The sequence below is a fragment of the Aliiroseovarius subalbicans genome (assembly GCF_022678625.1).
GTDB classification, from domain to species: Bacteria; Pseudomonadota; Alphaproteobacteria; order Rhodobacterales; family Rhodobacteraceae; genus Aliiroseovarius_A; species Aliiroseovarius_A subalbicans.
Window position 1 is genome coordinate 1 of sequence record NZ_JALBYQ010000006.1, and the last position, 57334, is coordinate 57334.

The following is a 57334-nucleotide window of genomic DNA, read 5'->3' on the forward strand; positions in this document are numbered from 1 at the left end:
CTACGGTGTGTTCAAGAAAACCGACGAGGAAATCGCCCGCATCTACTGGCAGGATCACCAGACACCCAGCCTCGGGCTTCGCCCCTATATCGTCTATGGCGTAGGTCGTGACGACGGCGAAACCTCGGCCATCACCCGCGCTATTCGGGCGGCCGCATTGGGCCGGGTATACGAAATCCCTTTCGCCACCCGCAGTTGCTTCCAATACGCGGGCGACATAGCCGAGGTCTTCGTGCGCGCAGTGCAATCTGACTGGGATGGTGCGCTTTTATCCGACATCACCGAACGGGTGGATTCGATTGATGATGTTCTGACAGCGATCCGGGCAGTTGTGCCGAATGCGCAGGTGTCGGGGGCGGCGGACACGCGCGTTTCGCCATCATCAGGGTTCGACACCGGGCCGCTTGGCCAAGTCATTGGTGCATGGGAAGAGACCCCGTTGGAGGAAGGGGTGCGCAGAACTGTCGACCTGTACCGCGCCATTGCGGCACGGCAGAGCGAAACCCAGCTGACCTGACGTTGCTGCGAATGGGTTTACAGCATCCCGCGTGCAATATGTTCGATCTGACGGGCGACCCCCAGCACCCGCGGGCCAAGATCGGATTCAAGCCGTTCGCTGGTGATGATCGACCGCAGACCACCAACATTGAGCGCATAGACAGGCACGCCATCCGCGCGGCGAATGACAGCCCCGGCAGAATTTGCCTCTGACACCCAGTCGCCGTGGCTCATCGCGAAACCCTGTTTGCGTGCCCGCGTGATTTCGGCCTGCATTCTGGCCTCTACCTCCGGCCAGGCATCGCCATAACCCGGTGCGATCCTGGCAATCAGCGCCGCGAGCTCGGGGTCAGGAAGCGCCGCGAGATAAGCTCGCCCCATCCCCGTGCTGGCCATCGGAATGCGTGAACCGACGCCTAGGCGGATCGCCATGGAGGCAGGCGTTCGGCACGCTTCGATATAAATGAATTCGGTTCCGTTCGGCACACCCAGATAGATTGACGCATCGGCATAGTCCGCCAATTCCTGCATGTAAGGACGCGCGATATCTCGGATCTCCATCTGCGCCATGACGTCATAACCTAACGTCAGAACCGCTGGACCAAGCGAATAGCGGCCGATGTCGTCGTCGTATTTCAGATATCCCAACTGGGTCAGTGTGAACGTCAGACGCGAAACCGTCGCCTTGGGCAGTTCGACTCTACGGGCGATTTCCGCGTTGCCAATGGAGCGGTTATCAGGCCCGAACGCCTTCAGGATCGACAATCCTCGTGCTAACGAAGTGTTGATCCGGTAATCCTTTTCGCTGCTGCTTTCCGGAAGTGAGTCTTTTCTGCGTGCCAAGGTCGATGTTCGCCGTTGCTGCCGAGTTCATTACTCCAACTATAATGCATTTCTTCGCCAAGGTAACACCTGAAAGCTATCGTCTGCACAGTGCTAGGCAAAAGTAGACGACCCACCGCCAACAGTATTTTCTACTATCACTAAACGGCGAGATCGGACTTTGGCGTAGGAAGAGGAGAAATGGCGCTTTGTCCGCATCTTGCCAGTTCGGTTCGGGCGCAGAGAAGGTCCGTTTTTGAAACCTTCTGCTCAGCCCCATAGTCCAGAACCTATTCTGAGAATTTATGCCGAGTTGACGCTAATCTCATCCAATCTCGACCGCCAAAGGCGACAAGCGCGAGGTAAATCTGCCCGGCGTCGATATCCGGCTTGAAGACGATAGTCAGGCGATGCCCGGCCCCTCCGTGGCGCACGAGCCAACCGTCAAGTTTGCCGCTGAGCCGAACGCCCGAAGTTGGGTTGGAAAAAATTTCCTGAAGAAGCGCATCAACCTGATCTAATCGTCGACCCGCTGCTGCAATGTCACCGTTAGTGACCTCGACAATGTGGTTGACGATACCGATGAGATCCCGCTCGAAAAACGGATGCCTGATAAAGCGCATCAGGTCTTTTGGGCCATTTCAGCAAGATGTGCTCGTGCGCCCTTCGTCACTTCTGTAACGTCTCCAATTGGGTCCCACTGATCCAATGGTAGGGACAAGCGGCGCTCCAGCTCAGCCTCAAGAACGGCACGTTCGCGTTCACGTTCTGCCTTGGCTTTGGCCAATTCACCCGAGACTGCCGCGCTCATATTGGGATACTCTCCCGCTTCGACCAGTTCCTTTGCAAAGGCGTAGGCCGTATCGGTGAAACTGACAGATTGCTTCTGGACGCTCATGTTTTCTCCACTGGTGCTCCAATGGAGTACCATCGGGAGCGTTACTTCGCAATGGCTGGTTGGTGACTGCACGGACTGTAACCTCAGCCTTGCGGCCTCCCCTGCTCGGCAGCCAAGTCGCAGGCGAGTATCGGCCAAAGGCCGATCGCGCATTCGGCCATGCGGCCTCACCGCGGCGCAGCGCCCGGCATCCCGGTTTGCCCGTCTCGCGAGCACGTCGCTCCCCGGCCGCTTCGCCGGATTGCGCACCGGTCTGTTTTGCAGGGCAAAACGATCCCGTCCCTTCATCCGTCTTCCGCGTCCGGTCGCGCCGTTTGCCTGCTCGCGTCGGGCAAACCTACCGTCAAAACACACACACATGAGCGCGGAAGCATATCCTCCGGATGGCCCCCAAATCAGCCCGCCTCAAGGATCGCAAAACTTTTCGGCGAGGTTGGCGCGAGTGGAGAGTGTGGTCCAGTGATTGACGGCGTGCGTGTTGTTAGAGTCGTGCCCGGAAAACTTTTGCGCCCGGCAAGCCGGCGGCTGCGCCGTCCCTGACCCGGGCAGATTCGGAAACCAGGCATTCGGCCATGCCACCACACTCCCGTGGTACGTAAAACAATCGAACATCTGGAGATACGACATGGCTTACGATCAAGCGAACACCTACGAGACCATCGAGCTTTTCGGGCTGACCGAGAAGGACGCCCATCTGCCGATCCCGGAAGATCACATCCTGAAGGACAGCATCATCCGCGAAACCTTCGAAATCCTGCTAGGACAGTTGCGCGGGACCGGTCTCGAGGCAGAAATCGAACCACTGGCCCATGGGTTCGCGACGATCCTGCAGCGCCGCAAGGTGGCGCTCGGCAAGGAGGTCGACCGCACCGCCGACAAGATCGGCGCCCTGGCAAAATGCCATGACGGATCGGAGATCGCCGAGACCGCCCTGGAAGAGGCGCAGGCGCGCTTCCTGCATCTGCGCGAGATCGTCGGCGCCATCGAGGTGATGAGCGAGGCGGCGGCGGAATGCTACGAGATCGAGACCGGCCATGCCTTCATCCCAGCCGCCGGGTCTCGCGCAAGTGTCCGTGCCAAGGAGACGGGGGCCGTTTTTGAAGCTCGGCAGCTGCTGGAGCAGCATGATCGCGAGACGGCTGCGAAGTCGAAGGTCGAGGGGGTGCCGCTGATCGTCTCAGGGGCCACCAACTGGGCCGATATCGATGTCATCTTCAACACGCTCGACAAGGTTCGCGAACGGATCAAACAGAACCGCAACCAGGAAATCTTCCTCTGCCACAAGGGCGGCAAGCACGGCGCCGAGATGATTGCGGCCCGGTGGGCGCGGGCGCGTGGCGTCGCGCAGGCGCGGTTCGATCCGCGCTGGTCCGCACATGGGCGGGCGGCGCCGTTCAAGTGCAACGACGAGATGCTGGACGACAAGTTCGCCGCAACAGGAGTCGTACTCTTCGGTGGTAACGGGGTTGCGCTGAACCTCGGGCAGAAGGCGGAAGCGAAAGGTCTGACGGTCATGCGGGTCGATGATCCGGCGAAGAAGACCGCGGAGATGTAATTGAAAGGGTCGCCTTTGGGCGGCCCTTTTTCGTTTCTCAGATGTGCGCGAACGTCAGGGGTGTCGCAGTGAACTCCAGCAATGGGTATCGAAAGTCTTGATGATTGCAATCCGGCCTATCTGGTTTCAGGAATGGCTGGATGGTATCTCTATGCAATCACAGCTTAATGTGGCCGTGCGGCAGAAGACATCTGTTGCGCAGCTCAATACCCGCCCAGGTTTTTCCTCAATGCCTTTTTCTCCCGAACGCACCAAAGAAATCCAATCGCGCATTGATGCGCGTTTGCGGTCCGGGCAGGCGAACGATTGGGAAATGTCTTTTCTCACAAACATGGCTGAACGGTTTCAGCGGTATGGGACGGAGACGCGCCTGAGCAAAGCGCAGTATGCGAGCTTGCACAAAGTCCTGAAACTGGAACGGGAGAAACCAGCCCAGACAAGGCCAGCTGCCGACGACGGCACTTCTGAACCAGCACCAAAGCGCAGCTCCAGATCCGTTAGGGCGAGACCCCGTCCGATCTCCGTGGCCCGCGCGATCACCGCACCTCAGCGTGCCGCGCGCAAGGCTCAACGCCAAATCATGGTGCCGTTGGTTATCGCTGTCGCGTTCTTCGCGTTGGTTGGATCATTGTTCGAGTCATCAAATTCACGATCCACACCCTACAGTCCTTCAGCGATTCCCGCATCGCAATCGACAAACACCACTTATGTCTATGTGACCGGGACACGTGTCAATCAACGTGCTGGGCCGTCTACCTCGAACGCTGTGATGGGCGTCTTGAGCGAAGGGACTCGCGTCGAAAAGCTTCGCGATGAGGGGCAGTGGACCCAAATTCGGTCTAACTTGGGAACGGGCTGGATGTCTTCCAGTTTCCTGTCGCTGGTAGCGCCACCTGCAGAGCGACCCGCCTCGCAGGACCGGTCGCTTCGAGCCAGCGATGTACGGATCATTGATGGTGATACGATTGATATTCGAGGCATGACAGCGAACGTGCGTCTCGTCGGGTTTAACGCGCCTGAGACATGGAGACCGTCCTGCACTGCGGAGCGCCAGGTCGGGGAACGCGCAACAGCGCGTCTTGGTCAATTGGTGCGCGGAGCGGCGTCAATTGAGTTTGAGCGGGTGGCCTGTTCCTGTCGGCCCGGGACAGAGGGCACGGATCAGTGCAACTTCGGGCGGTTCTGCGGCTCGTTGTTCGTTGACGGTCGGGACGTGGGCAGTACGCTCATCGCTGAAGGTTTGGCCGAGCCATACCGATGTGGCCGCACCAGCTGTCCCCCACGCCCTCAACCCTGGTGCCGATAGCAGGGGCGCTCACCCGACACAGACGACGGATCTTCGTTCGCGGCTGAACGCTGACCTGCCATGTGTTGAGCGTGACGGATCATGATCCAGATGCGTTGGATCAGAACGAACGAAGCCACCTCAGATCGGGATCGACGGGTTCGATCGCGACTTCAAAGTGGCGGCACAAATTTGGGTTTCTCCTTTTTGCTCATTGATGCGGATCGCACGGGGTCGGCCCAGCCGTGCCCTCCGCTTCGCTCCGGCAAGCACAAATACGGTTTCCACGCCTTTGGCGCGGACCCTCCGTATTTGCGCTTGCGACCGGACCGCTTGCCCCCGTGCTGTGAGATCCCCATCGCAAAAAGGAGTAACCCAAATGACCAACCACTACGTCGCCACCGTCCCCGTCAAGTTCACCGACAATGACGGCCAGGAACGCACCCGCTTCCAACGCGTGGGCGCCATGTTCCGCAACACCCGCAACGGGGATGGCTCGGAATTCTTCAGCCTCAAGCTCGACTTCCCGGTCGCGGTCTCGGAACTGGTGATGTTTCCGCCGAGCTCGAGGGAAACCCAGGACTAAACCCTCTGATGAGGATGGGCCGCCATCAGGCGGCCCTTTCCCTGTTCCAGGGACGCCGTCACCGGCAGGGGTGATCGCCAACAGCGACCACCCCGGGTGCCGGTCGTTGCGCGTCCATGGGATGAACACTGCTGGGTCCGAAGGGACCGCGACAGAACGGCCATCCAGCCTCAAGGGGGCCATCCCCAAAAACCTATCGGCCAAGGCCTGCCGGTTTTTGGGGCAGAGATTTGGCGGCCCAAATCTGGCCCTCCTTGACCCTGCCTGTCCGCCCTGTCGGTAAGGGTTGCGCCCACCCGCAGTTCCGTCCGAACACTGTGTGTTCGGCCAAACCCCTGGGGCGGGGCCGGGGAAGAGATGCCCTGAAAGTCGGATGGTGTGCTGGTGGTGAGGGAGGAAAGGCCGCGCCCCTTCGGGCCACGGCGTGAAGCGGAATACAAGGCCGCTGAAACTCTAAGCACCATAAGTATATTATTGACAAGTAGATATAGTATTGTATTTTAGAGCAGCCTTGTATGAAGGTGGCAGGAAATAGGGGGTCTTTCTTCGCATGTCTCGCTCAAAACGTCTCACCGATGCGGAACGCATGAAGATCGTTCGCGAGGCTGCAGAAGGCGTGTCCACTTCGGCGCTGGCGGAGCGGTTTGGCGTGTCGCCTCGGGCCATCCAGTACACCCTCAAGGCCGATGCCGAACGCCAAAAAGATGCGGCCATTCCGGTGGCGGCCGTCAGCGTGAAGGTGACGGCCGAGGAGCTCGCGGCCCTCGATGAGGTGTTGGCTGTGGCCGGGATCGAGAGCCGAGCCGAGGGGCTGCGGCGGCTCATCCAGGCGGCGGGCGGGGTGTTTGTTCCGGACGCGCAGATGGCGGCCGAGATGGCGCGCTACAGGGCCTCCCTCCATGAGGTCGGCAACGGTATCGCGCAGATCGCCAAGCAGATGACAAAGGCCAACCGGATAGGGCAGGGGGCCGGCCCGGAGTTCACCGAATTGCGCCTTTCGCAGATGCGCGGGTTGGCACGGTTCATCCTGGATTCCGCCGACGAAATTGACCTGCTGCTGCGCCGCCGTCGTGATGCCATGAAACTCGAGGCTACGGCCGTATTGAGGGAGTTCGCCCATGCGGCTGAATGATGCCGTTGACGCCGTCACCGGGGAGGTCTTCCGGGATGGGTGGAGCCGCATTCGAGGCTCGATGCAGGGACTGCATGTGGCCAAGCAAAAGCAGCTTGTTCGTGCTGCGGCGGGGCACCGGCCAGCGGTCTTCAAGGCGATCCGGGGCGGGGGCACCCATACGAAATCGCAGCTGATGAACCAGCTCGACTACCTTACCACCAAGTCGACCCATATCGTCGACTCGAGCGGGTTTCTCGATGGCAAGGCGAAGCTGGAGACGCGGGAGATCAAGGACCTCACCGAGCGCTTCGCCAAGCGCTGGAGTGCCGGTTTCAAACCCAAGCTTGGCCAGACCACCCATATGCTCATGTCCTTCCCCATCGGCACGCGCGGCGAGGATGTGCGCGACATCGCGACAGACGTCGCCGAGCGGTTCTTCCAAACCGACGAGGGACATTTTGATTACATCATCGCGGTGCATGAGGACCGCGATCACCCGCATGCGCATCTGGTGTTGAACCGCCGATCGCAAGAGGGGGAGTTCTTCTTTCTCGGTCGGGATCACCGGTTCAACTATGACGACTTTCGTCTTGCCATGGTCGAGGAGGCGGAGAAGTTCGGGGTGCGTCTCGAGGCAACCCGGCGGCTCGATCGGGGGGTCGTACATTACCCGCCGCGGATCCGAGAGGTCTACGCCGCGAAGGAAGAGGGCCGCGTGGCAGAGCCGCGTCCGCGTGTTGGGGCTGATCTGGATCGTGCCCTCGAAGAGATCGCCAACACACGGATCATCTATCACTCGGTTGCAGCCGAGGCGTCCAGCGACAATCGCGAGGATATTGCCGACGCTCTGTTCCGGGCCGGAAAGATCCTGGCGCAGGGCGGCAAGCTCGTCTCAGAAGGAGGGGTCTATATGGCCGAGGAACAGTCGTTCGACGATCTGAGAACCCGCTACGCCGACCAGGTCGAGCGCATCCAGGGCATGATCGCAGAGAAGCCGGAGGTGGAACGCCCGCGCCTTGAACGTAGCCTCAATGAAATCCAGTCGCGCCTGGCCCGCATGCAACCCTTGGGGCTTCGGTCCGTGACCCTCACCGAAAAACCCTCCGAGGGCGGGGTCTATTCCGAGGTTAATATCGACCGCGAGCAGATGGATCGCCTGCGCGAGCCGGATGTCCGGGCGCAGGTGGATACGGCCCTTCGCGGCACCGGGATCAGTTCGTCCGTCGTCGTCGCACGAATGGAGACCGGAGCGCAGAACGCGGCACTCGAACGGCAGTGGATTGCCGACGATCTGGCGCGGGTGGCCGAGAAGGACGGGCTCAATCTCGAGCGGCGTGCCGATCTGGAGACCGCACGCGAGACCCTCAACCGGGTCCATGTTCAGCTTGGCATCACGCTCGAGCGCCATCAGGTCCTGCGTCAGGACGGGGTGATCGACGAGGCGCGCGAGGCCCGACTGAACCAGAGTGAGGAGCGGATGGTTGAAGAGAAAGAAGCGGAGGCAGTTAAGGTCGGGCCAAACGCAGATGCCGATATCCGACGGGTCATCGATCATGAACGCGGCGGTAATCTGCATTCACCGTTTCAGGATGAGGGTGAGCGGCAGAGCTATCGCGATGCGGTTGAGCGGGGGCTTGACGAAAGTCAGGTCGTCCGGCTTCGGGACGGCGATGCCGACGCGCTGAAATCCCAGATCGAGGATCGGCTCGACCGGCTCTACGCGGCTAAAGTCTATCTGCAATCGGATGCCGCAACCACCAACAGTGAGGCGACCCGGGCGGTGGTCGAGGAAATCGCTGAGCGCGAATATCAGCTGCACCGTGCCGATCTGGTAGACGGTGAGTCCGAGCGCGGGGAGACCCACTGATGGGACCCATGGGGAGAGGCCGTCTTGCCATCGGTGTCGCGCTGGTCACGCTTGTGGCCATCGCGATCGGCTATGTGATCGCATCCACGGTTCTGACCTTCAAAGACCTCGGGTTCCAGGCGGAGATCGATTTCTTCTACATTATGAGTAACTACCGGGCCATCAGCGTGGTTCGACCCGACGACTTCAAGCTGATCAACCTGATCATGGGCGGGGCAGGGGTCGCGGGCCTCATGATGAGCCTGGCGATGTCCGGATCCGCGCTTACGCGCTTCGGCTATACCCATTGGCAAACCCGTAGAGAGATGAAGCGCAACGGGTTCTTCGGCAAACCCGGCACTGGGTTCGTGATCGGCAAACTTGGAAAACCGACATCCCGCGCGCCGTTCCTTTGTTCTAAAGCATTCCCACACGCGTTGATCGTGGCTCCTACCGGGCGCGGCAAGACCACAGGCTTCGTCATTCCGAACCTCCTGACCTGGCAGGGATCGGCCGTGGTGCTCGATGTGAAGGGTGAGTGTTTCGAAGCCACCGCCCGCCATCGCGCCGCGCAGGGGGACGAGGTCTATCGCTTCGCACCAACGGATTGGGAAGACAAACGGACCCATAGGTACAATCCGCTTCTCAGGATCTATGAGCTTGAAGACCCGGCGCGCCAACAGATGGAGTTGCAGCTTCTCGCTACACTTTTCCTGCAGAACGATAATGACCGTGTGCAGGGGCTCTTGAAAGGAGGGATTGATCTCTTCGTTGCCGCCGGCCTCCTGGCTTTCCAACGCAAACGCCCGACCCTGGGCGAAATCTACCGCATTGCCGCATCCGGTGGGAACAAGCAGACGGAATACCTCGCCCGCTCGCATGAGGTTCAGAACGCGGCGGCGAGGCTGATATTCACGCGACTGGCTTCCACAAACAACGACACGCTGACCTCCTATGTCTCACTTCTGATGACCTCCGGCTTGGATCAATGGCAGAACCCGGCGATTGATGATGCGACGGCAGTTTCAGATTTTGATTTCCGCACCATCCGCAAGAAACCGTTCAGCGTTTACCTGGTCGTTCAGCCGCTCATGGTAAAGCCCTTGGCGCCGCTCATTCGGTTGTTCTTTTCCGATCTTCTGTCGGCGCTACAAGACAAGGAACCCGGTCCGGATGAACCCTGGCCGGTCATGGTCATGCTCGATGAGTTCAATCGCCTGGGCAAAATGCCCATCGTTGCCGAAAGCATCGAAGTGCTGCGCGCCTATCGCGGACACCTGGCCGTCGTCACCCAGACCATCCCCGCCATCGATGAGATTTATGGCGAGAACACGCGGCGCGCGTTACAGGGGAACGCCGGTATCAAGCTCTACTTGACCCCCTCGGATGAAAAGACCGTCGAGGAGTTGAGCAAGGCGGTCGGGAAGACCACGAAAACTGTTGTCACGCGGTCTCGCGCGGTCGGGAAAAATCCCTTCGAGGGTCGGAGCCAGTCCGAGCGGACCGAAGAGGTCTCGCTTCTGCCGGAGGACGAAGCACGACGATTGCCCCTCGATGAGGTTATTGTTGTGGTCGATGCACAAATGCCGGTCCGGGCTAAGCGCGTTGTTTACTACGAAGACCCGTTCTTCAAGGGCATCCACGCGGCGCAGGAGGGGGAGTTGCCGTTTCCGGAAGGGCCGGTCGGGCCGATGGGTGAATTGCCGTTGAGTGTGAGAGCCATGCCGACGGCGCCGCGGGGGTCAGGTTTGTCGGAACGCGATTTTGAGGCCAGGATGGGACTCACGGAACCTAGCGGAAACGCTCCTATCGACCCAAGTCCGGCCACAGTGGCCCGGCACAGCCGTGCCGCTATCATCGCAGAGGATCAGCACCAGTTCGAGATGGATTTTGGGGGTCAGGAGGCGCTTCGGGTCGATGAACCGACCGAGACGGATGTTGCGCAAGTGGAAGGCGCTTTGGGCGCTTTGGATCGGCTGGAAGGGGAGATTGTAGGTGTTTCAGGATCGAGCGAGAAACGAATCGAAAGGCTGGTCTCGGGCTAAGCGGTTGTTGAGGCAAAGCGCAGAGAAAGGCCGGTGAGAGCCCGTTGCAGCCTTGGGCGCGAGGCGAAGCATTTCGCACGAAGGGCGGCATCCAGACATTCGCTGCGAGAGCGAATTCCAGATAACCTCATCGCCGAAGCGGTCATTCAGGGGCAAATACTCCAGTTGATTGAAGCTAGAGTTCGATTATGACATGAGTTGCGGCATCGCCTTACGACGTGTGCGTGTGGTGTTCGCATATTGTGAGGTGAATCATTCATGAAAATCCAAAGTGTTGAAGTCTATAATTTCCGAAAACTTCATAAAGCCAAACTTGATCTTTCTAGCAGCCAAACACTGCTCGTTGGGGCAAACAACAGCGGTAAAACCTCCGCTATGGTCGCATTGCGGTGCTTTCTCAAAGACCGGGGTGGGATAACTGCCAAAGATGTTACGGCATCCAACTGGAAACGGTTGGAAGCTATTGCCAACAGCTGGTTGGAGGAAGATGCCGAACCACAGCTTCTCCCTCTAATCGCTGAGCTACCCTACATGGACGTGTGGTTGCATGTCTCCGACAACGAGCTCCACCACGTTGCCCATCTCATCCCAAGTCTCGAGTGGAAGGCGGGCCTTCTGGGTGTTCGTATCCGACTTGAACCGAAGACCCTTGCCGATGTGTTCAATGAGTATCGGGACGTTCGAAAAAAGTCCGTGGATCGACTGGCAGAATACGCGAAGACACACGCCGGCAGGGTGGATGATTTTTCTCTTTGGCCAAAGTCGTTCCAAGATTTCCTTGATCGGCGGATGTCGAGCCAGTTCACACTCAATGCCTATTTGCTCGACCCAAACAAACCGGCCATTGTGCAGGACGACGACGCCATAATGCTACAGCCTCAAGTACTATCGGTGACGGCGCAAGGGTTAGGGCCCAATCCATTTTCTGGTCTATTGCAGATCAGAGAAATCAAAGCACAGCGTGGCTTTGCAGATGCTTCAGATACCAAGCCGTCGAGTGATGACGACACTGAGGATAGGTCCCCTACATCTAAGCGAAAGCTGTCTGACCAACTGCAAGCCTATTATCGCCAGCACCTGGATCCTGACAAAGACCCTACGCAGGAGGACGTTTCCGCGCTTGGTGCCTTCCATACAGCTCAAAAAACCTTCGACGAGCGTCTCCTGCAAGGGTTTTCCGCTGCGATCGGCGAGCTTGAAATGCTTGGTTATCCAGGCATCGCCAATCCAAAAATGTCGATCACGACACGCATCAAACCGACAGATGGTCTCAATCATCCGTCCGCAGTTCAGTACGACATTTCCGGTGGCTCTACCCCTTTACGCCTTCCTGAGGACTACAACGGGTTGGGATTTCAAAACCTCATCTCCATGGTATTCCTTCTCATGCGGTTCAGAGATGACTGGATGCTCGTTGGTAAACATGCTGGGTCCGGCACGAGTCCGGAACAAGATCTGATTGCTCCGCTCCAGTTGGTTTTGATTGAAGAGCCTGAAGCCCATCTCCATGCACAAGTCCAGCAAGTCTTTATGCGACGGGCAATGAGTGTGCTGCGTAACCATCGACTGTTGAAAGATGATGCCTCACCATTTTCAACGCAGCTCGTGGTGAGCACCCACTCCAGTCATATCGCGCATGAGGTCGAGTTCGCAGACTTACGATATTTCAAACGAAAACCCGCTAACTCCGACTGCGTCGCCACATCGGACGTCGCCAATTTGTCCGGCCTGTTTGGTACCGACGACGAAACAACGAGATTTGCGAAACGGTATCTTCGCACAACCCACTGTGATCTGTTCTTTGCGGATGGGGCAATCATGATCGAGGGGGCTGCTGAACGTATCTTGCTGCCCCACTTCATCTCAAACTCCCATAAGGGGTTGGCTGAAAGATACATCTCCTTGCTGGAAATAGGTGGAAGCCATGCGCATCGGTTGAAACCGTTGGTCGAGCTCCTCGACATTCCTACGTTGATCATTTCCGACCTCGATGCAATCGACCCCAAAAACAACCGCAAAAGTGTCCTTCCTGCCTTCGGCGCAGCGTATGAGACGGCCAACAGCGTGCTGAAGAGTTGGTTGCCTAAACTGACCCTCGTTGACGATCTGTTGGCAGAAGATGATGTTCCCGAATTGGCCGTCGGTGGTTTCGGACACATCGGAGTTGTTTATCAACGCAGCCAGACCGTGCAATGCGAGGGAGACGCCAAACCTGTACATCTCGTTCCAAGCACATTTGAAGATGCACTTGTTCTGGCGAACTTAGACATCGTTAGAGGGATGTCCGGCGTCAGCATGAGCAATGCCTTTGCTGAGATCACCAATTCGTCCAAGACAGCTGAAGGGTTGGTTTCAGACCTCTACCAAAGACTATCGCAATCCCCTCAAAAAGCCGCGTTTGCACTTGATCTCCTGAGCATCGAAAAGATCGAAGACCTCACCGCACCCCCTTACATTGCGAAGGGTTTGAACTGGCTCGAGAAGCGTCTCACCGCTGGTGACACAACATGAGCGAGGAACACATCGAGATCGCACATGACAATGATCGCGACAATCCTGCCGATGATGCCATCAGGGCCGCTCTGTCTCTCGTTAAACCCCGGAGTTTCTTCCTATTCGCGGGAGCAGGTTCAGGCAAAACGCGATCACTGAAAACCGTCTTGGAAAGTCTGGCCAATGACATCGGCGATGATTTACGCCGCGCAGGGCGCAAGATCGCGGTTATCACCTACACGAATGTCGCGTGCGACGAAATTCTGAGGCGCGTCAACAGTGACCCCATCTTCGATGTGAAGACTATCCACAGCTTTGCATGGTCCCTCATTGAGGGCCGAAATCATGACATTCGCAAATGGCTACTTGAGGTAAAACTACCCGCTGATCTCGCTAAACTCGAAGACGAGTTTGCACGCGGGAAGGCTGGCACAAAAATTCAAGACAAACGTGAAAAGCAGATCGCTTCAAAAAAGAAGCGCGTCGAAGAACTGCCCAATATTCATCACTTCACCTACAATCCTAATGGGGACAATGTTGGCCGTGACTCCCTCAGCCATGATGAAGTGATTGCCATGACGTCCAACTTCCTGACGTCAAAAGAGACCCTTCAAAAAATTGTCCTTAGCAAGTATCCGTTTATCCTAATCGATGAGAGTCAAGATACACTGAAGCCATTCATGTTGGCACTGCTAGAGTTTGAGAATGCTCATCAAGGCAAGTTGGCACTAGGGCTCTTTGGCGACACCATGCAACGTATCTATGGTCATGGTCTGGCTGATCTCGTTGATCGCATCCCAGAGCGTTGGGATAAACCAGCAAAGGTGATGAACCATCGAAGTCGAGCCCGAATTATTGACTTGGCAAACAGTATTCGAGCAGATGCAGATAAGCGCAGACAGCAATCACGAACAGACCGTGCTGGAGGATTTGTTCACGTTTTCCTTGCCCCCAATGAAGGCACAGACCGTACGCAGTTTGAGGCCAATGCCCGTTTAGCAATGGCGGAAATTACGTCTGATGAGCAATGGCGTGCGCCCACCGCAGTCAAGACGTTGACAATTGAACGACACATGGCTGCTGCAAGATTGGGATTCTCAGGCCTCTTCGAGCCCCTTGATAAAGTCGACCGTTTTCAAACAAGTTTCAGAGATGGAACACTGGCGTCCATGAGGTTGTTCTCAGAACGCGTTCTGCCAGTGATCGACCATCATAACTCGGGGGACGCCTTTGGCTTGATGGCAATCCTGCGAAAGCACTCTCCGTTGCTCTCGAAGTCAACGCTTTCGACAACACAGAAGGACCAATCGTCTGGGTTGGCAAAAGCCAGATCTGCCGTGGAAGATCTAACCGCACTCTTCGCTGAAGACGCAGACCCAAGCTGCAGCGATGTCCTCAAGTCCGTGGCAGCCTCAGGACTGTTTGAAATACCCGAGGTCCTCAAATTTCTGAGCAGCGTTGATTTTGACTCCCATGCGGAGTTCGAGCCGACTGGCGACGACCGTATCGATGCCTGGGCGCTCGCGCTTGCAACACGTTTCTCAGAAGTTTCTAAGTATCGTGACTATGTACTCGATCTTAGTCCTTACGGAACGCATCAAGGCGTTAAGGGACTGGAGTTTCCGCGTGTGATGGTGATTGCAGATGATGGCTCGACGCGCTTCAAAGGCTTGGCATCCTACGAAAAGCTATTGGGAGCCAAGGCCAAGTCCGATCGAGATCTGAAAAACGAGCGTGAAGGCAAAGAGACAACCTTCGATCGCACACGCCGCCTCCTATATGTGACCTGTACAAGGGCTGAAGAAAGTTTGGCAATTGTCGTTTACAGTGACAATCCAAGATCCGTTGCCGATACAATGGTCTCAAAAGGGTGGGTAACATCCGATGAAATCGGTCTTCGAGACCTAGTCGTGTAGTTTTTTTGGGGCAATTTCTCGAAAGCCAACCCATCATAGATTTCTAAATGCGGCAGCTAAAACAATGATCAGTTTGCGACACTTAATCTTGAAAGGCGACGAGTTTGGAGATCAAACACGAACTTACTAAGCGGCACTTCGAAGCTCTCAACAAGCTGAGCGAAGAATGCGATTACGAGGATTCTCGCAGCGATGGGGAGTTGATTTTTGTCCTGCGTAACAAGCTGTCTCCCGGTATCGGCGATAAGACTCTTTCGGATCTTGAGAATTGGACGATGATTGACGCTGGTATTAACAAATGGTTTGGAACCCTTGGCTATCGTATCACCGACCTCGGCAGACAAGAGATTGACGCCTTCCCACGGAAGGTGTCCAAACCAAAGGCCAAGCACAAGCTGCGAACCTTGCCTTCTCGCCTAGGAAAACCAAAGGGGCGGCTTGATCGATAGTTGACAGAGGCGCATTAGACTCGCTGTCTCGCTAAAGATGAACGGCAGGTTTGGAGACGCCGCGTTGCAGCGACTGACTGCGCACTGTAGGTCTGCAGTGGGCCGCAGGCGCCAACTCGTCCGATCACTGGGCGGATGCATGCGGCACTATCTTCAAAGGTAGCTTCGGGCACCTTAGGACATCTACTAAGTTTACAGCGTGAAATAAGCGTAGGTTGGAGGCGAATGATGGCGAAAGATCAGTATTCTAGCTTCAAAGAGCTATATCGTGCCGAAAAAGATGGGACCGACTACCAGAAGCAAGTCGTGAAGAGAACTTCGAACTATTTGATTATGGCCCCTCATGGAGGCAGAATCGAACCTGGGACGTCTGAGTTGGCCAAAGCCGTGGCGAGCGGAGAACATTCGCTCTACCTATTTGAGGGTATTCGCAAAAGACCTCACAGTGATTTGCATGTTACATCCCATAGGTACGACGACGAGGATGCAATCGAGATTGCCAGCGAGCACGCAGTTGTAGTCGCTTTCCATGGTCGCAGAGACCGCGATGATCCTGTGACTGTTCACGTTGGAGGGCTGGATGCAGCGATCAGAGACACTATAGTCAATGAACTTGAGCTTGAGGGTTTCGATGCCGCTGTTGGAAGCGGTGAGCTTGCTGGAGAGCACACGAACAACATCTGCAATCGAGGCAGCCGATCAATGGGTGTGCAACTTGAAATTCCGAAGTCGCTCCGGAACGACCTGCTTTTGAAACCTGACCTTCTCGAAAACTTCTCACGCGCTGTACGGAAAGCTATAACCTTGCGCTGAGTAGTGACCGCATCGCTCAGAGTGCGGGTCTTCCGCGATCTGTTTCGCATTCGCAGCGAAAGTCCGAAATTGCGGGCCGCACTGCACCGAGAGTGACCAGCGTTCAAGGTCCGGATTGGGCCGCCCAATGCCGCCGTTTGTGAACTTGCCGCGAATAGTCACTAGTGCCGCTTCTTCCCAATTGGAGAGCGGTGCCGCGAATGCCGGTTCACCGACTGAACCCAAACATTGATTACCGCCGCCCCAATCGCCCAAGCCTTGCCAACTGCGCTAGCATTTGAGACCCCGTGCCAGGCGAGCTTGATCCGGGGTTTGCCGGAGCGGTCTGACTGAGACCAGGCCTTTGCGGCATCTGCTGTACTCCGAACAATTGCCGCGCCCGAAGAGCGGCATATTCCGCGCCGCTCGCCCCGCCGACCAGGTAGCGATTGTAGGCCTGTTGGTTCCCGCCAAGCGCTCGACCGAAACCATAGGCGCCGCCAAGACCCGCCGATAGCGCAGGCATCATGATATTCCCCGAGACTGCCCGAACTATGAACGGCGTGGCAATAATGAAGCCTTTCGCCATGAGCACCATCATGAAGAATGGGATCAGGGCTCCGATGTTCGATGCCCCCTCCGGGTCGCCAAGCTCGCCGATGAGTGCGGAGCTGACCCCGGTGATCGTCGCGAAGACGCCGGCGACAACAATCGGATACAACGCGAATGAAACCAATGCCGAAAGCCAACGCGCAAAATAGTCTTTTGTGACTTCGAAGAGAGTGAGGAAGATCATGATTGGCGCGATGCCGATCAGAAGCGCAATCATGAGCCGGGACGCCACCAGAATGAACGCTGCGAGCCCACCCAGGATCGAAAGCAACAACACACCCAAAACGTCGAGAAGTGCGCCTGCCATCCAGTTCAGTTCCGACCCGGCCGCATTGAGATACTCCCCCAGCTCAGCAATGAGCCGGTCAAATTCTTCGGCGAAAGTGCCGGATGGGCCTGGGGTTCCACCGCCGACGGAGGCCACCAGTGAGCCGGCGATGCTGTCGATGCCGCTCAGGATTGCGGAGGAGAACGCGTTGAACTGCACCCAATTGGTCGCAAAGATGCCTATGAGCCCGATTTTCACGGCGAGCCAAAAGGCCGTTCGCCCGTCCATCGCGCGATACTGGTAAATCATGTTGATGAAGACGAATGCGACCACGAGCGTTGTCCCAAGCACCAGGATCGTGCCGACTGTCGCGGCCACCGCTCCGAACTGCGTCTCGGCCGCGGTGTCGAGATAGCCTTGGGAGGTTTCAACGAAGTAGGTGACCACGCTCATGATTTGTCACGCCTACCAGTTCCCGGCCGCCTGGCAGATTGCCATCGCCTCGGGTCTCAGCATATTGGCTCGGCTGTTGTAGCCATCGGAGGCTTCCAACATTTCCCAGCGTTCGACAGAGGCAAATCTCTTGCGGAATTCGGCTTCCGCAGCATCCCATGGTGGAAACCGCACGTCACAGGCACAGGAGTTGGCCGCTACAATCCGCTTCATGCTTTGCGCACGGTAAATGTCCTGAACCAACACACGTTTGTAGGCTTCTCGAATGCTGATGTTCTGCATCCAATCCGGTTCTGTCGGGCGGTCGACGCAAACGTCTGGTTCACTGCCAAGTGACGGAACCAGGTTGCGCTCCGCCGCAGCCGGAGACGCCGTCGCGGCCAGAGCAGCGATAAGAATGGTCGACCTCATGTGCCATCCTCTTGGGCGCCGGATATCTCGCGCTTGAGAAACGCCGTGTGGCCGATATGCGCAAACTCGGAAGTGCTGACCGAGACGACTTCCCAGCCATCTTGGCCTCGGGCGTTCAGATCGTCCTGCATGGTGATGAGGCTGGTTTTCTTGTCCATTGGATAGGAGATGATTTGGTATTCAAACTTCTTCATTGTGAGTGCCTCCACTTGTGTCGGTTCCGGGGAGATAGAATTCGGTGATGCCGCGCGCGCCGTCTTCGCGGCCCGCCTGGATGATCACGTCGATCGAGCTTTCGATGTATTGGACCATGTCCTGGTAGGTCATGGGGATTTCGGTCTTGAGCGCGGCGATGGCGAGTCGCTGCACTGCAAGCTGAGGTGTTTCGGCATGCAATGTCGTCATCGAGCCGCCATGGCCGGTGTTTATGGCTTCAAGGAATGTCATGGCCTCCTTGCCGCGCACCTCGCCGAGGATGATCCGGTCGGGCCGCATGCGCAGCGTGGCCGTCAGCAGCACGTCGGCAGTCTGGAACTCCGCGTCGCGGTTGGCGATCAGGGTGACGGCGTTCGGCTGAGCGGGGAGCAATTCCGCTGCTTCTTCAATTGTAACGATCCGCTCCTCGTCTCCGACATGGGACAGAATTTTCCGAGCGGCGACGGTCTTGCCGGTCGAGGTGCCACCGGAGACAATCATGTTGAGCTTGTTCTCGACGCAGAATTTCAGGGCATCGCTGATGTCACCTGCGGCCACAACATCACGCAGCGCACGGTTTTTCTCTTGGCGCAATTCCTCAAGTTTACGTTCTTCGCCGTAGAGGAACTTCAGTTCAATCCGGTCCAGCGGCAGGCTCGAGAAGAACCTGAGCGAGATCGACATGCCTGAAAGCACGGCGGGCGGGGTGACGACCTGGGCACGGATCGGTCGGTCGCGATAGGTGATCGAGACAGAGACGATCGGCTTGTCCTTGCTCATGGTAGTGCTGGCAGAGGACGCGATCTGGTTGCCGAGGTCGCGCACTTCGGTGACGCTCAGCCGCTGGTCCAAGGCCCGCATGAAATGATCGCCCTGGAATTCTCCCCAGCAGGCGCCGTCCGGATTGATGCAGATCTCGATCACGTCATCGCGGGCGGCATCCTTCAGCTTGTCGAGCGAGGCCTGGAGGTAGGAGAGTGTCATGGCTCAGAATATCTCCAGATCGCGATCCACCATTACGGTGACACGCGCGCCCTGGTCGACATGGATGACCGGGCCGATGGAAAGGTATTCGCCGATCACGCTGTCTGTGGCATCCGCCAGATCATCGCCCACGTCTTCGAGAACTTCGGCCGTGGTTTCATTGTCAACCTGGGCGGCGGCAGCGCTAGGAGCTGCCGAGATGATCGAGATGAGCGCGGCGGAACCGAAGCGTTGGGCAAAGCGCGTATCGACGAATCCCGTCACCCCTGAGCGGCCAAGTTCGTCGCCGCCGAATGCACTGATCTGAATCGATTGATTATCTGGCAGGATGATCCGATCCCAGGCGATGGTGACACGGCGCTGCGAAATTTCGATGCCTGAGCGATACCGTCCGATCAGACGCGAACCGTGCGGGATCAGGAGCCGCGTTCCGTCATAGCTGAAGACATCCTCGGAGATGATAGCGCGGGTCTGGCCGGGCAGGGAGCTGTCGAGCGCGGTTTCCATAACGGCTTGGATCATCGTCCCCTGAATGACGGTGTTTGAGGGGTTGGCGATCACCTCGGCTTGGGTCACGGTGCTGGGCAACGCGCCGTTCAGTACGAAATCAGTCACTTCGCCAAAACTGCGCTCGGAAAGTGCTGTCTCGCCGGTATTCGCCCCGGCAGTTCCCCCGAACGCAATGACAGGGGAGGCAATCCGGCGTTCCTGGAAGGCGCGTTCTTCGTCCGCCCGGCGCTGGAGCTCGGCCATGCGCCGGGCCTCTTCCTCTCGTCGCAGCCGTTCTTCTTCCCGGGCGCGAAGCTCATCCTCGGTTGGTCCGAGCGGCGCAGGGGTTGGTTTGCTGGCTTCGAGCCGGGCCAGCTCGAGGTCCGTTCGCAGCTGCTGCATTGCACGGTCTCGGGCGGCAAGCTCCTCTCGGAATTGTTCCTGTGCTCCCTCTGACGCCGCCTGCAATGCCGCGATCTGCGCGGTCAGCGCGTCGATGGCCTCAGCCGCAGCCGTGTCTTCTTCGACCACGGGTTCCGGCGCATTCTTTAGCTCCTCGATCTGGGCCTGCAGGGCGGTGATCTGTGCCAGCAGTTCGGCATTGGGTTCGACCGGACCGGGGGTGACTACGACGATTTCCGGCTCCGGGGCGGGGGGTGGCACAAAGGGTTCAATCTCACCGAACCCGTCGCCTTCGGCCTGGAACTCGTCCGGCGTCGCCGTTGGCAGGGCGATCTCTTCCTCGGGCTTTGACATGAGGTATAGCAGCGCACCACCAACGAGGATCAATCCGACGATGAGGAGTGCCAGCAATGGGGATCGCCGCTTCGGTGCGGGCCCGTGTCGCGGGTTGCCCTGTTCGAGGGCGGCGAGGCGCTGTTCGAGATCGGCGTTGTTGTCGCTCATGAGCCCGCTCCCGAGGGCGTCGTCGCTTCGATGCAGACGACCTCTTCGCCGAGCCGCAACACCCATTGGCGGCTCACCCCGGAGACACGGATGGCGCCATCTTCGATGGCCCCGGTATTCACCGTGCGCTCACGGCCGTTTGCATAACGGAAGATGGCCGGGACCGGTGCGTTTCGTGGGAAGGCGAAATAAGTAAAAGTCCCGTCATCCCAGATGCGCGTCGGGGTGAATTCGGTCCGCGCACTGGCGCCGTAGTTATAGTTTGGCGCTGCACGCGCGATCGCATTTGCCGGGCGGCGGTTGTCCTGAGGGTAGCGGAACTGGACCACGTAAAAGGTAGGGCTCGAGGCCTCGTTGAGGTTGAAATAATAGCTCCGGCGATTGGTATAGACCGTGACGTTGGTATGAACGCCGCGCGCCAGCGGTTTGATGGCGAAGGCGCGCCCGCCGGGTACGCCATCGATCTCGAAGCCTTCGGTATCGCCGGCGATGATGGAACGGATGCTTTCACCCTCACCGAATTCGATGGTTGTCACATGGGTGAGCGAAACACTGAGCCGATAGACCTGGCCGTCCTGGTAGGTGGCGATCCGCACGCGCCGATCCTTTGCTCCACCACGGGGGATTGCTTCGGCGATAGCGAACTCGGCTGAGAGCAAGAAACACAGGAATGTAACAAAAAACGCATGTGCGTTTCCGGATCGAGTTGCGTTGCCAATACCCTGCCGCGCTTCGCGCTCTCGGGACATTGGCAACAGGATCTTGGATTTTGTATTCCAGAAACGCACTTACTAGTTCTCCAATCTGTCCGAACGGATCGAGTATTCAACGACGGTAAAGCCAAAGGGGTTGGTCCAGACCTCATCGATGGTGCGGCGGGTCTCGGGGCGGAATTCGAAAAGCATCGTCGCCGTGAACAGCCCCGCCTGAACCCCGTTGATGGAAGTCAGGCGTTTGCGCAGCCGAACGGTTGCCCGGTTGTTGCCGATCCGGTTGATGCTGAGGATCTCGACATCAAGCCGGGCGTTTGGCCCGTAAACGGTCGGCGGGTATTGCGCGTTCGCCGAATTCCAGATTTGGCGCAATGAGGCCTGCGCGGCCCCGTCCGAGCGGCGCAGCACGCTGCGAATGCGGACATCATTGTCGAGCTGGTTATAGACCTCTCGATCGGTCACGTAGCGGAAGACTTCGGCTTCGATGATGGCCTGGTTTTCGGTGACGGTGGTGGCGCCGACCGAGGCCTCCGGCAGGGCAAAGCCGGTGGCGGGATCGTAAGGCACGACAACGGGTGGTGGATCCACATCTAGGATCGCAACAGCGGCAGCACTCAGGCATCCGAGAATGCCAAAGATCAGCCCCAGAAGCCCCAGGCGTTGCCAGAGCCGTTCCCGGCGCAGGGCGCCGTAGACCAGTTCTTCTTCGATGATTGCCGTTTCTTCGTCCAAAGCTTTTTCCCTTAATCCGCTCGAAGAGTGGGGAGGGTGAATTCCATGAAGCGCTGCTCCTCGGCGATGGTGGCGGCATCGATGACACCACCGGTACCGTCACCCACGGTCTGCACCGCTTCGAGCTGCCACATAGCCACGAGCGCGATGGCGAGTTCTGCGGTCACGCGGGTGTTGAGATCGACGCTTTCCTTGAGCTCATCCATGTCATCGATGAGACCGACGAGCCGATCAACGCGCTCGAGCGATTGCCCGGCATCGTCATAGCTGTTCTGGGCCGCGGCCGAGACCAGGGCGCCGGTGGTGGCTTGCGTTGCGATACGGTTGGCGCTCGCGTTGCCGCTGGTGGCCATCTCCCGGAGCGTATCATCGTCAAAGCCGAGATCGGCCAGCACCCGGTCCATCTGGGTTTCGATCTCGCCGGCCCCGGAGCCTGTGAGCCTGGAGAAATCCCCGGTCTTGATCGCCTCGATCGTGGCGATGATGTCACCGAACTCCCGATCAAGGAGACCGTTCAACTCCTCTTCCATCTGCGTCCGGATGATCTCGGGCAGTTCGGCCAGGCGCGTCAGCGCCTCATAGGTTTTCTGTAGCTCCGCGAGTTGATCCCTGAGTGTGGCAAGCTGTTCGCGAAGTTGCGCCAGCTGCTCGTTTTGCAGGATTTCATCTTCGATCATCTGCCGGAGCTGCTGGATGTTTTGCGCGATGTTTTGGGTATCGACGACCGGCACGCCCTGGGCCTGGGCCGGAGTGCTGGCGAAAATGCAGCTTCCAATCGCGATGGCGCTGACAAGCGTGGTACTGCGCAGCAAGTGCGGGAAACGACGTTGCTGGAACATCAATCCAAAACCTCCAATGTGAATTCCATGAAATTGCCCTCAGCCATGCGGGCGGCGGCCTGGGCGAGTTGGGCCGCGGTAAGGGGTTGTGTGCGTGCCGCCTTCAGGCGAATGCGCGCGGCCATGAGGCGGACGAGTTCGGCTCGGGCATAGGTGTTGAGCGCCATGCTCTCTTGAACATCCGACGTGCTGCCGATCCGCGTGACGATGTCCTGGATACGCAAGGCGGCCTGCTGGATCGCGGCAGTCGCACCGTTGCCGTAAAAGGCGGCACCATGGCCGGTGAGCGAGAGATTGGCATTGGCGAGAAGCGCGGGATCGATTGTGCCGAGCGCTTCGATGCCGCCTATCCGCGCGAGGTAGAGATTGTAGCGCTCCGGGATGACCGTGACGTAGTGCCGGGTTTCCTTGAAGGGCGGCACCCCACCATATTCGATGACGCGGCCCGGGCCGGCGTTATAGGCGGCAAGCGCGTTGATGATGTTGCCATCGAACGTGTTGAGCTGAGCTGCGAGATACCGCGCGCCGCCTTCGACCTGGAGATAGGGGCTGTTGTAGTAAGCCGGATTGATGCCGAGATCGCTGGCCGTGCCGGGCATGATCTGGGTAAGACCGTAGGCGCCGACATGCGATCGGGCGCCGATAGAGAAGCGGCTCTCCTGCCAGATGAGTGCCTGCAACAGGGCGCGCCATTGCACCACGGAAAGACCTGCGAGCCCGACCCCGGGCCGTCCATGGGTTTCCTGCGCGACCCGAATGATCAGCTGCTCGATGTTTGCCGCCGCATCCCCGAACATCTGTGCACCGCCGGGGTTGGGATCGACATCACCCGAGCCATAGACGGCGAGGGCAGAGCGGGCCGCATCCCCGCTGCCCCCCTCCAGGTTTGAGACCATGCCGGTCACGCCTATACCACCGAAACTCGTCTGGGCTTCAAGGATGCGTCGCAGGACGGCGAGTTGCTCCTGCTCGATCTCGGTCAGCTGTTCTTCCACCGTCAACTTCTGGCGCTGGACCGCAAGATCGGCCTCACGATCACCGGTTTCGACGATGTCACGCGCGGTCAATCCGGCATCGTTGACAGGCACGCCTTGTGCGGCGACGGATACCGCCCACAACACAAGTGAAGCCGAGAAGGCACCGGCCCTAATCATTCGCCTCGTCCGGAACATCAGGGCCGCCAAGCGGTTTGAAATCACAATCGTAAGGTGCTGGGCCTCGGGAGACGACGTCGAAGCAATTCGCCTGGGGCTCGCGGTATTGCTCACAAGCGGCCAAGGACCCGATGACAAGGAACAGAACAAATAAACGGATCATGAAAACCTCCAGAATTCAGGCCGGTCGCGATAGTCAGTACCGACCAGTGCCTCGCCCTTTTCCATGCCGCCAAGGATGGTGAGGTAGGAACCAAGGGCCGAGAGATCGGCGTCAACGACCACGGAGCCGCTATCGTCGCGAATAAGCGCCAGGCGGCTGGCGCTGCCGGTATTGAGCAAGACGTCGAGCTCCTTCTCGAAGAGGTTCAGCATCGCGTAGTCGGAGGCATGGGCCCGGATGTTCGGGAGCAGGATCTGGGTTGGGACAGCCTCGATGATGGTTTTGCCGGTGCGCGTGCGCTCGAGCTGACTGGCATATTGCGTCATCATCACCGCGACGGTGTTTTGCTTCCGGGCCGTTACCAGCCAGTTCGAGAGCCGCTCGGCGAAGTATGCGTTGTCGAGCGCCTTCCAGGCCTCGTCGATTACGATGATCGTGGGCCGGCGGTCTTCGATCTCCCGCTCGATGCGGCGGAAGAGATAGGAGAGCACGGCCATGCGTTCCTTCTCGCTTTCGCTGTCGAGAATGCCGGTGAGATCGAAGCCGACCACATCGCCTTCAAGCGAGAAGGTGTCCTCAAGGCTTTGGCCGAAGATCCAGCCGTAGCGGCCATCCTCGGTCCACTCGAGCAATCGCTGGTGCAGATCGCCATTGTCATCGGTCGAGACGAAGAGCGACGCAAAGTCCTTCCAGTTCCGCAGGGCGGGGTTAGTAGCGGTGGCGTTCTGGCGAACGACCTCCTGGACGCGGTTGGTCTGGGCCGGCGTCAGCGGTTTGTCCGAACGGTAGAGCAGCGAGGCCAGCCAATCGGATAGCCAGGCGGCACCCCGGTCATCAATCTCGGTCCAGAGGGGGTTGAGGCCTGTCGCCTGTCCGGCCTTGATCGAGGCGTAGCGACCGCCATTGGCGCGGACCGCCATTTCCATGCCGAGCCGGTAGTCGAAGACGAAGATGCGCGCACCGACGCGGCGGGCCTGGGTCATCAGAAAGGCCGACAGGACGGATTTGCCGGAACCAGGTCGGCCCAGGATCAGGGTATGTCCACCGGTGGGCTCTTTGTCGGGTGATCCCTGCTCGTGATAGGAGAAGCGATAGGCGCTCTGTTCCGGCGTCGGAAAGAGCGTGATCTCCTGTCCCCAAGGCAGCTGGTGTTTTTCCTTGCCAAGCTGGGTTCGATGCAGCGCCGCGAAATCCGCGAAGTTGCGGTTCGTGACAGCACTGGCGCGAACCCGCTTCGGCTGGTTGCCCGGATGCTGGCTGAAATAATGAGACTTGGCCGCCATCCGCTCACCGATCATTTTCACGCCCTCGGCGGCTGCGGCGTTGACGATCTCGGCGCCGAGGGTTTGCAATTCCTCAAGACTGTCGCTGAAGACGGTGACGACCATGTGGTGCTCGCCAAAACTCTGGCGCTTGGCTTCGAGATCATCGTGCGCAATGTCGAGTGCTTCCAGGAGCGACAGTGCCGCATCCTGGGAGGCCTGCATCTGGCGTTTCTGGCGCTTGATCCGGCCTGCCATCAGGTTCGAATTGATCGGCGTGAAGGAGTGCGTGACGATCAAATCGACCGGCAGGTTCAGCATGTCGAACATGGTGCAGGTCGTGGCCTCGGCGTATTCGCCGATGGTGAAGCTCTTGCCGAAGCGGTGGCCAACGACGCCGTCAGAGAGCTCGAAATGATCCTCGAGGAAAGTCACGCGGGTGTTGGCGACGTTGTAGGCGAGGAAGCCAAACCGGTTGGCCGGATAGAGTGGCAGCTCGCGGCCGGTATTGAGCGCGCCCAGAAAACCAACCAACTCGCCGGAGGCCGCAGAAAGGATGCGGGGTTTGAGCTCTGCCAGACCCGATGTGAAAACGCCGACCGCCTCTTTCAAGCGCCTGACCCGCTTCGCAGTCTCTTCCTTGAACCGATCCGGCGCAGAACGGTTCACGAACCCGAGAAAACTCCTGGGTGGCGGGCGGTGGATGACGGTCAGCGTCAGGGTCTTGTCCCGGAGGCCCGCATTTCCCAGTTTTGCCCGCCAGGCCTCATCCACCGCCGCCGCGAAGCCATCACCTTTGACCGGGAGCAAATCCGGAGTGATCGACTTCGAGACCTTGTGCACATAATAGCTGAACTCGGGCCCGAGCTGCGCGATGATCCGGGCAAAGAGCGCGGTCACCTTGTCGAGATAGGCGTCATCACTGGTATAGCTGTTCACGCCGCCGAGCCGGATACACTGGAAGAGTTCGTTGACCCGAGTCCGCACCGTGTTGTCATCGACGAGACTGACGTAAGGCAGCATATGCGCGAGGTGTTTTTCGCGCGCGTACCACTCCGGCATCAGGGTGCGCTCATCCATGGTCTCGTCCAGGACTTCATTATGGCGCATAGCTGTCGCCCCCGTGGATCGCCCGGTTCCGGGTCGGCGGGGTTTCCTGCAAGGCCGTCAGCATCACGTCGATGAAGCGCGGGTCCCAATCCGCGGCCTTCCACAGGATCGGATAAAGGATGGCAGCGATCCCGAGCACCACGATGTGCTGCGTCCAGACAAAGAGGAGCACCGTGCCGAAGAGCCAGACCATGGCATACATGATCGGCAGGCCGAGAAGCTTCGGCGGGCGCACAAGGCCCAGGAAGAGGGGAGATCGCTCGGCCATCAATCCAAACCTTCAGGAACCGCCCCAAACGGCAGCAACGATGGTCGGTGCGGCCGCAACACCTGCGATGCCGACCAGAACCCAGAGCGCCTGGCGCAGATCGATGATGTTGAAGAACCAACTGAGGAAGACACCGATCACCGCAAGGGTGGCGATGACGATCCCGAGCGGGCCGGTGAGCGCATCGACGATCCCCTGCAGCAGGCTTTGGATCGGGGAAAGATCGATGCTTTGTGCCAGCGCAGGTTCCGCGGCGAACAGACAAACCGCCAGCGCGGCTATGAATAGTGAGGTGTAGTTGTTCATGAGTGATTTCCTTTCAGGCGGGCGACGACGGCAAGGACGCGGGCCACATGATTTTGGGTTTCTCGAAAAGGGGGGATGCCTTTGTACTGACGCACGGCATCGGGCCCGGCGTTGTAGGCAGCCAGCGCCAGGCGCGGATCACCAAACTCTCTCAGCATCGTCGCGAGATAGCGTGCCGAGCCATCGAGGTTCTGCCGCCAGTCATTCGGATCGACACCAAGCGTCTTGGCTGTCGCGGGCATCAATTGTCCAAGGCCAATGGCCCCGGCATGGGAGATGGCGCGTGGATTGTAGGCGCTCTCGATCTCGATATTGGCGCGATAGAGGTTCAGCCAGTCGGTGACCGTGATGTCTGCGACGCGAAGACCGCGATGGCTTGCATAGCGCAGACCTGTCTCCCGGATCGCAGTCAAGATTTCCGGGCGGGCAACCGGAGCACGGGGTGCAGCGGCGGCGACCCGGACCTCTTCACCCTGTTCGGCGGTTTCATTGTCACTAAAGATACGCAGCCGGTCAGCGGCAGACCCTTGGCCGACCCCGTCATTGTAGTTGCGCGAAAAATGTTCCTGGGATTGCGAAGGCCGGAGCGACCCGTCGCTTTCCATGACCAGCACCATCTGTGCGGGTGCAGGCGCAGTCATAAGCCAGGAAAGGAGAAAGCTAGCCGCTACTGCCTTTGTGAGATGCAGGTAGTTTGTGCGAGGTCTTCTGGCCTTCTTCGAGAGGCACATCAGCATGGGTGAAGCCAATGCCGATGAGGAAGGACACCACGCCGGTGATCGTCTTGAACTCGCGGATCTTGATGTCGTTATATGTGGTCCGTGTACGCGCGGTGACCAGGAGCTTTTCCACACCTTCGTCGGAGACGACGCGCATGACCCAGAGCCCGTAATAGCTCGGGCCCTTCTTGTGCGCAGATGCCTGGCACAGGATTTCAGCGCTATAGCCGTTCTCCACGAGTTCGCGGAATCGTGCTTCCGTGACCACATTTGGTGCTTCGATGTCCCAGTTCATGGCCCGGCTCACGCTTTCTTCAAACGCGCAACACCCAGGCATTCCCACTTGAAGCCTAGAGTTACGATAGTATATTAATGACCGCAAGATATATTGCGACAGATACGGCTGTATCTCGGTTACTCAAACTCTAGGCACGGCCATTGGCGTCTATCAAGGAAAATAGGGGTTTCAGAAACCTCCGGTTGAAACGGCTGCTCACATTGCAGGCTGTAGCGTTGCTCATTCTCTTTCCGGGTGTAGGTTTTGCCGAAACCTGTCTCGCACCCGCTCGTCCGTTTGTGCCAAGTGATTCGCGAGCAGTCCATGACTACGCCGGCATCATCCGGCAGGACTTCGAGACCTACATCTCAGACGTGCAAAACTACTTCCGTTGTCTTGAAGCTGAGCGAGCACGTGCGTTCGGTGAAGCACGGGACGTCAGTGAAGAATACGGTCGGTTTCTGCAACTGGTGGGGGATTGATGGGTCGCGCGGGGCGTAGCAGACTTGCAGCCCGTGAAAACACAGCACCGATAACGCCCTCAAATATCCACTTTTTAGATAACAGATTTCATCCGCTAGCGACGTCACGAAAGGTGTGTGACGCGTGGCGAAAACAATCAGAAGCAAAGGACAGGAGGCACTCCGCCAGGCGTTGGTCGACGCGCGGCAAAAGGCTGGATTCAGTCAGAAAGAATTGGCAGCAAGGCTCAAATGCCACCAATCTCTTGTCGCGCGTCTCGAGAGTGGCGAGCGCCGGATCGATGTCGTTGAGCTCATTGTACTGGCAAGAGCGATCGGTTTTGACGCTTCAGAGATTTTGGCGATCGTCGAAGCCGCCACGGAGCCCGACCACAGGATTTGAGCTAGGTCATCAATCAAGAACTCAAAACCATACAGGTCTGACGTGAAGACCACTTTCGAAAACAACATGCCCGACCAGATGTAACCATTGCCCGGTATGCGGATGCAGCGAACCCTTCGGGATCCCGCGTTGCTTTCCCCACCACCACAGTAAAGAAAGCAAGTAGCCAGTGTACGAAAATGAGGATGAAGCCGTTGCGATTGCGAATTTGATCGGAGCGGATGAGAAAAATGTGGTTGGGTGGGTCTATCGCTGGAATACGGGCGCGCTTGCGGTGCGGTGGGACATCAAAGGTCCGCAGCGGGTGTCTTGTTGCCAGCCTGATCTCAGTGATGTTGATAAGCGCGAAATCGACTTTGATGGTTTAACGCGTATTTGCGCGCCCAGCTAGAGTTGGCGTCGTCGTCAACGACCGTGAGTACCTGAGAAGTGAACGTTGTCGACGAGAGGTCCTCGCGTTGATCTTGATGGTCAGCACAGCTGAAGCTGACAGCAAGTAAGTCGACATTCGTCTCAGGCGCAGAGAAGGTCTGCAACGAGCCCAACTTGACCGATGCTGCAATTTGCGCGAATGGCGGCTTCCTTTCAGTTCAACTGACCCGCTTCAACGCGTGTATCTGAGGGCAATTGGCCGAAGTGTGAATGGTACAATTTCGTAAACTGGCTCCAATTCCAGAACCCGTGACGAGCGGCAATATCCCCAATTGACGCTCTGAATTGCGAAGGATCCCTCAATGCGCGTCTCGCCATGTGCAAACGCAACACACGGTGATAGCTCAACGGGCCAAGTGTGACGTGCGATGCGAAGGAATTCTGAAGTGTTCGACGTCCGCCTCCCGTTTGCGCAAGCAAATCATCCACGCTGTGAATTTTTTCCCAGTTCCTGTGGATTACATCTCGGCCTGCTATAAATTTCTCATAGGACGGCGCGCCAATCATATTCGAGAGACTACTGCCCTGTCCCGCAGTCTCAAGTGACAACTTAGACACAAGACCCGCAAGCAGAGCCTCGCCGATATTTGCAGCGGATGCCTGCCCTGTTCCGTCAAAACTCGCGCTTTGAAGCGCTTGAACCACGTCTTCGCGAATGCGACGTGCGAGTTGCGGGGCATTCAAAAGCTCAGTGCCAAAACCAGGAGCAAAGAGCCAGTTAAGTGTCTGATCAGACAATCCCGGATGGGATTGCAGAAAATCCTTCTGAATAAGGATCGCAATAACTGCACCCTCAACAGGGCTGTGCAAGTGAAAGGTGGAACCGGGCATCGCGATCATGACAGTGTCACTTGTGAAGGCACCACCATTCAGGCAAAAGTCTTCACCCGCACTTGCCAGAACACCAATGGTCACGACGTCAACTGACCCCGTCACGGATTGTTCAAGCGCCTGCGTGCAATGCTCCAGATGAATCGAGATATTGTCGCTCAGAAAGCAGGATAGAAAGCGGCCGGTAAAAGGACCAGGCGTCAGCTGTAGATAGGTCTGGTCAAACCCGATCAATCGTTCAGCCTGCTCGTCAAAATCATGGTACTGCGCGTCAAGAATGACCCCAGGATTTGCACTTAGCAAGTAATCGGGCGCACAAATATTTGATAATATGCGTATTTTTCTGATCCTCCGGCCTCTGACACCTGCGCAAGCATGATAACGGTCTCTGTCGTGCCTTTGTAGACTAACAGAGCGTGCGGCAGCTTTGAAGCTGCCGGAAAACTCAAAGGGAGAAGCAGATGTTTAAGATTTTGACGACGATTGCCGCGATGGGCTTTGCCTCAGCCGCACTTGCAGAGGATGCGTGGATGTCCATTCCGGTCGCTCCCGCGATGCCAGAAGCGGCAGAGGCAGGGCAGGCCGATGTCAACGGCATCTCAATGTACTTCGCGACCTATGGCGACGCAGATAACACACCGATCCTGATGATCCACGGCGGTTTGGCGCATGGCGATATCTGGGCCAGTCAAGTTGCTGATTTGTCGGCAGACTACCGCGTCATCGTGGCAGACACACGCGGGCATGGGCGATCCACAAACGATGGCAGCGCCTACAGCATCGAGCTCTTGGCAACCGACTATGTGGCACTGCTGGATTTCCTTGGCGTCGACAAAGTTCATCTAGTGGGTTGGTCGGATGGTGCCAATATCGGGTATGAAATCTCGAAATCTGCGCCGGATCGCTTGGCCAGCCACTTTGGACATGCCGGGAATGTGACGCTTGCGGGTGTCGATCCAGCGGTTGAGACAAATGAGGTTTTTGGCGGATATGTCGGAATGATGGCAGGCGATTACGCAAAGATGTCTCCGACACCAGAGGGCTTTGAAGCCTTCGTCGGCGGCATTTCAGAGATGTGGTTCGCGGACAAGGCGGATGGATTGGCGCTTGTTGAAGCGATCACTGTACCGACACTCGTCGTGCAAAGCGAATACGACGAGGCGATTTTGGCGGCGCATTCTGCAGCCATCGCCGAGGCTATTCCCGGCGCAGCGCTGCTGACCTTGGACGGCGTGAGCCACTTCGCCATGTTCCAAGACCCGGCAGTTTACTCGGCTGCGATTAGAGACTGGCTGAAAACACAATAGGCTTGTTCCGAGCGGGCATCGCATAGATGGCCGCTCGACTCATCTAGAAAGCCGCCATTGGTGCAGATGCAGCGAAATTCCGGATTGTCCCGCATTGTGTGAATTCGCTCCACCGGAACTGAATGTCCGCTATCGGCGGCGGGGCTGTCTGACCCGCCGCCGCCGTTTTCCGGGCAATCCGATTAGAAATGGTCGCATTCTCGGCTTCGCCATCTGTCACGCAAATCAGCCGCGAGCACAAGGAATGGGGGTCTATCGTCAATAGATTGAAATTGGGTGCCAAATGGCAAAACTACGTGTCGTCTGACACGTGTAGTGAAACGGACAAGGTTGGCGCTACGTTAATAGTTCACCTGCTCAAAACCATAGTTGCCCTCGTAGTCGCGCCAATCCACGAATACAGACCGATGATAGATGCTGGGACAATGATCCCCCCATCGTTCAAGGCCCGTGTGCGCGGGGGGAAGGGCAGACGTGGAAGATAGCTGCCAGGAGAAGTCGCCTTGGGTTCCGTAGGTGCCGAGGAGAACCAGTGCGCCGCGACTGCATTCGCCGTCACGCCCGGAGTCGTTTTGCCAGGCGTTTCGCACATCAAAGACGCGAATGGTCCGCACGAAATTGAAATCCGGCCCGCTGATATCAATGTCCGCGCGATCCTGAACAAGGCGGAGGGTATGGTCGGCGGGAACGAACTCTAAATGGGAATCTGAAGAACGCCAAACGGCCTCGGTTGACTTAATAACCTGGGGGGCATCCAACGCTGGAAAGGATTGGCGCGGCCTGTTGCCGACGGTTTTGAAAAATGCTTCTAACATACGGCCCGAATTGCTCGGTTGCTGATCAGTCTCATAGGACACTCCCATAGGACATCGCCAGATTTGGAGCGGAGGTTCGATTGGCCAAGGTGTAATCCGCCGGATGAATTCGGCGCGAGCCCGAGTGCAAGGGGCGGAAGCGGGCCATCCGCCAGATAGGCATAGGAGGATCGCGCAGTCGATTGGGTACGTCTGCGCGCGCGTGGGCGTAGGAAGCGATACACCTGTTATGGCTATCGCAATTGCGATAGAAGGGAGGAGCGCTTGGAATGTACGACGCATGCTGAGGAGCCTCCTTAAGTGGAGTTCAGCATACAAACAAAAATATACTATCGCAACGATAAGTATATTATCGCATAAGGTGATGGATTGGATGCCCCTCCTGTTGGTCTATAATTGGACCGGAGCGACCCTAATGGTCGCGAATAGGGAGGATAAGACTATGGAAAACATACATATTTTAGGCGTAGACTTGGCCAAGCGCACATTCGCGATCTGCTGTTGCAACCAAGTTGAAATGTCCCTCCCTCCGCAAAGTAGAAATGTCCCACTTGGTGCTGTCGGAGCGTGGCTGTGCAGGGCGTAGACCTCATATATCGGAGCGCTGAACAGCCATGCGGGCGGGGTTATTCGGCGGCGTGTTTTGACGCCGATTTTACCTTTTCCTTGGCCCGCCGTGCGAGCTTTGAGTTCCAGCCGTCGTTGCGTTTGCCGGTGGGCTGATAGCGGGTGGCTTGTTTGCCAGCGCGTCGTTTTTGTGGAGCCGCTTTGTCTTGTTCTGCCTTGATGTGCTTCAGTACGGCACTGAGATGTTTGTTCTCTGTGATGGCGGCATGGGTCACGCGCTGATCTTTGTCGAACACGGAGTAGGGCAGTGACACACCTTTCCAGCGGACTTCAAACCCACCGTCCGGGAATGCATATGTGTCTACGTATTTGCCCGGCAGACCGCGTGTGATTTCATTCTCGGCCAGGATGATCCGCTTACGTTCGTAGGAGAATGCCAGTTGCGCGCCAACAAGCCGTTCGTCGCGGGAACAGAAGACATCTCGCAGGCGATCAGGTTCGATGTTCATCGGCCGGTGCAGATTGTCTGCGCGGCGTGGGGCCTTTGCAAACTTGGCGTTGTAGCGTTCGGTGAAACTCGGAAGGAAAGCGTTTGCAGCGTCCATGTCCGAAATGCCTGCAAGCCGCAGTTCCTTGACCAAACGGTCCTGCAAGGTGCGGTTTGCGCGTTCCACACGCCCTTTCGCCTGAGAGCTGTTTGCGCAGAGAATCTCGATGTTTAGCGCGTTCAGGGCGCGACCAAACTGGGTCATCCCATGCCCAGACTTGGCGGATTGATTAGCGACACGGAACACCGTGTGTTTGTCTGAATAAAACGCAACCGGCCGCCCATGCGCCGCCAGATACAGATCGAGGGCTTCAAAATAGCTGAACGTGCTTTCCGATTGCACAAACCGAAGCTGCATCAACGTACTGGTCGCGTCATCGATAAACACGAGCAGGGTGCACGGCGGCCCGCGATCCTCGAACCAGCGATGATCAGAGCCGTCGATCTGAATGAGTTCACCCAGACATTCGCGACGTAATCTGGGTTGATGAAATGTGCGCCGTTGTTTGCGGCTTAACCAGATCCCGGCGTCCTGCATCCATTTGCGCAGTGTCTCACGTGATACCTTCAGGTCATGGTCTTCAGCCAACTTCTCAGCCGCAAATGTAGGCCCGAAGTCCACGTAGTACTCTTTGACTAACGTCACTGCGAACTCACGCACCGCAGGGTCGATCCGATTGTTTGATCGGCGTCCACGTGCTTTGTGGCGGATCGCAGCCGGGCCATCCGTGTGGAAATCCTTCAACAACCGATGCACTTGTCGTCGGCTCAGTCCTAACACGTTGGCCGCAGTCACAGCCGTCATCGTGCCTTGGGTCACTTGGCTAAGTACCTCAATGCGGTTCAGTTCGCGTTCGCTCATGATCACCAATCCCACGGCCACACTCCAATCCTGCTTGATCAACAGGGAAGTGTGACACTTCTACTTTGCAGATGTGGGACATTCTAACTTTGCGTGATGGCTCAAGGGTCGTTGCGACGTTTTCCGCTATCTCAGTTTCATAATCTCTTCCCTGAACGCCTCGGTCGGTGTGCGCCATCCGAGGCACTTTCTAGGTGTTCCGTTCAGGCGCTCGCAAATCGCCTTCATATAGCGATTTGAGAGCGCCGCGAGCTGGGTGTCACGTGGCAGGAAACGACGTGCCCGCTTGTTCAGATTCTCGACCGATCCTTTTTGCCAAGGAGCTTGCGGATCACAGAACCAGCTTTCCGTGCCAATGCCGGATTTCAGCCTACGCCATTCGCGGAATTCGAAGCCACGGTCGAAGGTGATCGAGCGCCGTGCCGGTTGGGGCAGGCGCTCCATCACATCCATCAGCTTGTTCATCAGATGTGTGGAACTGCGATCATTGTTTCGGAACAAGACAGCATATCGAGTTTTGCGTTCGACCAGAGAGGCGACATTCATTTTACCTTGAGCGCGCTCGAAGATCATCAGATCGCCTTCCCATTCACCGAAGGTCTCACGGGTCTTCACGTGCTCCGGGCGTTGATGGATGGACCGATCCGGCGGGAAAACTTGGCCTCTGGGCCGTCTGGCGTAGCGCGATTGCCGCTTCTTGCGACGACTGGGGAGATGGCGGGCCAACTGTTCAGACTGACCTTCGCGACTGTAGACATAAGCGTAGATGGTTTCATGGCTCACTCGAACCGGCTGGCCATCATAACCAAGCCGGCCCGCAATCTGTTCCGGGGTCCAGCCGGCTTTCAACTGCTTTACGACATGGGCGCGCAAACCTTCCAGCCGGATCAACTTGCGCCGACGAGCACGCCTGGCATCAGCTACTCTTTGCGCATTCACGCCATAGTAGCCATTCAAATGTGGCAGCTCATCATCTTCGAAGTGATTGCGTTTAATCTCGCGGTAGACTGTAGAGCGATGCCTGCCGATCTCGGACGCGATCTTGCTTACTGGCATCTTCGCGTTCAACATGTCTTCGATTGCGCGTCTCTCACGCAAATCCAGCTCTGTGTGGGCCATGTTCGTTCTCCTTGCTTTTCAGCAAGATAGGGGATTTGTCGCAACCCAGTTTAGAATGTGCCCGCGCGTACATCTGCGGGGCTGATAAGGAATGTTATGTTAATTTAAGACAGAAACTGACACGTCCGCAGTTCCAGAAAGTGCTTTCAGATCTGCCGCCGTGCATTGTCGCTATGGAAGCTTGCGGGTCTGCTCATCACTGGGGTCGTATTGCTCAAGCTGCCGGTCACGAGGTCCGGCTCATTCCCGCACTTTACGTCAAACCGTTTGTCAAACGCCACAAGAACGATGCGCTGGACGCGGAAGCAATTGCCGAGGCCGCATCTCGGCCATCCATGCGCACGGTTGCCGTGAAAGATGAGGAACAGCAGGCTCAGGCCATGTTGTTTCGAACACGCGAGATGTTCGTCCGGCAGCGTACACAGCTCATCAATGCTGTTCGCGCGCACTTGGCTGAGTATGGAATCGTGTTGCCTCAACAGCGCCGAAATGGCCGGTTGTTCGCTGAGCGATGTCGCGCAGAGTTTGGCACCGCTCCAGAAGCCGTCATCTCCATGGTGGAAGCCTATCTCCGGCAGATTGAGGCCGTCGATCGTGAAGTCGCGGAGCTGGATGTCAAAATCAAGAAAGGCGCATTGCGCAACGCTGACGCGCGGCGACTACAGACAATGCCAGGAATTGGGCCGATGTCAGCGATGGCAATTCAAGCTTTCTGCCCCCCTGCTCAGAACTTTAGGAAAGGTCGCGACTTCGCGGCTTGGCTAGGTTTGGTCCCGCGACAACACTCAACTGGTGGCAAGGATCGGCTTGGGCGCATTACGAAGATGGGCCAGCGAGACGTGCGAAAGCTGTTGATTATCGGCGCGATGTCAGTGATCAGCGCAAGCGAACGCAAAGGCCGTTGCGAAGATCTATGGCTTGCGCATATGCTTGAGAAGCGGCCACGCATGGTTGTTGCCGTTGCATTGGCAAACCGCATGGCCAGACGACTTTGGGCAATGATGACCAAAGAACAGGATTACGAAATTCAGGTCGCCGCTTAACCGCGAGATCCGGATACCGGCAGGACTGAGAGGACGAAGGACAAGTTACGGAACACGACGATCATGAGATCGGCAGTGGGAAAACCAGGATAATAAAGCGGCCCTCGAGCCCGCTAAGGTGATCTGGACCCACGCCTCGCATCTCCATAAAGGCCCGCCGCCAGTGTTGCGGCACATCAGAGGCCGGACACATGACTGCACCCGATCAGACGTTCTATGACTTTGAATTCACTCACAGTAACCGGGGCATCCACACATTATTATGTTAAATTTGTCGCTCCAAAGCGGATGCCAGATAACGCGCCAGACGCTGATCCGTGGCAAGAAACACTGGCCATGGCGTGCGGTCGATCAGGACGGTTTTGTTCTGAATGTTCTGGTGCAAAGCCACCGCAATTCAACGGCAGCCAGGCACCTCATGCGCAAACTGCTCAAGCGAAAAGGATCAGCTCCGCGCGTCATGGTCATAGACAAATTGCGCTCGTACGTTGCGGCGAAGCGGGAGATAATGCCCGGTGTCGAACACCGATCACACAAAAGATTGAACAACCGGCCCGAGAACTCTCATCAGTCAACGCGACAGCGAGAAAGGGTAATGAAGCGGTTCAAATCCCCGGGCCAGTTGCAGCGTTTTGTTTTCATCAACGATCCTGTCGCCAAATTTGTTCCACCTGTCACGCCAAGAAATGCTATCCAACAGCTTCCGGGAAATGCGCTCTCTCGCAATGCAAACATGGCGCGAAATCGCACAGATTTCGGTCACCTGAATGCAGGGGTGTTGGAATTCCAATGTCCGAGCAAGTCAAGTTTACGGTCCCGACCAGGTATGGCGATGGCATTTGGCGGCTTTGTTGTTGGCTCTGGCCCGTTGGTTACTCCGGGTCAGCAATCACGTCCTGGCGTTGTACGCCCAGGCCTTCGATACCCAGCTCAACCACGTCGCCGGGGCTCAGGTATTGCGGTGGTTTCTGCCCCATTCCCACACCCGGAGGGGTCCCGGTTGAAATCACATCACCTGGATGCAGACTCATGAACTGGCTTAAATATGACACAACATGGGCCACGCTATAAACCATGGTTGCGGTCGATCCGTCCTGCATCTTTTTGCCGTTCACAGTCAGCCACATGGACAGGTTTTGGGGGTCGGCTACCTCTTCGCGCGTCACCAGCCACGGCCCGATCTGGCCGTAATTGTCACAGCTTTTTCCTTTGGTCCATTGCCCGGCGCGTTCGATCTGAAAGGCGCGCTCGGACACGTCATTGGTCACGGCATAGCCCGCCACATACTCCATTGCGTCAGCTTCCGAGACATACTTGGCGCGCTTGCCGATCACCACGGCTAGCTCTACTTCCCAGTCGGTTTTCTCAGACCCACGCGGGATGATGATCGGATCATTGGGTCCACAGATAGCACTAGTGGCTTTCATGAAAATCACCGGCTCGGGTGGCACATCCAGCCCGCTTTCGGCGGCATGATCGGCATAATTCAGGCCAATGCAGATAAATTTCCCTGTCCCGCTGATGCAGGGGCCAAGACGGGTATCAGCGCTGACCTCGGGAAGGGTTGAAAGGTCGGTAGCGGCGACAGCACGGAGCCCCTCATCGGACAGAGTTTTACCGCTGATATCATCAACCACCGACGACAGATCCCGGATCGTTCCGTCGGCATCCAAAATACCCGGTTTCTCGGCACCCGGCGCTCCAAATCTAACAAGTTTCATTTCTGTGTCCCTTATGTATTGGCCCAGCCGCCGTCGATGACATGCGCCACCCCGGTGGTGTAGGCAGATTCCTCTGACGCCAGATAGACGACAAGCGCGGCAATTTCCTCGGCTTTGCCGATCCGACCAATTGGCTGGCGGGCGATAAAGTCCGCAAGCGCCCCGTCATAATCACCGGTGGCGCGCAGCCGCTCGTGCAGCGACGGGCTTTCCACTGTGCCCGGGCAGATTGCGTTACAGCGCACCCCCTGCGTGACAAAGTCCGCTGCGATGGATTTGGTCATGCCGATCACTGCAGCCTTGGTAGTCCCATAGGAAAATCGGTTCGGTGCCGCTATAACGGACGATGCGACCGAGGCCATGTTGATGATCGACCCACCGCCGTTTGCCAGCATGCCTGGCAGGAACGCCTGGTTCATCCGGTACATGGCGGTGACGTTCAGGTCGTTGGAAAAGCTCCATTGCTCCTCGTCACACTCGAGGATCGTTCCCGCGGCCACAAAGCCGGCACAGTTGAACAGAACGTCCAAGGGCCCGGTTTTTTCAACGGCCTCTGCGATTGACTCCGGGTCCATGACATCCAACCGAAATGTGTCAAGCCCCTGCTCTGAAAGCTCTTTCAGAGCAGCGTCGTTCACATCTGTGGCAAAAACTTTTGCCCCTTCGGCCTGCATCGCCAAGGCCGAGGCGCGCCCGATCCCCTGACCTGCCGCTGTAACAAGGCAGGTTTTTCCACTCAGTCGTCCCATATGTCTTCCTTCCGGGTCTCAGAATTTTCCGTATTTGATATAGGCTTCCTGCGGGTCCGACCCCGCAAGGATTGCCGTGCGCACCAGGTTCTCGGTCTGCATCGCAGCCAAAGATTTCTCGAGAATCTCATCCAGATGCTCGACCGGAATACGGACCATTCCGTCACGGTCTCCATGCAGCCAGTCGCCGGGGCGGATCAACACGTCTTCGATCATGATGTCGACATTCACACCCGTGGGCAGCCACTGTGCTACCACATCGCGTGGCGTATGGTGGGTACGCCAGCTGGGAAACCCCAGATCAATGAGAAAGTGGCTATCCCGCAGAGCTCCATCCAGAACACAGCCCAGAACACCCTTGAAATGTAGGGTTTCCGCCGACAACTCACCCATCTGAGCAAGGCTGTGCGTATGAGGCTGGGCGGTCCAGATGTGCCCTTCAGGGCATTTCGACAAAAGCCCGGTCCAGGCCAGCAGGGTCTCGTGGGCATCTGCTGTTTCATCAAGCCGTCCCTCGATGGTAAACGCCGGGCCACACAGCGTCATGTCTGGCTGAAGCGGCTTGATCCGGGCGGGCAGCGTGAAATTGCGCAAGCCCATCGCGCGCATTACGTCGTGGATTACGCCGGTGTAGCAGGTCTTGAACGTGTCTATCTTGGGGTTATCCATATTAAGGTCCTCTGGTTCCTTGGAGTTGAGGTTTGCCGTGGCGATAGTACAGGTTGCGGATGGCGCCGCTGCTTCTGTGATCCATGTCTCCCCTATGAAACCCGATAGAAGCTCTTGGCATTGGATCCCCAAATTCGGGCTGCATCCGCTGCATCCAACCCCTCAAGCAGGGTATCGACCATCTGAACCCAAACAGCATAGTCACCTGCAAGGTTCAGCACGGGCCAATCACTTCCAAACATAATGCGCCGGGGTCCGAACGCCTCGAGAATGTACTCTGCGGCAGGAGAAACTGCTTCCAGCGAGGGTGAGTCTCCCGCTTCAGTCAGGAGTCCCGATAGCTTGCATAGCGCACCGCTGTTGGCAGATATCGACGCCATGTCCTTGCGCCAGTGATCCAGTTCTCCAGTTGCAAGCGCGGGCTTGGCGGCATGGTTTATTACGCAAGCCAGATCAGGGTGTTTGTCCAGCCGCGTTTGCAGGTGGTGCAGGTGACGCGGCAACACCAATGCGTCAAAGCTCAACCCCATTTCGATCAGGGCATCAAAGACAGGGTCAAGCGACGGGCACAGCACCCATTCATCGTCTTCAATGTCCTGAATCATTGGCCGGATGCCTTTGAAATTCGGGTTCTGCGCCAACCATTCAAGGGTTGCGATAGCGTCACCCGCTTCCATGTCAACCCAGCCGACCACTCCGGCAATCGACTCTGTCGCTTCGGCCACACCCAGCAGGAATTCGGTTTCAGCGACCGTGTCTGCGGCTTGCACCACGATTGTTTTTTCCACGCCGGCAGCCTTGCGCAAGGGCTCCAGATCGGCAGGGAGGAAATCACGGTAAATTGGTCCCAGTTCCGGCCCCATCCAGCCGTAATCACCGCGTGAAAGCTTCCAGAAGTGCTGATGGGCGTCAATTCTCATGGCAGGTGTCCTTTTGAGTCGGAGCCGGATGGGCCGGGACGGGCGCGTCAGGGTGCAGTAGTCCTTCGGCGATCAGGTCACTCCACAGCACGGCAGGAATGGGTTGATGCCACCAGTCCAGAATTTGTTTCAATTCATGCGGGCTACGCGGTCCAGGTATGGTGCTTTTGACCACCGGGTGGGCAAGGGGAAAGTGCAGCGCAGCCGCAGGCAGGGCAACGCCATGCGCCTCGCAAACACGAGTCATGGCCGCGACCTTTTGTGCGACGTGGTTGGGAACCGCGCCATAGTCAAAGCTGTCACCACCAACTAAAACCCCGGAATTAAACGGCCCTCCGATCACGATATCGGTGCCTTGGGCAGCACATTTCGGCAAAAGCGTTGTGAGCGTTTCCTGCTCTAGCAAAGTGTAACGTCCAGCCAGCAGGAACATGTCCCAGTCACCTCGGCCCAACGCGGCCTCGCAAACGGCGGCTTCGTTCACTCCCAACCCAAAAGCAGAGATCGCACCCGAGGCGCGCAGTTCCTCAAGCGCACGGTAGCCGCTGGTCATCGCGGTTTCAAACAGGGCTGGCCCGGCCTCTTCTCCGTGGGTCAGGTTGCCGATGTCGTGGATGTTCAGGATGTCGATCCGGTCTAGGCCAAGCCGCTGTAACGACGCCTCGTAGGACCGCATTACCCCATCATAGGAATAATCGTATTCTGGCGTGAATGGCAGTGCTGCAACCCATGCGCCGGGATCAGGCGCAGCACCTGGCGTGAGGATGCGTCCAACCTTGGTCGAAATTACAACACCAACTTGCCCGCGCAGCCCGTCACCGATCAGACGTTCGGAAAGCCCGTAACCGTAGAAAGGCGCGGTGTCGAAGTAGTTGATGCCCTCTTGTAGTGACGTCGCGATCGTCGCACGGGCTTCTTGCTCTGGCACAGCTGTGAAAATTCCGGCGAGACTAGCGCCGCCAAGGCCAAGCTGAGTAACTTTCAGGTCGGTCTCACCGATTGTGTTGGTCGCGATTACCACGTGTCAGTCTCCGTTTAGTTGGCGGCCGATCTCTTCTGCCGCGGCGCCAAACATTTTGGTTACTTCTTCAACCGGTGGTGCAGGGTGGCCATCGATCCGTTCGATGAATGGGCAGGTCAGGGCGGCGACGGCGTTGCCCGAGGGATCAAGGACTGGAAAAGAGATGTTTGTCGTGCCGCGCACGGTCTTGGAGGGTTCCACAACACACCCTAAATCGCGCAGCTGATCGAGTTCCTTGGAAAACGTTGTGATGTCGGTCTTGTCTTCACCAACGACCAGCTGGTGTTCGTTCAGCATTCGTGCGCGGGCTTCTTCCGACTGGAAGGCTGTCAGAATCCGGCCTGACCCGGTGTTGAAAATGCCGATGACAGCGCCGGGGCGCAGCGATTGTCGCCAGTTCCCCGGTGCGGAGAATGCAGCGGCGATGACGACATCGCCATCTTCCCAAATTGCCAGGTGACAGGATTGTTCGCTTTGCAGCGACAGCTGACGCATCCGCGGCTCTGAGATATCCAGCAACCGCCGGCGCGGCGGGTGGGTGTTGGCCAGGACCAGCATCTTGAGGCTGAGCATATAGCGATCACCTTCGGGTGTGCGGGTCACGTAGTTGCGCCGCACGAGCGTATCCAGCATCCGATAATTCTCGTTTGTCGTACGCCCTAGCTCCTTGGCAATTTCAGCCTGCGAGAGGGCTCCTGCTGACTTGGCCAGCAACTCCAGAATATCCAGCCCCTTGTCCAGCGCAGGGGCGCGGTATTTGCCATTTTCTTCCATTGCGAATTGCTCACTCCATTCGTCACAGTGGCAGTTTATCAGACATTTCAGTTGACACAATCAAAATATTCACCAATAAAGCATCATCTCAAATATGAATATGCGAGATCGCGATCGGGAGGAAACCATGCGAAATTTCACGAAAACAGGGCTGGCCACCACGGTGGCAATCGTCCTTTCAGGTGCAGCAAGTGCGCAAGATTACGGCAGCTTTGAGGATTACACGCTGCGAGTTAAGCTGATCGGTGGCGCGCAATACGAGCCGCTCTACACGTTGATTCCCGAGTGGGAGGCGGCCACCGGCGCAAAGGTCGAGATTCTCTCTCGAAAAAGTCACTTTGAGCTGGACCGTGAGATGAAGCAGGACATTGCCGCTGGCAATATCGACTATTGCGTCTTTTCAAATCACACAAATTTTGCGCCGCAATATGATGTGATGACACAGCCGCTGGACGGTCTGATTGATGCCGACACAATTGCCGCGTTTTCGCCGCTTGTGATCAGCCACGCGACGGTGAGTGGAGATCTGTTCTCGCTGCCGCGCCACTCGGACGTGTCCAACATGTTCTATGTGAAGTCGCTCTACGAAGACGAGGCCAACAAGGCGGCGTTCGAAAAAGAATACGGCTATGCGCTTACACCCCCGGAGACATGGGCGCAGGCCAGCGATCAGGCCAAGTTTTTCACTGATGCACCTGACCGCTATGGCACCCATTTTGCCGGCAAGGATGAAGGTATCACTGGGCGCTTCTATGAAATGCTGGTCGCAGAAGGCGGCGTTTTGTTCGATGACAACTGGAAGCCAACCTTCAACAGCGAAGAAGGCGTTCGCGCCCTGAATTGGTTTGTTGATCTTTATCAGGCGAAGGCGGTTCCGGCTGGAACAACCAACTATGTCTGGGATGACCTTGGGCTTGGATTTGCCGCGGGCGCTGTTGCCTATGACCTGGATTGGGCTGGTTGGGCTGCGTACTTCAACGGCAGTGACAGCAAAATCGGCGGCGACGTCGGTGTGGCATTGGCTCCTAAGGGATCAAGCGGCAAGCGGACCGGTTGGTCGGGCTCGCATACGTTCTCGATCACCAAAGCTTGCGACAACAAAGACGCGGCGGCCAGTCTGGTGACATTCCTGACAAGTCAAAACGCTCAGATGATTGAGGCGCGCGCGGGCTTGCTGCCGACGCGGACACAAGTCTGGACGGACGTGATTGCCGAGTTCAAGGCAGATGGCAACGCATTCATGGTCGAAGTGTTCGACATCTGGGGGCAATCAATGGCGGATCACGCGTTCACACCGCCTCTGATCGCCGAATGGGGTGAAGTTTCCAACGCACTGTGGCCACAATTGCAAGCCGCGATTTTGGGCGATGTTACGGCTCAGGAAGCGCTGGACAAGGCGGCCAAAGAGGTTTCCGAAGTGATGGAAGACGCGGGCTACAACTAGTCCAAGGAATGAAGTTCGCCCATTCCGCTACTGGCGGGGTGGGCCGAAACCATCATTCGCGCTTCATCTGAATTCGCTTCCTGCTCCTGTATTGGAAATGTATCGCCATGTCGAAATTCTCGCGAGCAATCAGGGATCATGCTGTTCCTCTGGCTTTGATTGCACCGTCCATACTGGTGATCCTTGTGGTCGTCCTGTTGCCGCTCATGTTTTCCTTCTACACCAGTTTCACCAACTACAGATTGATCCGCCCGGACACCCTGTGGGACTGGATCGGGCTGCGTAACTACCAGCGCCTTCTGGCTGATTGGGATTTCTGGGTTGCCTTCGGGCGCACGATTTTATTCCTGACGGTGGCCTTGAACCTTGAACTTCTTTTTGGGCTGGGGCTGGCACTTTTGGTGAACAAAATCACCTGGGGCCAGCGCACATTGCGCACCATCATGATGTTCCCGATGATGTTCTCGCCCATTCTGGTGGGTTTTCAGTTCAAATACGTGTTCAATGACACGATCGGGTTGGTCAATAATGCCCTTCAGTCGTTGGGGTTGACGGAATTTGCCATCCCGTTTTTGGTTGATCGCTGGCTGGCATTCTTTTCAATCTCTTTTGCCGAGATCTGGATGAGTACATCGATCTTTGCGATCCTTATCCTTGCCGGGTTGTTCGCCATGCCCAAGGACCCAATTGAGGCCGCGCGGGTAGATGGCTGTTCAAACTGGCAAGTGTTTCGCCACATCACTCTGCCTTTCCTGATGCCGTTTATTTTTATCGCGATGACCATCCGGTCATTGGATGTGGCACGAGCCTATGACGTGGTGGACGTGATGACTGGCGGCGGACCTGCTCAACGCACGGAACTGCTGTGGACGCTGATCGCACGCACCGCTTACGACGATGCCCGGATGGGGCGTGCCAATGCCATGGCCTACGCCTCGATCCTGCTGTCGATCTTTTTCACCTGGTACTTCTTCAGAAAACTGATGGATGCCCGCAAACACCTGGGAGCGTTCTGATGCCCACCCGCACGAAGACCGTTCTGATCTGGCTGCTGACATTCACGGTGATGCTGATTATCTGCATGCCCGGTCTGTGGATCATCCTGTCTGCGTTCCGAACCAACGGGGAAATCCTGACCAAACCGGCAATCTGGATCCCGCAGAATCTGACTCTCGACAATTTCAGAGCCATTTTTGGGTTCGGCGAAAACGTTATTGGTGTTCCGGTCAGCAGCTATTTCCGAAATTCTCTGGTGATCTCGGTGACGTCGACGTTTCTTGCATTGCTGATTGGCATGACCGGCGGCTATGCCTTTGCGCGGTATCAATTTCCGGGCAAAAGCAGCACGTTCCTGTGGCTGATGTTGTCACGCACAGTGCCGGGCATCGCGCTTTCTCTGCCGATCTTCATCATCTGGAGCAGGCTCGGGATCATCGACACCAAATTCGGCGTGATCCTTGTCTATACAGCTATCAACGTGCCTTTCACCGTATGGCTGACCGAAGGCTTCTTCCGCCAGGTCCCCAACGACCTGAACGAGGCTGCGCAGATTGATGGTTGTACCCGCTGGCAGGCATTCTGGAAGATCGAGTTTCCGTTGGCAAAATCCGGGATTGCAAGTGCCGGGATTTTTGCCTTCCTCACCTCATGGAATGAATACGCGTTGGCAAGCCAGCTGACCCGGTCCACAGACAGCAAAACCCTGCCGGTCGGGCTGATGGACTTCACAGCGCAATTCACCATCGATTGGGCGGGCATGTGCGCCATGGCCGTGATCATCATTATCCCCGCTCTCATTCTCACTTTCCTTGTGCAAAAGCACCTTATTGCCGGCCTCACGTTCGGCGGCGTCAAAGGGTAAGAAATGGCTGAAGTTAAGCTTACAAATGTGGTCAAACGCTATGGCAGCGTCGAAGTTGTGCACGGCATTGACCTAGAGATCGCCCACAATGAATTTGTGGTGCTGGTTGGCCCATCGGGCTGCGGGAAATCCACCACCCTGCGAATGATTGCTGGGCTCGAAGAGATTTCGGACGGCGAGATCAAGATTGGCGAAACCGTGGTGAACAACCTGCCACCACGCAAGCGCAACATCTCGATGGTGTTCCAGAACTACGCACTTTATCCGCATATGACGGTTAGTGAAAACCTGGGTTTCAGTTTGAAGATCGCAGGCAAGTCCGGTGCCGAGATCAGTGCCGCAGTCGCCAACGCCGCGGAGATCTTGGGATTGGGCGATCTGTTGGAGCGCACCCCGGCGGAATTGTCCGGCGGACAACGCCAACGGGTTGCCATGGGGCGCGCAATCGTGCGCCACCCGGATGTCTTTTTGTTCGATGAACCGCTGTCCAACCTGGATGCCAAGCTGCGTACCCAGATGCGGGTCGAGATCAAGAAGTTGCATCAGAAAATCAAAACCACGATCGTCTACGTGACCCACGATCAGGTCGAGGCAATGACCTTGGCCGATCGGATCGTGATCATGAAGGATGGCCATATTGTGCAGGTTGGCACTCCTCTGGATGTGTTCGAGCGCCCGGTGGACACCTTCGTCGCGGCCTTTATCGGATCTCCGCCGATGAACTTGATCAATGGCCATATCGAGGCGGACCATGTGGTGTTTAGCGATGGCAATCGCCTACCTGTGCCACCGGATTTCACGGGTAAGTTGGCCGATGGGCGTCAGGTTGTATTCGGGTTTCGTGCCGATGTGTTGATGCCAAAGGGGCATACGCTTGCTGAAAGCGGGGTCGTGACCGATCTGGATCTCAAAATCGACTTTGCCGAGCCGCTGGGATCGGAATCCATTCTGCTATCAACATTGGGTGGTAAGGAAATTCAGGCGCGAATGCATAACCCGCGGCCTGTCAACGAAGGCGAGGTTTTGACCTGCGAGCTGCACCTGGAGAAATGTCACATTTTTGATGCCAGCAGCACCAAGAACCTGAGGGAGTAAACTCATGGCAAAGATCACCCATGTCGAAATCATGATGGTTGACCTCAAGCCAAAGGTGCGGCGGGTCGATGCGATCCAGAGTTTCTTGAGCCAGGAAACCCCCATTGTCCGGATTACCGATGCGGACGGCGCGGTTGGCGTAGGATATTCTTACACAATCGGCACAGGTGGGCCGTCGGTGGTTGCCTTGCTGGAACATACTCTTTCACCACTTCTGCTGGGGCGTGACGCTGATCGTATTCAGGCGATTTGGAACGACATGTTATTCGCAACCCACGCCACGGCTGTGGGGGCAATTACATCTCTGGCGATGGCAGCTATTGATACGGCACTGTGGGATTTGCGCTGTAAGCGAGCGGGTCTGCCCTTGTCCGTGATGGCAGGTGGCGCGAAAGAAGATGTGCCACTTTATACCACTGAAGGCGGATGGCTTCACATCGAGGCCGACGCGCTGATTGATGACGCTCTTGCGATGCAGGAAAAAGGGTTTTTGGGCTCGAAAATCAAGGTTGGGCGCGCCCATCTCAGCGAAGACCGCGCTCGGCTGATTGCCCTGCGCGAAGCCGTTGGACCCGGCTATGAAATCATGACCGACGCCAACCAGTCGTTTAACCTGTCAGAAGCCAGCCGCCGCGCGCAGGTTTTGGGTGAAGTCGGTGTCGCCTGGTTTGAGGAACCCTTGCCAGCCGATGATCTGAGTGCACATGCGCTACTGGCCGCGCAAAGCCCGGTGCCAATCGCAGTCGGAGAAAGCATGTATTCACTGTCGCAATTCAAGGATTATTTGCGCGCAGGTGCCTGTTCGATTGTCCAGGCCGATGTGGCGCGGGTCGGCGGCATTACTCCATGGCTCAAAATCGCGCATCTTGCCGAGGCGCATAACGTGGCGATCTGCCCGCATTTCCTGATGGAGCTTCATATAAGCCTTGTCTGTGCAGTGCAAAATGCACCCTGGCTCGAATTCATCCCACAGCTGGATCTGATTACAAGCGAAGGTGTGACCATTGAAAATGGACGTGCACGACCATCGGCTGACGCAGGGCTCGGGATTAACTGGGATTGGGATGCAATAGCCATCGGTGCTGTCATGGCCCCAATCACCTTCAACGCATAGGGGGCGTACATGAAACGTATGGCAATGGTGATCGGACTAAAGCCCGAAAAAGTGACGGAATACAAAGAGCTGCACGCTAATGCCTGGCCCGAGGTTTTGGACCAGATCAGCAAATGCGGCATCCGCAATTACTCGATCTACCTGAAAGAGCCTGAAAACCTGCTTTTTGGTTACTGGGAATACCACGGCGACAATTTTGCAGCCGACGCCGCGCGCATGGCCACACATCCCAAAACGCAAGAATGGTGGGCGCTGACGGATCCCTGTCAGACACCGTTGCAAAACGTCGCCGAAGGAGAAATGTGGGCCATGATGGAGGAGGTGTTTCACCATGACTGAGGCGCCTCATCCGCAGCTCGAAACCTGCCATTCCGGCAAGCGGCACGCCGCAAACATGGGTGGCTGCGAAGCAAGGCAATCTTCTCCGAAATACGGACGTCGCTAATGCGTATTGCAACATTGGAGATACGCGCCTGCAAAACAGACAGCGATGTTGCTGCCGGTGACCAGTTGAGTGGCGTGGCACGGCGCGACGGGCTTGAATTCCTTGTATACACCGTGGCCACTACCTGCGGGCAATCCGCCAGCATGTTTGGCTTTGCCGGGGCGAGCGCCGAAGGATCTGCCCATTTGGCCGCTTCGCTCGCCCCGTTCCTTAAGGATCGAGATCCGCGTGACCGCGAGGCACTGTGGCATGATTTTCGCAAACAGGACCGGTTCTGGAGCTTGCTGCCGATCTATATTTGGGGGCCAATCGATTGCTGCTTGTGGCTTTTGGCGGCGCAACAGGCCGGACAGCCCCTGTGGAAATATATCGGCGGATTTCGTGATCAGGTTCCAGTTTACCTGAGTTCGATGTTTCACACCGATCCCGCGCTTTATGTATCCGAAGCCCAAGCCGCCAAGGCCGCTGGATACGCGGCGTATAAGCTGCATCCACCCGGCAACTCCATAGATGAGGATCTGGATATCCATGCCGCCTGTCGCGACGCTGTCGAAGATTTCGGCCTGATGAGCGACCCGGTCGCCTTTATGACCTACCCTGAAGCACTGCGCTATGGCCGTCGCCTTGAGGATCTGGACTATCTCTGGTTCGAAGAGCCGATGCAGGATGAAAACATCCCGGCATTGAAGGCCCTCAGCGACAGCCTTGATATTCCGGTTGTCGGCACGGAAACTTTGGCCAAACACCCCTATTCGGTGGCCCAATGCATCGCAGATCGCGTCGTTGATGTGGTGCGCGCTGATGTCAGTTGGTCCGGCGGGATCACGTCTGTTTTGAAAACGGCCCACATGGCCGAGAGTTTTGGAATGAATTGCGAGATCCACACGGCCATCTTTCATCCGCTTGAGATGGTCAATATGCATCTCTGTGCGGCGATTAAGAATTGCAGCTATCTGGAGCTATTGGCACCTGTGAAGGAGTTCGCCTTTGGCCTGACCGAACCGCTCCCAATCAAGAACGGGATAGCCCATGTGCCGCAAACTCCGGGTCTGGGGCGCGATCTGGATTGGGGCATGATAGATAACGCCACGATCATGGCATGTTAGGAGACGTCTTGGTGTCAGATCCAAACCCAAACCTGCTGCTTCTTTCTGAACACGACAGTGTTTTCGTTGCGCTTGAAGCCATAGCGCGAGGCAAGGCATACGGCCCTGATGGTGCGGTTGTTGAGGTGGCATCAGCGGTGACACTTGGCCACAAAGTTGCCCGCTACCCGATTTCCAAGGGCGACAAGGTCATCAAATACGGTGTCTCAATCGGGTCCGCGACCCAAGATATTGCAGCCGGAGAGCATGTGCATGTGCACAACCTGAGAAGCGACTATACAGCCACCCATTTGTTGGAAGAAACCGCGGGAGGGGTGAACGATGCTTGAGGGTTTTGCAAGACAAGACGGCAAAAAAGGCATCCGCAACTATGTTGCTGTAGCCTACCTCGTGGAATGCGCGCGCCATGTTGCAAACGAGATTGTACTGCCGCATCGGGATCAGGGCGCACAGGTCATCGGTTTTCCCGGATGTTTCCCGAATGAATATGCGCAAACGATGATGGAGCGGCTTTGTACTCACCCCAACATCGGCGCTGTATTGTTGGTCTCGTTAGGGTGCGAAAGCTTTAATCGGTTTCAGCTTGAAAAAGCAATCAAGGATAGCGGTCGACCAGTTCAGTCTATTGTCATTCAGAAATCAGGCGGGACGCGCAAATCGATTGACCTCGGACGCCGCTTTGTTGGCGAGCAAGTCGGCGCTATGGCGAGCGCTACACGGGTCCCTATGGATGTGAGTGAGTTGATCATCGGCACGGTTTGTGGCGGGTCTGACGGCACCAGTGGGATCACAGGGAACCCAGCTGTCGGGCTTGCCTTCGACCGGCTGGGGGCTGAAGGTGCTGCATGTATCTTTGAGGAAACCGGCGAGTTGATTGGGTGCGAGCACATCATGGCGGCGCGCGCTTCAACGCCCGAATTGGCGGTAGAGCTCGAACAATCCGTTGTAAAGGCCGCACGCTACTATGCCACGCTTGGCTTTGGCAGCTTTGCGGCCGGCAATGCCGAAGGTGGTCTCACGACAATCGAAGAGAAGTCGATGGGGGCCTATGCCAAGTCCGGCTCGGCACAGATTCGCGGGTTGATCAAGCCGGGTGATACCCCACCGTCCGGTGGGCTTTTTCTGCTTGATGTCGTTCCGGATGGCGAAGTCCGCTACGGATTCCCAAATGTGAACGACAATGCAGAGATCGTAGAAATGGCAGCCTGTGGTGCTCACCTGACCTTGTTTGTGACGGGTCGAGGATCTGTCGTTGGCAATGCAGTTTCCCCGGTCATCAAGATATGCGCGAACCCAGAAACCTATAACAACCTTGCCGATGATATGGATATTAATGCCGGCCGCATTCTGAACGGTACGTCTTTGTCAGAGATCGGCGAGGAAATCTACGAGCAGGTCCTATCGGTCTCTTCTGGCAAGCAAACCTGCTCAGAAGAACTTGGCCATGCCGAGTTCATTCTGACCTATAAAATCTTTGAACCGATCGGGCCTGCGTGCCTACCACGATAGGATGCTCAGTGAGGAGAAGCGGTTCTTGCCGCGATCGTCCTGAAAGAAAGAGAAACAGTGCAAGACCAAAAGGACGCCTGAAAACGCAGACGTTCCTTTAAAGTTCGCACGAACCAAATAATAATATCACTTTTTTGCAGTGACTCCTACTAGAAGCCATTGAACCTCCACAAATAGGATACCTTACTGCAAATTCGGCATCCCAACTAGGATCAAACAAAAGACGCTCGAAGCGCGGCGCTTGCATCACAGACAACGCGCCGCATAATCAAACCAACCAGATGAGCCGAACTCTCTTAGTTTAGGACACCTTTGGTTCCAAAAACTCTGACAATGGACAGTATGACCACATCCTGTTTGAAATGTAATCCGACCTTGGACGCTCGGACATGAGCACCCTTGAACACAACAACTAAAAGATCACATAAAATCTGACTCTTACAACGCAAGACACCAGACTGCGCTCAGGTTTTCAATGTGATTACAGATAAGGTGGCGTACACGCTGATATCATTACTGCGGGACGATCTGAGATATTGCGGAAGCGGTGAGGCTCGCGAGAGTTGAACAGATAGGCGTCGCCTGCCTTCAGTATTTTGGTTTCAGTCCCAACCGTGATTTCAATTTCACCAGTCACAACGATGCCGCCCTCATTCGCCTCATGCTCAATCATCGTTTCGCCTGTATCAGCGCCGGGTTCATAACACTCATGCAGAACCTGTAGGCCGTGCAGTTTGGCGTCACCAACCTGCTTGATCGTTATCTTCTCCAAAGCCCTGTCATTTGACTGGTAAAGCAGCGACGTCAAATCTCGGAGTTCTGAAGGTGTAAAGAAGTATTGGCCAGGATTAGCCGAATCTGGCTCAAAAAACTCGGACATCGTGACGCCCAACCCACCCAGTATTTTGCGCAAACTGGCAACAGAGGGGCTGCTCTTGTTCGTTTCAATCATCGAAATCTGGCCGTGCGGCACGCCCGCAGCCTCCGCTAACTGCCTTTGTGAAATGCCGAACTGAACCCTTATTTGCTTGAGTCTTTCGCCCACATTGAACTCTTCGTTCACGATTTTTCTCCGCCTATCTGCCCTGCAGTCGTAACGAGTTTTCAGCATCTAGGCAACTTTCTGCTAGCAATGCTCAGTATTTTGAGCATTATATGCAGCATATTCGAAGCGACACCATGGAGAACTAAGCCGTGAGCAACACAGAAGCCCTGAAAACACGCCGTAGCAAAGCCGTTGCAAACGGTGTCGCGACTCGCGGGATTTATGCAGCCCGCGCAGAAAATGCAGAATTGTGGGATGCGGACGGAAAACGCTTTATCGATTTCGCGGCGGGCATCGCTGTGAACAATACCGGTCACCGCCATCCAAAGGTGATGGTGGCGGTTGCGCTCCAGGCAGAGCAGTTTACCCATACCTGTTTTCACGTTGCGCCTTACGAAGGATATATCGCGCTGGCGGAACGACTGAATGCCGCTACGCCTGGCGATTTTGAGAAAAAGACCATGATGGTCACAACCGGCGCCGAAGCGGTCGAGAACGCCGTTAAAATGGCGCGGGCCTATACTGGCCGGTCGGGCATCATTGCATTTTCCGGCGCGTTCCATGGCCGGACCCTGATGGGCATGGCACTGTGCGGGAAGGTAAACCCGTACAAGAAGGCGTTTGGCGCAATGCCGCCGGAAATCCTTCACGCCCCCTTCCCGAACGAGTTCCATGGGGTAACTGTTGAGCAATCGCTCTCTATTCTCGACAATATGTTCAAGAGTTCCATCGACCCTGAGCGTGTTGCCGCGATGATCATTGAGCCAGTGCAAGGTGAAGGTGGCTTTAACGTTGCGCAGCCCGAGTTTTTGCGCGCACTGCGCAAGCTTTGCGACGACCATGGAATTCTGTTGATCGCTGACGAAGTTCAGACCGGGATCGCGAGAACCGGCAAGATGTTTGCAATCGAACACGCAGATGTGGCTGCCGATTTGGTCGTCATGGCGAAAGGTCTGGCCGGGGGGTTTCCGCTCTCAGCCGTAACCGGACGGGCCGAGGTTGTCGATGCCGCCCCAGTAGGCGGCATCGGCGGCACCTATGCCGGGAACCCACTTGCCGTCGCAGCAGCTAACGCGGTTCTGGATGTGATCGATGAAGAAGATCTTTGTGCGCGTGCGACAGAGATCGGAGACCAGATCAAGGCCCGCCTCGACACCGTTGCGGACCGTCAAGGCATGGATGCCATCGGTGACGTCCGTGGATTGGGCGCAATGGTCGCCTTTGAACTTGTCACTGATCGGGACAGCAACAACCCCGATCCTGCGTTGACCCAAGCCATCGTGGCCGAGGCCGAAGCGCGGGGTCTGATCATCCTGCTATGTGGTACGCGTGCAAACGCTGTACGCCTATTGCCACCCCTGACAACCCCTCAGGCACACCTGGATGAAGCCCTGGACATACTGGAATCCTCGATCGAAGCGGCTGTGAACGCTGTTTCCATCGCGGCCGAGTAAGGAAAACACACTATGGCTAAAGATATCTCGCCTCAAAGCCGCCCCGAATTGGGCACTTTTAACTGGGAAGACCCGTTCCTTTTGGACAGCCAACTGGAAGAAGATGAGCGCATGGTCCGCGACTCGGCCTTTGCCTACGCACAGGAAAAGTTGCAGCCGCGCATCACACAGGCTTATGCGACAGAATCCACAGACCCGGAAATCTTCCGCGAGATGGGTGAAATGGGCCTCTTGGGCACGACCATCCCGGAAGAATACGGTGGATTGGGCGGCAATTATGTCGGGTACGGTCTCGTTGCACGCGAAGTTGAGCGGGTGGATTCGGGCTATCGTTCGATGATGTCTGTCCAGTCCTCTTTGGTGATGTATCCGATCTATGCATATGGCTCGGAAGAGCAGCGCCAGAAATACCTTCCAAAGCTGGCAAGCGGCGAGTGGATCGGGTGTTTTGGCCTGACCGAACCGGATGCGGGCAGTGATCCTGCTGGCATGAAAACCACAGCGAAGAAGACCGATGGCGGCTATGTGCTGAACGGATCCAAAATGTGGATTTCGAATTCCCCGATTGCCGATGTTTTTGTCGTCTGGGCTAAGTCGGACGCGCATGACGGCAAGATCCGTGGTTTTGTCCTGGACAAGGGAACCAAGGGCCTGAGTGCGCCAAAGATCGAGGGAAAGGCCAGCCTGCGCGCGTCGATCACGGGCGAAATCGTTATGGATGGCGTTGAGGTGGGCGAGGACGCACTTCTTCCGAACGTCGAAGGACTGAAAGGCCCGTTCGGCTGTCTGAACCGAGCGCGCTTTGGCATTGCCTGGGGTGCTATGGGCGCGGCCGAGGCGTGCTGGCATGCAGCGCGTCAATACGGGTTGGACCGAAAGCAGTTCAATAAACCGCTCGCGCAAACGCAGCTGTTTCAATTGAAGCTGGCAAACATGCAAACTGAGATTTCGCTGGGTCTTCAGGCGGCGCTGCGCGTGGGTCGCTTGATGGATGAAGCCAATGCCGCACCCGAGATGGTGTCGATGATCAAACGTAACAATTGCGGCAAGGCCTTGGAAATTGCCCGGCACGCGCGCGACATGCATGGCGGGAACGGGATCAGCCTCGAGTTTAATGTAATCCGCCACATGGTGAACCTGGAAACGGTCAACACCTATGAGGGCACCCATGACGTGCACGCCCTGATCCTCGGGCGCGCGCAGACCGGATTGCAGGCATTCTTTTAAACCTGTGCCTGTACGGGCAGATTGAAACGACACGTGACCGAGGCCTTTGTTGGCCTTGGAACTATCACTAGGGAAATCCAATGAAACTGAATCTCATCAACGGTGCCTGGACCGAGGGCACGGACGCGGCCGACAATATCAACCCCGCTGACACTTCGGACATCGTGGGCCGGTTCACACGCGCATCCGCAGGTCAAGTGGATCAAGCAGCACGAGCCGCACGGGCCGCCAGTCCGGCATGGGCCACGGCGTCTCCTCAGCTGCGTTCGGATTTTCTGGAGGCCGTGGCACAAAAGCTGTTCGCCAGCAAAGATGAGATCGGACGCATTCTGGCCCGCGAAGAAGGCAAGACCCTGCCGGAAGCCATTGGCGAGACGGTGCGCGCAGCGCAAATTTTCCGGTTCTTCGCCGGCGAAGCGATCCGTGTTGCTGGTGATGTAATCGCATCCGTCCGCCCGGACGTTGACGTGGATGTGGTACGCGAGCCGGTAGGCGTTGTTGGCTTGATCACGCCTTGGAATTTCCCCATCGCAATCCCGGCCTGGAAAATTGCGCCTGCTTTGGCCTACGGGAATACCGTAGTCTTCAAGCCTGCGGATCTGACCCCGGCCAGTGCGCATGCACTGGCAGAGATCATCCACGAGTCCGGCTGTCCGGCGGGAGTCTTCAATCTGGTTATGGGGCGCGGTTCTGTCGTTGGTGACGCTATCGTCAGTCACCCCGAGGTGGATGCAGTTTCGTTCACAGGCTCTGTGCCGGTTGGTCGCGCCATGGCGGTTCAGGCAGCTCAAGGCATGAAAAAGATCCAGTTGGAAATGGGTGGCAAGAACCCGATGGTTGTCATGGATGATGCCGACCTGGATACTGCCGTGCCAACGGTGTTGAACGGCGCATTCTTTTCGACGGGTCAACGGTGTACGGCCTCAAGCCGGATTATTGTTCAATCTGGCATTCATGATGCCTTTGTTGACCGTTTGTCGGCAGAAATGGCAGCTTTGACTGTTGGCAATCCGTTAGATGCAGCCACGCAGATTGGCCCGGTCGTGTCAGACAAGCAGTTGAAGAACAATTTGAACTACGTCGATATCGCACGCGGCGAAGGCGCCGAGGTGATTGGTGGTGAACAGCTGACACTAGCGACGGACGGTTTCTTCCAATCCCCAGCCATGTTCGTGAACGCAACCAACGACATGCGGTCTTCGCGCGAAGAGATTTTTGGACCCTGCGCGTCTGTCATCAAAGTCGCCGATTTTGACGAAGCACTGGCGGTGGCCAACGATACCGAGTTTGGCCTTAGCTCTGGCATCTGTACGGCCAGCCTGAAGCACGCGTGCGAATTCAAGCGCCGCAGCCAGGCAGGTATGGTGATGGTCAACCTTCCGACGGCGGGCGTGGATTATCACGTTCCCTTTGGCGGACGCAAAGGGTCGTCTATGGGATCTCGGGAACAAGGGCGCTATGCGGCCGAATTCTATACCGACGTCAAAACCGCCTATAGCTTTGCGGGTTAAACCATGATGCGTGACGTTATTCTTGCAATCAATCCGGGCACCACGACCACGCGATGTGCGTTGTACGGTGTTCAGGATGACACGTTGGATTGCGTGGTGGAAACCACGCTGGAACATGATGAACAACGGATGGCCCAGTTTGCCGATATCTCGTACCAATTGGACTATCGGTCTGAATGCGTTGCGGCCTTTCTGCAGGAGCATATGAGCCGCGACGACAGGCTGATTGGCTGCGCTGGCCGTGGTGGCATGCTGACGCCAGTGCCGTCCGGTGTGATCGCCGTGAACGACGAACTGGTTGATTTTGCGCTGCACCGCCCGGTCTACAAACACTCGAGCAATCTGGGCGCACCGCTTGCGCACAGTATCGCAAACCCGCTGGGCCTGCAGGCGTTTATCGTCGATCCCGTCAGCGTTGACGAGTTGCCGGACGTTGCCCGTATTTCGGGCTGCAAGGAATTGCCACGTTTCAGCTTCGTACATGCGCTCAACATTCGGGCCTGCACACGAAAACTGGCCGCCGAGCTGAACAAACCATTCGAGGACATGCGCGTGGTTGTGGCGCATCTGGGGGCAGGCATTTCAGTCGCGTCTCTCATCGGTGGCAAGATCGTCGAAAGTTCGAACCGGCAGGAACAGTCCCCATTCAGCCCAGAGCGCGCAGGTGGCCTGCCGCCTTTGCCTTTGATTGAGCTGTGCTATTCGGGCAAGTACACCAAAGCCGAACTGCTGAAGAAGCTCTATGGTGAGGGCGGTGTATATGCGCATTTGGGAACCAAAGATATGCGCAAGGTCGAGGCAATGATCGATGCCGGTGATGATTCCGCCCGTCTTGTGCATGATGCGCTTTTGTATCAGATCGCCAAAGCCATTGGGGCCTCGGCGGCTGTGGCCGACTTCGACCTCGATGGTATCATCCTGACCGGGGGTATGACGCAGTCTGATCGTGTGATTAAGTCCCTGACACGGAAAGTCGAGAAGGTTGCCCCCGTCACCGTCTACGCCGGATCCAATGAGTGTCTTGCACTGGCCGAAGGGGCGCTGCGTGCTCTGAAAGGTCAGGAAGCCCCGATGGTTTGGCGCGACGACACCGCCCATTCCCCCGAGGGCACCTCATGCTGA

The 57334-nt window shown here is 57.0% G+C and carries 57 protein-coding genes and 2 pseudogenes (1 of these 59 cut by a window edge); 31 read left to right on the forward strand and 28 right to left on the reverse strand.

The features are described 5' to 3' along the window. A partial coding sequence (locus MN188_RS15855; RefSeq protein WP_242110243.1) for an NAD-dependent epimerase/dehydratase family protein occupies positions 1–517 on the forward strand: 517 nt, incomplete at its 5' end. Between the two features lie 17 nt (positions 518–534). Here MN188_RS15855 and MN188_RS15860 read toward each other — a convergent pair. The 3 genes from MN188_RS15860 to MN188_RS15870 form a co-directional block, all read right to left on the reverse strand. Next, positions 535–1341, reverse strand: a complete 807-nt coding sequence (locus MN188_RS15860; protein ID WP_242110244.1) for an IclR family transcriptional regulator — start codon at positions 1339–1341, stop codon at positions 535–537. A 269-nt stretch (positions 1342–1610) separates the two neighbouring features. Beyond that, positions 1611–1943, reverse strand: a complete 333-nt coding sequence (locus MN188_RS15865; RefSeq protein WP_242110246.1) for a type II toxin-antitoxin system RelE/ParE family toxin — start codon at positions 1941–1943, stop codon at positions 1611–1613. Next, the gene (locus MN188_RS15870; protein ID WP_242110247.1) at positions 1943–2218 is read right to left on the reverse strand and encodes a hypothetical protein; all 276 of its coding nucleotides are present in this window, start codon (positions 2216–2218) and stop codon (positions 1943–1945) included. Before MN188_RS15870 ends, MN188_RS15865 begins: the two co-directional genes overlap by 1 nt. Before the next feature lie 625 nt (positions 2219–2843). Between MN188_RS15870 and MN188_RS15875 the strand changes: the two genes are divergently transcribed. The 10 genes from MN188_RS15875 (at position 2844) to MN188_RS15915 (ending at position 16320) form a co-directional block, all read left to right on the forward strand. Beyond that, a complete protein-coding gene (locus MN188_RS15875; RefSeq protein ID WP_242110248.1) occupies positions 2844–3773 on the forward strand; it encodes a DUF2493 domain-containing protein in 930 nt (309 codons plus the stop codon). A 580-nt stretch (positions 3774–4353) separates the two neighbouring features. Continuing rightward, entirely contained in the window at positions 4354–5079 is a 726-nt protein-coding gene (locus MN188_RS17755; RefSeq protein ID WP_353890422.1) for an SH3 domain-containing protein, read from the forward strand. 358 nt (positions 5080–5437) lie between these two features. Continuing rightward, entirely contained in the window at positions 5438–5644 is a 207-nt protein-coding gene (locus MN188_RS15880) for a hypothetical protein (protein WP_242110249.1), read from the forward strand. Between the two features lie 550 nt (positions 5645–6194). Further along, positions 6195–6776, forward strand: a complete 582-nt coding sequence (locus MN188_RS15885; RefSeq protein ID WP_275116245.1) for a helix-turn-helix domain-containing protein — start codon at positions 6195–6197, stop codon at positions 6774–6776. Then, positions 6763–8625, forward strand: a complete 1863-nt coding sequence (locus MN188_RS15890; protein WP_242110251.1) for a relaxase/mobilization nuclease domain-containing protein — start codon at positions 6763–6765, stop codon at positions 8623–8625. The genes MN188_RS15885 and MN188_RS15890 overlap by 14 nt, the downstream gene beginning before the upstream one ends. Before the next feature lie 8 nt (positions 8626–8633). Beyond that, positions 8634–10649, forward strand: a complete 2016-nt coding sequence (locus MN188_RS15895; RefSeq protein ID WP_242110363.1) for a type IV secretory system conjugative DNA transfer family protein — start codon at positions 8634–8636, stop codon at positions 10647–10649. 258 nt (positions 10650–10907) lie between these two features. Further along, entirely contained in the window at positions 10908–13160 is a 2253-nt protein-coding gene (locus MN188_RS15900) for an AAA family ATPase (RefSeq protein ID WP_242110252.1), read from the forward strand. Further along, positions 13157–15058: a UvrD-helicase domain-containing protein gene (locus MN188_RS15905; RefSeq protein WP_242110253.1), complete on the forward strand. Its 1902-nt coding sequence runs from the start codon at positions 13157–13159 to the stop codon at positions 15056–15058. The genes MN188_RS15900 and MN188_RS15905 overlap by 4 nt, the downstream gene beginning before the upstream one ends. A gap of 104 nt (positions 15059–15162) precedes the next feature. Then, positions 15163–15507 carry a hypothetical protein gene (locus tag MN188_RS15910; RefSeq protein ID WP_242110254.1) on the forward strand — a complete coding sequence of 115 codons (345 nt, stop codon included), beginning with the start codon at positions 15163–15165 and terminating at the stop codon, positions 15505–15507. Between the two features lie 228 nt (positions 15508–15735). Beyond that, a complete protein-coding gene (locus tag MN188_RS15915; protein ID WP_242110255.1) occupies positions 15736–16320 on the forward strand; it encodes a poly-gamma-glutamate hydrolase family protein in 585 nt (194 codons plus the stop codon). Between the two features lie 232 nt (positions 16321–16552). On the opposite strand, the gene MN188_RS15920 is transcribed toward MN188_RS15915, so the two are convergent. From MN188_RS15920 to MN188_RS15985, 14 genes and pseudogenes are all read right to left on the reverse strand, one after another. Continuing rightward, positions 16553–17632 (reverse strand): TrbL/VirB6 family protein, encoded by a 1080-nt coding sequence (locus MN188_RS15920; protein ID WP_242110256.1) that lies wholly within the window; start codon positions 17630–17632, stop codon positions 16553–16555. 12 nt (positions 17633–17644) lie between these two features. After that, a complete protein-coding gene (locus tag MN188_RS15925; protein ID WP_242110258.1) occupies positions 17645–18043 on the reverse strand; it encodes a hypothetical protein in 399 nt (132 codons plus the stop codon). Then, positions 18040–18237: a DUF4177 domain-containing protein gene (locus tag MN188_RS15930; protein ID WP_242110259.1), complete on the reverse strand. Its 198-nt coding sequence runs from the start codon at positions 18235–18237 to the stop codon at positions 18040–18042. Before MN188_RS15930 ends, MN188_RS15925 begins: the two co-directional genes overlap by 4 nt. Beyond that, complete coding sequence (locus tag MN188_RS15935) at positions 18224–19222, reverse strand: ATPase, T2SS/T4P/T4SS family (RefSeq protein ID WP_242110260.1); 999 nt, start codon at positions 19220–19222, stop codon at positions 18224–18226. The genes MN188_RS15930 and MN188_RS15935 overlap by 14 nt, the downstream gene beginning before the upstream one ends. 3 nt (positions 19223–19225) lie before the next feature. Then, entirely contained in the window at positions 19226–20617 is a 1392-nt protein-coding gene (locus tag MN188_RS15940) for a TraB/TrbI/VirB10 family type IV secretion system protein (RefSeq protein ID WP_242110261.1), read from the reverse strand. Further along, positions 20614–21366: a TrbG/VirB9 family P-type conjugative transfer protein gene (locus MN188_RS15945; RefSeq protein ID WP_420839007.1), complete on the reverse strand. Its 753-nt coding sequence runs from the start codon at positions 21364–21366 to the stop codon at positions 20614–20616. Before MN188_RS15945 ends, MN188_RS15940 begins: the two co-directional genes overlap by 4 nt. Before the next feature lie 42 nt (positions 21367–21408). Then, positions 21409–22062: a VirB8 family type IV secretion system protein gene (locus tag MN188_RS15950; protein WP_242110262.1), complete on the reverse strand. Its 654-nt coding sequence runs from the start codon at positions 22060–22062 to the stop codon at positions 21409–21411. Between the two features lie 164 nt (positions 22063–22226). Then, positions 22227–22901 (reverse strand): annotated as a pseudogene (locus MN188_RS15955) (type IV secretion system protein); the annotation flags it as partial. After that, positions 22901–23989, reverse strand: a complete 1089-nt coding sequence (locus MN188_RS15960) for a lytic transglycosylase domain-containing protein (RefSeq protein ID WP_338023255.1) — start codon at positions 23987–23989, stop codon at positions 22901–22903. The pseudogene MN188_RS15955 and the gene MN188_RS15960, both read right to left, overlap by 1 nt. 225 nt (positions 23990–24214) lie before the next feature. Further along, the gene (locus tag MN188_RS15965) at positions 24215–26590 is read right to left on the reverse strand and encodes a VirB4 family type IV secretion/conjugal transfer ATPase (protein WP_420839008.1); all 2376 of its coding nucleotides are present in this window, start codon (positions 26588–26590) and stop codon (positions 24215–24217) included. Then, positions 26580–26858, reverse strand: coding sequence for a VirB3 family type IV secretion system protein (locus MN188_RS15970; RefSeq protein ID WP_242110265.1), 279 nt, complete (start codon positions 26856–26858; stop codon positions 26580–26582). The genes MN188_RS15965 and MN188_RS15970 overlap by 11 nt, the downstream gene beginning before the upstream one ends. A gap of 12 nt (positions 26859–26870) precedes the next feature. Next, complete coding sequence (locus tag MN188_RS15975; protein ID WP_242110266.1) at positions 26871–27164, reverse strand: TrbC/VirB2 family protein; 294 nt, start codon at positions 27162–27164, stop codon at positions 26871–26873. Further along, on the reverse strand, positions 27161–27781 hold the full coding sequence (locus MN188_RS15980; RefSeq protein ID WP_242110268.1) for a lytic transglycosylase domain-containing protein: 621 nt from the start codon (positions 27779–27781) through the stop codon (positions 27161–27163). Before MN188_RS15980 ends, MN188_RS15975 begins: the two co-directional genes overlap by 4 nt. A gap of 43 nt (positions 27782–27824) precedes the next feature. Beyond that, entirely contained in the window at positions 27825–28178 is a 354-nt protein-coding gene (locus MN188_RS15985) for a hypothetical protein (protein WP_242110270.1), read from the reverse strand. 185 nt (positions 28179–28363) lie between these two features. Here MN188_RS15985 and MN188_RS15990 point away from each other — a divergent pair, with 185 nt between their 5' ends. The 3 genes from MN188_RS15990 (at position 28364) to MN188_RS16000 (ending at position 29415) form a co-directional block, all read left to right on the forward strand. Beyond that, positions 28364–28642 carry a hypothetical protein gene (locus MN188_RS15990; RefSeq protein WP_420839009.1) on the forward strand — a complete coding sequence of 93 codons (279 nt, stop codon included), beginning with the start codon at positions 28364–28366 and terminating at the stop codon, positions 28640–28642. A gap of 124 nt (positions 28643–28766) precedes the next feature. Beyond that, complete coding sequence (locus MN188_RS15995) at positions 28767–29024, forward strand: helix-turn-helix domain-containing protein (RefSeq protein WP_242110272.1); 258 nt, start codon at positions 28767–28769, stop codon at positions 29022–29024. 169 nt (positions 29025–29193) lie between these two features. Further along, positions 29194–29415 carry a hypothetical protein gene (locus tag MN188_RS16000; protein WP_242110273.1) on the forward strand — a complete coding sequence of 74 codons (222 nt, stop codon included), beginning with the start codon at positions 29194–29196 and terminating at the stop codon, positions 29413–29415. Between the two features lie 194 nt (positions 29416–29609). On the opposite strand, the gene MN188_RS16005 is transcribed toward MN188_RS16000, so the two are convergent. Continuing rightward, entirely contained in the window at positions 29610–30590 is a 981-nt protein-coding gene (locus MN188_RS16005) for a helix-turn-helix domain-containing protein (protein WP_242110274.1), read from the reverse strand. A gap of 158 nt (positions 30591–30748) precedes the next feature. On the opposite strand from MN188_RS16005, the gene MN188_RS16010 reads away from it, so the two are divergent. Next, positions 30749–31594 (forward strand): alpha/beta fold hydrolase, encoded by an 846-nt coding sequence (locus MN188_RS16010; protein ID WP_242110275.1) that lies wholly within the window; start codon positions 30749–30751, stop codon positions 31592–31594. Positions 31595–31935: 341 nt separating this feature from the next. Here MN188_RS16010 and MN188_RS17760 read toward each other — a convergent pair whose 3' ends face one another. The 3 genes from MN188_RS17760 to MN188_RS16025 all read right to left on the reverse strand — a co-directional run bounded on the left by MN188_RS17760 (position 31936) and on the right by MN188_RS16025 (position 35504). Continuing rightward, positions 31936–32691: a hypothetical protein gene (locus tag MN188_RS17760; RefSeq protein ID WP_242110276.1), complete on the reverse strand. Its 756-nt coding sequence runs from the start codon at positions 32689–32691 to the stop codon at positions 31936–31938. A 344-nt stretch (positions 32692–33035) separates the two neighbouring features. After that, a complete protein-coding gene (locus MN188_RS16020) occupies positions 33036–34400 on the reverse strand; it encodes an ISNCY family transposase (RefSeq protein ID WP_242110277.1) in 1365 nt (454 codons plus the stop codon). Positions 34401–34511: 111 nt separating this feature from the next. Beyond that, entirely contained in the window at positions 34512–35504 is a 993-nt protein-coding gene (locus tag MN188_RS16025) for an IS30 family transposase (protein ID WP_242110278.1), read from the reverse strand. Between the two features lie 26 nt (positions 35505–35530). On the opposite strand from MN188_RS16025, the gene MN188_RS16030 reads away from it, so the two are divergent. Together MN188_RS16030 and MN188_RS16035 are read left to right on the forward strand one after the other, a co-directional pair. Further along, a complete protein-coding gene (locus tag MN188_RS16030; RefSeq protein WP_242110367.1) occupies positions 35531–36547 on the forward strand; it encodes an IS110 family RNA-guided transposase in 1017 nt (338 codons plus the stop codon). Positions 36548–36860: 313 nt separating this feature from the next. After that, positions 36861–37314: pseudogene (locus MN188_RS16035) on the forward strand (IS6 family transposase); the annotation flags it as partial. 105 nt (positions 37315–37419) lie between these two features. On the opposite strand, the gene MN188_RS16040 reads toward MN188_RS16035, so the two are convergent. The 6 genes from MN188_RS16040 to MN188_RS16065 all read right to left on the reverse strand — a co-directional run bounded on the left by MN188_RS16040 (position 37420) and on the right by MN188_RS16065 (position 42401). Continuing rightward, positions 37420–38268, reverse strand: coding sequence for a fumarylacetoacetate hydrolase family protein (locus MN188_RS16040; protein ID WP_242110279.1), 849 nt, complete (start codon positions 38266–38268; stop codon positions 37420–37422). Positions 38269–38279: 11 nt separating this feature from the next. Beyond that, the gene (locus MN188_RS16045) at positions 38280–39017 is read right to left on the reverse strand and encodes an SDR family oxidoreductase (protein ID WP_242110280.1); all 738 of its coding nucleotides are present in this window, start codon (positions 39015–39017) and stop codon (positions 38280–38282) included. An 18-nt stretch (positions 39018–39035) separates the two neighbouring features. Next, on the reverse strand, positions 39036–39686 hold the full coding sequence (locus MN188_RS16050) for an RraA family protein (protein ID WP_242110282.1): 651 nt from the start codon (positions 39684–39686) through the stop codon (positions 39036–39038). A 92-nt stretch (positions 39687–39778) separates the two neighbouring features. Continuing rightward, positions 39779–40606 carry an amidohydrolase family protein gene (locus tag MN188_RS16055; RefSeq protein WP_242110284.1) on the reverse strand — a complete coding sequence of 276 codons (828 nt, stop codon included), beginning with the start codon at positions 40604–40606 and terminating at the stop codon, positions 39779–39781. Beyond that, the gene (locus MN188_RS16060) at positions 40596–41627 is read right to left on the reverse strand and encodes an aldo/keto reductase (protein ID WP_242110286.1); all 1032 of its coding nucleotides are present in this window, start codon (positions 41625–41627) and stop codon (positions 40596–40598) included. The genes MN188_RS16055 and MN188_RS16060 overlap by 11 nt, the downstream gene beginning before the upstream one ends. Before the next feature lie 3 nt (positions 41628–41630). Beyond that, positions 41631–42401 (reverse strand): IclR family transcriptional regulator, encoded by a 771-nt coding sequence (locus MN188_RS16065; protein WP_242110287.1) that lies wholly within the window; start codon positions 42399–42401, stop codon positions 41631–41633. A gap of 127 nt (positions 42402–42528) precedes the next feature. Here MN188_RS16065 and MN188_RS16070 point away from each other — a divergent pair, with 127 nt between their 5' ends. The 9 genes from MN188_RS16070 to MN188_RS16110 all read left to right on the forward strand — a co-directional run bounded on the left by MN188_RS16070 (position 42529) and on the right by MN188_RS16110 (position 50975). After that, positions 42529–43845 (forward strand): ABC transporter substrate-binding protein, encoded by a 1317-nt coding sequence (locus tag MN188_RS16070; RefSeq protein WP_242110288.1) that lies wholly within the window; start codon positions 42529–42531, stop codon positions 43843–43845. Positions 43846–44021: 176 nt separating this feature from the next. Beyond that, positions 44022–44861, forward strand: a complete 840-nt coding sequence (locus tag MN188_RS16075; RefSeq protein ID WP_242110289.1) for a carbohydrate ABC transporter permease — start codon at positions 44022–44024, stop codon at positions 44859–44861. A gap of 50 nt (positions 44862–44911) precedes the next feature. Then, the gene (locus MN188_RS16080; protein WP_242110369.1) at positions 44912–45706 is read left to right on the forward strand and encodes a carbohydrate ABC transporter permease; all 795 of its coding nucleotides are present in this window, start codon (positions 44912–44914) and stop codon (positions 45704–45706) included. Between the two features lie 3 nt (positions 45707–45709). Further along, positions 45710–46801: an ABC transporter ATP-binding protein gene (locus MN188_RS16085; RefSeq protein WP_242110290.1), complete on the forward strand. Its 1092-nt coding sequence runs from the start codon at positions 45710–45712 to the stop codon at positions 46799–46801. Positions 46802–46805: 4 nt separating this feature from the next. After that, the gene (locus MN188_RS16090) at positions 46806–47915 is read left to right on the forward strand and encodes a mandelate racemase/muconate lactonizing enzyme family protein (protein ID WP_242110291.1); all 1110 of its coding nucleotides are present in this window, start codon (positions 46806–46808) and stop codon (positions 47913–47915) included. Between the two features lie 9 nt (positions 47916–47924). After that, positions 47925–48254 carry an L-rhamnose mutarotase gene (locus tag MN188_RS16095; RefSeq protein ID WP_242110292.1) on the forward strand — a complete coding sequence of 110 codons (330 nt, stop codon included), beginning with the start codon at positions 47925–47927 and terminating at the stop codon, positions 48252–48254. Between the two features lie 105 nt (positions 48255–48359). Continuing rightward, positions 48360–49466, forward strand: a complete 1107-nt coding sequence (locus MN188_RS16100) for an enolase C-terminal domain-like protein (RefSeq protein WP_242110293.1) — start codon at positions 48360–48362, stop codon at positions 49464–49466. Between the two features lie 11 nt (positions 49467–49477). Then, positions 49478–49795 (forward strand): UxaA family hydrolase, encoded by a 318-nt coding sequence (locus MN188_RS16105; protein WP_242110294.1) that lies wholly within the window; start codon positions 49478–49480, stop codon positions 49793–49795. After that, positions 49788–50975, forward strand: coding sequence for a UxaA family hydrolase (locus MN188_RS16110; protein WP_242110295.1), 1188 nt, complete (start codon positions 49788–49790; stop codon positions 50973–50975). Before MN188_RS16105 ends, MN188_RS16110 begins: the two co-directional genes overlap by 8 nt. A gap of 481 nt (positions 50976–51456) precedes the next feature. Here MN188_RS16110 and MN188_RS16115 read toward each other — a convergent pair whose 3' ends face one another. Continuing rightward, on the reverse strand, positions 51457–52038 hold the full coding sequence (locus MN188_RS16115; protein WP_338023254.1) for a cupin domain-containing protein: 582 nt from the start codon (positions 52036–52038) through the stop codon (positions 51457–51459). A gap of 131 nt (positions 52039–52169) precedes the next feature. Here MN188_RS16115 and gabT point away from each other — a divergent pair, with 131 nt between their 5' ends. Further along, positions 52170–53474 carry a 4-aminobutyrate--2-oxoglutarate transaminase gene (gene gabT / locus MN188_RS16120; RefSeq protein ID WP_242110297.1) on the forward strand — a complete coding sequence of 435 codons (1305 nt, stop codon included), beginning with the start codon at positions 52170–52172 and terminating at the stop codon, positions 53472–53474. A 12-nt stretch (positions 53475–53486) separates the two neighbouring features. After that, a complete protein-coding gene (locus MN188_RS16125) occupies positions 53487–54701 on the forward strand; it encodes an acyl-CoA dehydrogenase (protein WP_242110299.1) in 1215 nt (404 codons plus the stop codon). 80 nt (positions 54702–54781) lie between these two features. Next, a complete protein-coding gene (locus MN188_RS16130; RefSeq protein WP_242110301.1) occupies positions 54782–56212 on the forward strand; it encodes an aldehyde dehydrogenase family protein in 1431 nt (476 codons plus the stop codon). Between the two features lie 6 nt (positions 56213–56218). Next, entirely contained in the window at positions 56219–57334 is a 1116-nt protein-coding gene (gene buk / locus MN188_RS16135; protein ID WP_242110303.1) for a butyrate kinase, read from the forward strand. Further along, positions 57328–57334, forward strand: partial view of a phosphate acyltransferase gene (locus MN188_RS16140; RefSeq protein ID WP_242110304.1) — the start only. 905 nt of this gene lie beyond the right edge of the window; only the first 7 of its 912 coding nucleotides appear in the window; the start codon lies at positions 57328–57330; the stop codon falls past the right edge of the window. Before buk ends, MN188_RS16140 begins: the two co-directional genes overlap by 7 nt.

What these genes read in the sequence shown, in the direction of transcription:
- MN188_RS15865 (WP_242110246.1), bottom strand. Translation starts at nt 1,943, where the DNA reads ATGCGCTTTATCAGGCATCCGTTTTTCGAGCGGGATCTCATCGGTATC.
- MN188_RS15870 (WP_242110247.1), bottom strand. Translation starts at nt 2,218, where the DNA reads ATGAGCGTCCAGAAGCAATCTGTCAGTTTCACCGATACGGCCTACGCC.
- MN188_RS15875 (WP_242110248.1), top strand. Translation starts at nt 2,844, where the DNA reads ATGGCTTACGATCAAGCGAACACCTACGAGACCATCGAGCTTTTCGGG.
- MN188_RS17755 (WP_353890422.1), top strand. Translation starts at nt 4,354, where the DNA reads ATGGTGCCGTTGGTTATCGCTGTCGCGTTCTTCGCGTTGGTTGGATCA.
- MN188_RS15880 (WP_242110249.1), top strand. Translation starts at nt 5,438, where the DNA reads ATGACCAACCACTACGTCGCCACCGTCCCCGTCAAGTTCACCGACAAT.
- MN188_RS15885 (WP_275116245.1), top strand. Translation starts at nt 6,195, where the DNA reads ATGTCTCGCTCAAAACGTCTCACCGATGCGGAACGCATGAAGATCGTT.
- MN188_RS15890 (WP_242110251.1), top strand. Translation starts at nt 6,763, where the DNA reads ATGCGGCTGAATGATGCCGTTGACGCCGTCACCGGGGAGGTCTTCCGG.
- MN188_RS15895 (WP_242110363.1), top strand. Translation starts at nt 8,634, where the DNA reads ATGGGGAGAGGCCGTCTTGCCATCGGTGTCGCGCTGGTCACGCTTGTG.
- MN188_RS15900 (WP_242110252.1), top strand. Translation starts at nt 10,908, where the DNA reads ATGAAAATCCAAAGTGTTGAAGTCTATAATTTCCGAAAACTTCATAAA.
- MN188_RS15905 (WP_242110253.1), top strand. Translation starts at nt 13,157, where the DNA reads ATGAGCGAGGAACACATCGAGATCGCACATGACAATGATCGCGACAAT.
- MN188_RS15915 (WP_242110255.1), top strand. Translation starts at nt 15,736, where the DNA reads ATGGCGAAAGATCAGTATTCTAGCTTCAAAGAGCTATATCGTGCCGAA.
- MN188_RS15920 (WP_242110256.1), bottom strand. Translation starts at nt 17,632, where the DNA reads ATGAGCGTGGTCACCTACTTCGTTGAAACCTCCCAAGGCTATCTCGAC.
- MN188_RS15925 (WP_242110258.1), bottom strand. Translation starts at nt 18,043, where the DNA reads ATGAGGTCGACCATTCTTATCGCTGCTCTGGCCGCGACGGCGTCTCCG.
- MN188_RS15930 (WP_242110259.1), bottom strand. Translation starts at nt 18,237, where the DNA reads ATGAAGAAGTTTGAATACCAAATCATCTCCTATCCAATGGACAAGAAA.
- MN188_RS15935 (WP_242110260.1), bottom strand. Translation starts at nt 19,222, where the DNA reads ATGACACTCTCCTACCTCCAGGCCTCGCTCGACAAGCTGAAGGATGCC.
- MN188_RS15940 (WP_242110261.1), bottom strand. Translation starts at nt 20,617, where the DNA reads ATGAGCGACAACAACGCCGATCTCGAACAGCGCCTCGCCGCCCTCGAA.
- MN188_RS15945 (WP_420839007.1), bottom strand. Translation starts at nt 21,366, where the DNA reads ATGTCCCGAGAGCGCGAAGCGCGGCAGGGTATTGGCAACGCAACTCGA.
- MN188_RS15965 (WP_420839008.1), bottom strand. Translation starts at nt 26,590, where the DNA reads ATGCGCCATAATGAAGTCCTGGACGAGACCATGGATGAGCGCACCCTG.
- MN188_RS15970 (WP_242110265.1), bottom strand. Translation starts at nt 26,858, where the DNA reads ATGGCCGAGCGATCTCCCCTCTTCCTGGGCCTTGTGCGCCCGCCGAAG.
- MN188_RS15975 (WP_242110266.1), bottom strand. Translation starts at nt 27,164, where the DNA reads ATGAACAACTACACCTCACTATTCATAGCCGCGCTGGCGGTTTGTCTG.
- MN188_RS15980 (WP_242110268.1), bottom strand. Translation starts at nt 27,781, where the DNA reads ATGGTGCTGGTCATGGAAAGCGACGGGTCGCTCCGGCCTTCGCAATCC.
- MN188_RS15985 (WP_242110270.1), bottom strand. Translation starts at nt 28,178, where the DNA reads ATGAACTGGGACATCGAAGCACCAAATGTGGTCACGGAAGCACGATTC.
- MN188_RS16010 (WP_242110275.1), top strand. Translation starts at nt 30,749, where the DNA reads ATGTTTAAGATTTTGACGACGATTGCCGCGATGGGCTTTGCCTCAGCC.
- MN188_RS17760 (WP_242110276.1), bottom strand. Translation starts at nt 32,691, where the DNA reads ATGCGTCGTACATTCCAAGCGCTCCTCCCTTCTATCGCAATTGCGATA.
- MN188_RS16025 (WP_242110278.1), bottom strand. Translation starts at nt 35,504, where the DNA reads ATGGCCCACACAGAGCTGGATTTGCGTGAGAGACGCGCAATCGAAGAC.
- MN188_RS16040 (WP_242110279.1), bottom strand. Translation starts at nt 38,268, where the DNA reads ATGAAACTTGTTAGATTTGGAGCGCCGGGTGCCGAGAAACCGGGTATT.
- MN188_RS16045 (WP_242110280.1), bottom strand. Translation starts at nt 39,017, where the DNA reads ATGGGACGACTGAGTGGAAAAACCTGCCTTGTTACAGCGGCAGGTCAG.
- MN188_RS16050 (WP_242110282.1), bottom strand. Translation starts at nt 39,686, where the DNA reads ATGGATAACCCCAAGATAGACACGTTCAAGACCTGCTACACCGGCGTA.
- MN188_RS16055 (WP_242110284.1), bottom strand. Translation starts at nt 40,606, where the DNA reads ATGAGAATTGACGCCCATCAGCACTTCTGGAAGCTTTCACGCGGTGAT.
- MN188_RS16065 (WP_242110287.1), bottom strand. Translation starts at nt 42,401, where the DNA reads ATGGAAGAAAATGGCAAATACCGCGCCCCTGCGCTGGACAAGGGGCTG.
- MN188_RS16070 (WP_242110288.1), top strand. Translation starts at nt 42,529, where the DNA reads ATGCGAAATTTCACGAAAACAGGGCTGGCCACCACGGTGGCAATCGTC.
- MN188_RS16080 (WP_242110369.1), top strand. Translation starts at nt 44,912, where the DNA reads ATGCTGATTATCTGCATGCCCGGTCTGTGGATCATCCTGTCTGCGTTC.
- MN188_RS16085 (WP_242110290.1), top strand. Translation starts at nt 45,710, where the DNA reads ATGGCTGAAGTTAAGCTTACAAATGTGGTCAAACGCTATGGCAGCGTC.
- MN188_RS16090 (WP_242110291.1), top strand. Translation starts at nt 46,806, where the DNA reads ATGGCAAAGATCACCCATGTCGAAATCATGATGGTTGACCTCAAGCCA.
- MN188_RS16095 (WP_242110292.1), top strand. Translation starts at nt 47,925, where the DNA reads ATGAAACGTATGGCAATGGTGATCGGACTAAAGCCCGAAAAAGTGACG.
- MN188_RS16100 (WP_242110293.1), top strand. Translation starts at nt 48,360, where the DNA reads ATGCGTATTGCAACATTGGAGATACGCGCCTGCAAAACAGACAGCGAT.
- MN188_RS16110 (WP_242110295.1), top strand. Translation starts at nt 49,788, where the DNA reads ATGCTTGAGGGTTTTGCAAGACAAGACGGCAAAAAAGGCATCCGCAAC.
- MN188_RS16125 (WP_242110299.1), top strand. Translation starts at nt 53,487, where the DNA reads ATGGCTAAAGATATCTCGCCTCAAAGCCGCCCCGAATTGGGCACTTTT.
- MN188_RS16130 (WP_242110301.1), top strand. Translation starts at nt 54,782, where the DNA reads ATGAAACTGAATCTCATCAACGGTGCCTGGACCGAGGGCACGGACGCG.
- buk (WP_242110303.1), top strand. Translation starts at nt 56,219, where the DNA reads ATGCGTGACGTTATTCTTGCAATCAATCCGGGCACCACGACCACGCGA.